43 protein-coding genes and 1 tRNA gene (1 of these 44 running past the window's edge) are annotated in these 57,671 nt (G+C 69.7%); 12 read left to right on the top strand and 32 right to left on the bottom strand.

Going from position 1 to position 57,671, the window contains the following annotated elements; all coding sequences use genetic code 11:
- Positions 1-663: the 3' end of a DUF4388 domain-containing protein gene (locus HNV26_RS03010; RefSeq protein ID WP_171439877.1), read on the top strand. Its footprint begins 726 nt before the window's first position; 663 of the gene's 1,389 nt are visible here — the last part of the coding sequence; the start codon falls outside the window, past its left edge; it ends in the stop codon at positions 661-663.
- Here HNV26_RS03010 and HNV26_RS03005 read toward each other — a convergent pair.
- The 7 genes from HNV26_RS03005 to HNV26_RS02975 all read right to left on the bottom strand — a co-directional run bounded on the left by HNV26_RS03005 (position 639) and on the right by HNV26_RS02975 (position 17,389).
- Complete coding sequence (locus HNV26_RS03005; RefSeq protein WP_171439848.1) at positions 639-3,764, bottom strand: MYXO-CTERM sorting domain-containing protein; 3,126 nt, start codon at positions 3,762-3,764, stop codon at positions 639-641. The two genes, HNV26_RS03010 and HNV26_RS03005, sit on opposite strands and share 25 nt — an antisense overlap.
- Positions 3,765-3,773: 9 nt before the next feature.
- Complete coding sequence (locus HNV26_RS03000; RefSeq protein ID WP_171439849.1) at positions 3,774-7,370, bottom strand: flagellar motor protein; 3,597 nt, start codon at positions 7,368-7,370, stop codon at positions 3,774-3,776.
- On the bottom strand, positions 7,367-9,268 hold the full coding sequence (locus tag HNV26_RS02995) for a hypothetical protein (protein ID WP_171439850.1): 1,902 nt from the start codon (positions 9,266-9,268) through the stop codon (positions 7,367-7,369). Before HNV26_RS02995 ends, HNV26_RS03000 begins: the two co-directional genes overlap by 4 nt.
- A gap of 36 nt (positions 9,269-9,304) precedes the next feature.
- A complete protein-coding gene (locus HNV26_RS02990) occupies positions 9,305-10,966 on the bottom strand; it encodes a TolB family protein (RefSeq protein WP_253816167.1) in 1,662 nt (553 codons plus the stop codon).
- 247 nt (positions 10,967-11,213) lie between these two features.
- Positions 11,214-12,176, bottom strand: a complete 963-nt coding sequence (locus HNV26_RS02985) for a FecR domain-containing protein (RefSeq protein ID WP_171439852.1) — start codon at positions 12,174-12,176, stop codon at positions 11,214-11,216.
- Between the two features lie 39 nt (positions 12,177-12,215).
- Positions 12,216-14,063 carry a sensor histidine kinase gene (locus tag HNV26_RS02980; protein ID WP_171439853.1) on the bottom strand — a complete coding sequence of 616 codons (1,848 nt, stop codon included), beginning with the start codon at positions 14,061-14,063 and terminating at the stop codon, positions 12,216-12,218.
- On the bottom strand, positions 14,060-17,389 hold the full coding sequence (locus HNV26_RS02975; RefSeq protein ID WP_141592119.1) for a response regulator: 3,330 nt from the start codon (positions 17,387-17,389) through the stop codon (positions 14,060-14,062). The genes HNV26_RS02980 and HNV26_RS02975 overlap by 4 nt, the downstream gene beginning before the upstream one ends.
- Before the next feature lie 196 nt (positions 17,390-17,585).
- Between HNV26_RS02975 and lexA the strand changes: the two genes are divergently transcribed.
- On the top strand, positions 17,586-18,254 hold the full coding sequence (lexA, locus tag HNV26_RS02970) for a transcriptional repressor LexA (RefSeq protein WP_090490846.1): 669 nt from the start codon (positions 17,586-17,588) through the stop codon (positions 18,252-18,254).
- 43 nt (positions 18,255-18,297) lie between these two features.
- Here the strand turns inward: lexA and HNV26_RS02965 are convergent, their stop codons facing one another.
- The 5 genes from HNV26_RS02965 to eno form a co-directional block, all read right to left on the bottom strand.
- Positions 18,298-19,440 (bottom strand): tetratricopeptide repeat protein, encoded by a 1,143-nt coding sequence (locus HNV26_RS02965; RefSeq protein ID WP_171439854.1) that lies wholly within the window; start codon positions 19,438-19,440, stop codon positions 18,298-18,300.
- Positions 19,441-19,455: 15 nt separating this feature from the next.
- Positions 19,456-20,577, bottom strand: a complete 1,122-nt coding sequence (locus tag HNV26_RS02960) for a hypothetical protein (RefSeq protein ID WP_171439855.1) — start codon at positions 20,575-20,577, stop codon at positions 19,456-19,458.
- Positions 20,578-20,639: 62 nt separating this feature from the next.
- Positions 20,640-21,575, bottom strand: coding sequence for a LysM peptidoglycan-binding domain-containing M23 family metallopeptidase (locus HNV26_RS02955; protein WP_171439856.1), 936 nt, complete (start codon positions 21,573-21,575; stop codon positions 20,640-20,642).
- A 2-nt stretch (positions 21,576-21,577) separates the two neighbouring features.
- A complete protein-coding gene (surE, locus tag HNV26_RS02950) occupies positions 21,578-22,366 on the bottom strand; it encodes a 5'/3'-nucleotidase SurE (protein ID WP_171439857.1) in 789 nt (262 codons plus the stop codon).
- Positions 22,367-22,370: 4 nt separating this feature from the next.
- On the bottom strand, positions 22,371-23,669 hold the full coding sequence (gene eno / locus HNV26_RS02945; RefSeq protein WP_171439858.1) for a phosphopyruvate hydratase: 1,299 nt from the start codon (positions 23,667-23,669) through the stop codon (positions 22,371-22,373).
- A gap of 105 nt (positions 23,670-23,774) precedes the next feature.
- Here eno and HNV26_RS02940 point away from each other — a divergent pair, with 105 nt between their 5' ends.
- Positions 23,775-24,818: an ADP-ribosylglycohydrolase family protein gene (locus HNV26_RS02940; RefSeq protein WP_436410026.1), complete on the top strand. Its 1,044-nt coding sequence runs from the start codon at positions 23,775-23,777 to the stop codon at positions 24,816-24,818.
- Positions 24,819-24,917: 99 nt separating this feature from the next.
- On the opposite strand, the gene HNV26_RS02935 is transcribed toward HNV26_RS02940, so the two are convergent.
- From HNV26_RS02935 to HNV26_RS02920, 4 genes are all read right to left on the bottom strand, one after another.
- Positions 24,918-25,094: a hypothetical protein gene (locus tag HNV26_RS02935; protein ID WP_002639449.1), complete on the bottom strand. Its 177-nt coding sequence runs from the start codon at positions 25,092-25,094 to the stop codon at positions 24,918-24,920.
- 412 nt (positions 25,095-25,506) lie between these two features.
- Positions 25,507-25,932 carry a type II toxin-antitoxin system RatA family toxin gene (locus tag HNV26_RS02930; protein WP_171439860.1) on the bottom strand — a complete coding sequence of 142 codons (426 nt, stop codon included), beginning with the start codon at positions 25,930-25,932 and terminating at the stop codon, positions 25,507-25,509.
- A 41-nt stretch (positions 25,933-25,973) separates the two neighbouring features.
- Positions 25,974-26,939 carry a class II fructose-bisphosphatase gene (gene glpX / locus HNV26_RS02925; protein WP_171439861.1) on the bottom strand — a complete coding sequence of 322 codons (966 nt, stop codon included), beginning with the start codon at positions 26,937-26,939 and terminating at the stop codon, positions 25,974-25,976.
- A gap of 32 nt (positions 26,940-26,971) precedes the next feature.
- Positions 26,972-27,400, bottom strand: a complete 429-nt coding sequence (locus tag HNV26_RS02920; protein WP_171439862.1) for an acyl-CoA thioesterase — start codon at positions 27,398-27,400, stop codon at positions 26,972-26,974.
- A gap of 98 nt (positions 27,401-27,498) precedes the next feature.
- Here HNV26_RS02920 and HNV26_RS02915 point away from each other — a divergent pair, with 98 nt between their 5' ends.
- On the top strand, positions 27,499-29,112 hold the full coding sequence (locus HNV26_RS02915; protein ID WP_171439863.1) for an alkaline phosphatase family protein: 1,614 nt from the start codon (positions 27,499-27,501) through the stop codon (positions 29,110-29,112).
- A 140-nt stretch (positions 29,113-29,252) separates the two neighbouring features.
- On the opposite strand, the gene nadC is transcribed toward HNV26_RS02915, so the two are convergent.
- From nadC to HNV26_RS02895, 4 genes are all read right to left on the bottom strand, one after another.
- Positions 29,253-30,137 (bottom strand): carboxylating nicotinate-nucleotide diphosphorylase, encoded by an 885-nt coding sequence (nadC, locus tag HNV26_RS02910; RefSeq protein WP_011554457.1) that lies wholly within the window; start codon positions 30,135-30,137, stop codon positions 29,253-29,255.
- Positions 30,138-30,148: 11 nt separating this feature from the next.
- A complete protein-coding gene (locus HNV26_RS02905; protein WP_171439864.1) occupies positions 30,149-34,033 on the bottom strand; it encodes a valine--tRNA ligase in 3,885 nt (1,294 codons plus the stop codon).
- Positions 34,034-34,096: 63 nt separating this feature from the next.
- Positions 34,097-35,356: a motility regulator RomR gene (romR, locus tag HNV26_RS02900; RefSeq protein WP_171439865.1), complete on the bottom strand. Its 1,260-nt coding sequence runs from the start codon at positions 35,354-35,356 to the stop codon at positions 34,097-34,099.
- Positions 35,357-35,472: 116 nt separating this feature from the next.
- A complete protein-coding gene (locus HNV26_RS02895; protein WP_171439866.1) occupies positions 35,473-36,288 on the bottom strand; it encodes a chemotaxis protein CheW in 816 nt (271 codons plus the stop codon).
- Positions 36,289-36,338: 50 nt separating this feature from the next.
- Here HNV26_RS02895 and HNV26_RS02890 point away from each other — a divergent pair, with 50 nt between their 5' ends.
- Positions 36,339-37,712 carry a GGDEF domain-containing response regulator gene (locus HNV26_RS02890; protein WP_171439867.1) on the top strand — a complete coding sequence of 458 codons (1,374 nt, stop codon included), beginning with the start codon at positions 36,339-36,341 and terminating at the stop codon, positions 37,710-37,712.
- Positions 37,713-37,715: 3 nt separating this feature from the next.
- Here the strand turns inward: HNV26_RS02890 and encC are convergent, their stop codons facing one another.
- Positions 37,716-38,108: an encapsulin nanocompartment cargo protein EncC gene (gene encC / locus HNV26_RS02885; protein WP_171439868.1), complete on the bottom strand. Its 393-nt coding sequence runs from the start codon at positions 38,106-38,108 to the stop codon at positions 37,716-37,718.
- 149 nt (positions 38,109-38,257) lie between these two features.
- Between encC and sinK the strand changes: the two genes are divergently transcribed.
- Together sinK and sinM are read left to right on the top strand one after the other, a co-directional pair.
- Entirely contained in the window at positions 38,258-39,775 is a 1,518-nt protein-coding gene (gene sinK, locus HNV26_RS02880; RefSeq protein WP_171439869.1) for a hybrid histidine protein kinase/response regulator SinK, read from the top strand.
- Complete coding sequence (gene sinM / locus HNV26_RS02875) at positions 39,772-40,875, top strand: signal integration modulator SinM (protein ID WP_171439870.1); 1,104 nt, start codon at positions 39,772-39,774, stop codon at positions 40,873-40,875. Before sinK ends, sinM begins: the two co-directional genes overlap by 4 nt.
- Before the next feature lie 121 nt (positions 40,876-40,996).
- On the opposite strand, the gene groL is transcribed toward sinM, so the two are convergent.
- Positions 40,997-42,640 (bottom strand): chaperonin GroEL, encoded by a 1,644-nt coding sequence (groL, locus tag HNV26_RS02870; protein ID WP_171439871.1) that lies wholly within the window; start codon positions 42,638-42,640, stop codon positions 40,997-40,999.
- A 168-nt stretch (positions 42,641-42,808) separates the two neighbouring features.
- Complete coding sequence (locus HNV26_RS02865; protein ID WP_011554466.1) at positions 42,809-43,195, bottom strand: response regulator; 387 nt, start codon at positions 43,193-43,195, stop codon at positions 42,809-42,811.
- A 62-nt stretch (positions 43,196-43,257) separates the two neighbouring features.
- Here HNV26_RS02865 and HNV26_RS02860 point away from each other — a divergent pair, with 62 nt between their 5' ends.
- A complete protein-coding gene (locus HNV26_RS02860; protein ID WP_171439872.1) occupies positions 43,258-44,328 on the top strand; it encodes a metallopeptidase family protein in 1,071 nt (356 codons plus the stop codon).
- Here the strand turns inward: HNV26_RS02860 and HNV26_RS02855 are convergent.
- Positions 44,282-45,259: an NAD-dependent epimerase/dehydratase family protein gene (locus tag HNV26_RS02855; RefSeq protein WP_171452763.1), complete on the bottom strand. Its 978-nt coding sequence runs from the start codon at positions 45,257-45,259 to the stop codon at positions 44,282-44,284. The genes HNV26_RS02860 and HNV26_RS02855 overlap by 47 nt on opposite strands.
- Positions 45,260-45,362: 103 nt before the next feature.
- Between HNV26_RS02855 and HNV26_RS02850 the strand changes: the two genes are divergently transcribed.
- A complete protein-coding gene (locus HNV26_RS02850) occupies positions 45,363-46,004 on the top strand; it encodes a TetR/AcrR family transcriptional regulator (RefSeq protein WP_171443282.1) in 642 nt (213 codons plus the stop codon).
- Between the two features lie 51 nt (positions 46,005-46,055).
- Positions 46,056-46,154, top strand: a tRNA-Sec gene (locus HNV26_RS02845).
- A 250-nt stretch (positions 46,155-46,404) separates the two neighbouring features.
- Here HNV26_RS02845 and HNV26_RS02840 read toward each other — a convergent pair.
- Both HNV26_RS02840 and HNV26_RS02835 read right to left on the bottom strand, forming a co-directional pair.
- Positions 46,405-47,316: a DUF2381 family protein gene (locus HNV26_RS02840; protein WP_171443281.1), complete on the bottom strand. Its 912-nt coding sequence runs from the start codon at positions 47,314-47,316 to the stop codon at positions 46,405-46,407.
- A gap of 41 nt (positions 47,317-47,357) precedes the next feature.
- Positions 47,358-49,196: a serine/threonine-protein kinase gene (locus tag HNV26_RS02835; RefSeq protein ID WP_171443280.1), complete on the bottom strand. Its 1,839-nt coding sequence runs from the start codon at positions 49,194-49,196 to the stop codon at positions 47,358-47,360.
- Between the two features lie 182 nt (positions 49,197-49,378).
- Between HNV26_RS02835 and HNV26_RS02830 the strand changes: the two genes are divergently transcribed.
- Together HNV26_RS02830 and HNV26_RS02825 are read left to right on the top strand one after the other, a co-directional pair.
- Complete coding sequence (locus HNV26_RS02830) at positions 49,379-49,744, top strand: helix-turn-helix domain-containing protein (protein WP_171443279.1); 366 nt, start codon at positions 49,379-49,381, stop codon at positions 49,742-49,744.
- The gene (locus HNV26_RS02825; protein ID WP_171443278.1) at positions 49,737-50,096 is read left to right on the top strand and encodes a helix-turn-helix transcriptional regulator; all 360 of its coding nucleotides are present in this window, start codon (positions 49,737-49,739) and stop codon (positions 50,094-50,096) included. The genes HNV26_RS02830 and HNV26_RS02825 overlap by 8 nt, the downstream gene beginning before the upstream one ends.
- On the opposite strand, the gene HNV26_RS02820 is transcribed toward HNV26_RS02825, so the two are convergent.
- The 6 genes from HNV26_RS02820 to HNV26_RS02795 form a co-directional block, all read right to left on the bottom strand.
- Positions 50,093-51,256 carry a serine/threonine-protein kinase gene (locus HNV26_RS02820; protein ID WP_171443289.1) on the bottom strand — a complete coding sequence of 388 codons (1,164 nt, stop codon included), beginning with the start codon at positions 51,254-51,256 and terminating at the stop codon, positions 50,093-50,095. The two genes, HNV26_RS02825 and HNV26_RS02820, sit on opposite strands and share 4 nt — an antisense overlap.
- Positions 51,257-51,349: 93 nt before the next feature.
- Positions 51,350-51,631 (bottom strand): hypothetical protein, encoded by a 282-nt coding sequence (locus tag HNV26_RS02815; protein WP_366816738.1) that lies wholly within the window; start codon positions 51,629-51,631, stop codon positions 51,350-51,352.
- Between the two features lie 14 nt (positions 51,632-51,645).
- Entirely contained in the window at positions 51,646-52,152 is a 507-nt protein-coding gene (locus HNV26_RS02810) for a hypothetical protein (RefSeq protein ID WP_253816164.1), read from the bottom strand.
- A 93-nt stretch (positions 52,153-52,245) separates the two neighbouring features.
- The gene (locus HNV26_RS02805) at positions 52,246-54,636 is read right to left on the bottom strand and encodes a fibronectin type III domain-containing protein (RefSeq protein WP_171443277.1); all 2,391 of its coding nucleotides are present in this window, start codon (positions 54,634-54,636) and stop codon (positions 52,246-52,248) included.
- A 3-nt stretch (positions 54,637-54,639) separates the two neighbouring features.
- Positions 54,640-55,476 (bottom strand): hypothetical protein, encoded by an 837-nt coding sequence (locus HNV26_RS02800; RefSeq protein ID WP_171443276.1) that lies wholly within the window; start codon positions 55,474-55,476, stop codon positions 54,640-54,642.
- An 8-nt stretch (positions 55,477-55,484) separates the two neighbouring features.
- Positions 55,485-57,671 (bottom strand): phage tail family protein (locus HNV26_RS02795; protein WP_171452762.1); only part of this gene is annotated, 2,187 nt, incomplete at its 5' end.

Genomic DNA, 57,671 nt, shown 5'->3' with positions numbered 1-57,671 from the left:
CTGAAGCTTCAGCAGGGTCAGGTGCTCAAGGTCGTCTACTTCGAGTCCGGCCGCGTCGTGTACGCCGCATCCAACCTCGCCGCCGAGCGCTTCGGCCGCTTCTGCATCCGCCAGGGCGTGCTGCCCGAGGCCCGGCTCGCCGAGGTCGCCGCCTTCGCGAAGGAGCACGGCCTGCGCACCGGCGAGGCCATGCTGCGCATGGGCCTGATGGACGCGGCCCAACGAGAGAAACTGCTGGTGGAGCAGGTGAAGGAGATCATCTGGTCCACCTTCACGTGGAAGGAAGGCGGCTACGGCTTCAGTGCCATGCGCCCCCGCCGCACGGACCTGGTGAAGCTGTCCGTCTTCCCCGGAGACCTGGTGCTGGAGGGCGTGGCGAAGACGGAGACGCTGGTGACGCTGCGTCGGCACATGCCGCGCTCGCGCCGGCTGTTCCCCACCGCCGATGCGCCCTACGGCCTGCACGAGCTGAAGCTCGAAGGGGCCCAGGCCCTGGTGCTGGCGTATGCGGATGGCAGCAAAACGGTGGAGGACCTGCTCGCCCTCACCGACCTGCCGGAGCGCCAGACGCTGGCCACGCTGCGGGGCCTCGAGCTCCTAGGTGTACTGGAGGAGCGGCCCGACGCGCCGAGCCGCCGTCACCGCATCAGCTTCGGGCTGTAACCACCGCCCTGCTTCCGGCGGCGCAGCACCCGCGCCAGCGCCGCCAGCCCGAAGACGGCCGCGCCCGAACCCCCTCCCGAGCAGCCGCATCCCGACGCCGGAGGCGGCACCGCGGCATCCCCCGAAACGGGCACGCCGTTGAGGGTCATCTCCCCGCCCAGCCGCGGCGTGGACAGCAGCGGCGAGCGGCCCACGTACGTCAGCGTCTGCGTCCCCTGCGCGGGCAGCCGGATGTCCTCCACCCGGAAGCCACCGTCCACCGCCCGCGCCTCCACCGCGACGCCGTCCAGCTTCACGCTGCCGGGCACCCACTCCAGCCCGTCCACGTTCTCCAGGTAGTGGAGGCCGCCGACCTCGCACTCGGAGGTGTTGCGCAGCTCCACCACCACGCCCACCAGCCCCTTCTCCGACGCCGTGGGCGACTCCATCGCGTGACGCACGTCCACGAAGCGCTCGGAGGTAATCGGCAGCACGTAATCCGTGGTCGCGGTGTTGCTGCCGCCCGCGTCGGCGAGGACGCGCAGGGTGATGGACTGGCCCACCAGCGCCTCCAGCCCTGTCTCTTGCGTGCTCACCGTGACGCTCGGGCCCGCCAGGGAGACCTCCGACAGCGAGGGCCCCGCCACCTGGGACCAGGAGATGGCCACGTCGCCGCAGGCATTGGCCGGAATCGTCTGCGTGAGCGCGGCGCTCGCGCCTTCGCCACAGCGTGCCACCAGCGCTCCGGCTTCGAGCGCGCCCAGCCGCGCCGGCAGGGGCTGGTTGGGAATCTCCGCCTGGGCACGGCCGCCCTCTCGCACCGGCCCCGCACTGTCGTCGAAGAGCTCGCCGCGCACGCGGTAGGACTCGACGGTGCAGGAGCGAGGGAGCGCGGGGCGCCACGTCCCGGGTACCGACACCACCGCCGAGTCCAGCGCCTCGCCGCCCAGGGTCTCCAGGAACATCCGCGCCTTCAGCGCACGCGCGTCCACGCAGTTCAGCGACGTGTCCAGGGCGATGTCCACGTCCCCTTCACCCGACGGCACCAGGCCCAGCTCCAGGCTGCCCGTGGCCACGTCCTCCAGGGAAGGCTCCACCCGAACGCGGAGCTCGGCGTCAGCGCTGTCCTGCGTGCCACCGCCGGTGACGGGAATGCGATTCCTGGCGGTGAGGGCCAGCGTCCCGTACGCGCACTCCGCGGCCTCGACGCGCAGGCGCTCGCTCGACACCGGCGAGTGCAACGTGACGGCCGTTCCGTCCGCGGTCCTCACGGAGACACCGTCGGGAATGCCCGAACCGGAAGCGCTCAGCCGCCACTCCGTATCCACGGTCGGCAATCCGGGCGTCCCCTCGCAGGTGTGCAGCGCGTCGGGGACCACGTCCAAGCTGGACCCTGGGCCCGACGTGAGCGTCCGCTCCCAGCCCGAGGCGAAGGGCACCAGCGGCCGGCCCCAGGGCGCGACGTCCACGGTGAAGATGGCGGTGGCGCTGGACGTCAGGCCGCCTTCATCCACGCCACGGACCTCGTACGCGTAGCTGGTACCCGACGCCTGGCACAGCACCTCCGGCGGCGTGAAGGTCGCCTGGGCACCGCCATCGGTGGAGAGCAGCGGCGCGCCTGACTGTCCTGAGACGGGAGACCAGACGTAGCGCACCGCCGGACAGGCCTCGCTCGCCGGCTGCGCGGTGAACACCCGCGACGCGCCCGACGCGGTGGTCGACTCCCGTGAGGGCAACACCGTGGGCCGCGCGGGCCCTTGGGTGTTCACCACCCGGTAGGCCACCGTGGCCTGCACGTCGTGGGACGCGAGCCCATCCGAGGCGTAGACCCGCAGGAGCCCCTCTTCGTCCTTGCAGACGGGCCGCCGCGGAACGAGCGTCACGTCGAGCTGGTCGGGGCGCTCCACGATGTTGACGCCAACCAGGTCGGCGCCCGGCGTTGACGATGCATCCACCGACACGCGCACCGCATCGGAGTCGGCGTCGGTGGCGGAGAACCGAGCCGTCGCCGTCCCCGTTTCGTTCACCACGATGGGCGAGGGCCCCACGTCCAGCACGGGGGCGTTGGCGTTGAAGTAAGTCACGACGTTGAAGCTCGGCTGGTCCAGGATGAACAGGCAGAACGAGGAGCCGATGCACGACACCTCGAGCGGCGTCGCCTGCGAAGCCCCCGGAAGCGCCGAGCCCTCGAAGGCCGGGTGGACCCGCCACTGAGTCCCCGCGTTGTCCGCGCTGCTCGCGGGCACGGCCCCCAGCACCATGGGCTCCCCGTTGGTCCCCACGCCCACCGCGAGGCCGAAGCCTTCGCCATGGACGCTGCCGTTGCCCGTGTTCACGTCCACCGAGGTGATGCTGACAGGCATGCCGTCGGGCAACATCACGGTGGAGAAGGTCGTCCCGGCCGGGTCCAACTGTCCGCGGAACAGGCCGTCCGAATTGCCGAACAACGCGATGGGATGAGGTCCGCTTCCGGCGAAGAGGTCCACCGTGCGCGGGGACTTGCTGGTCAGCTGCGACGGCACGACCATCTGCGCCTGACGCCTGTCCCGCGTGTACCAGAGGAACTCCGTCCGGGTGACACCGGTGACACTGAAGAGCGCATGGGGCGCGCCATCCGAAGTCTCCACCACGCCCAGCACGTCCGTGGAGGACAAGAGGCCCGCGCCGGCGCTCAGCAACGTCCAGGGCGTGGGGCCTGCGAGCCCCGCTGATGCCGTCAGCAGTGAGAGTCCACCGTCAGAGAGGGCCACCGAGGCATAGCCCGTACCAGACGGGGTGTGCTTCACCCGCCGGATACCCACCACGGTGTTCACCGGGTCCGGGGGAATGATGTTTCCAGCCGCACGGCAGTTCTGGTGACTGATGACGTCACCCGGGCGCACGACGACGGCGAAGCAGCCCATCGGAGACAGGAACGTGCCGAAGACGTCGCTGTGCAGGAAGACGGCGGACTGGATGCCGTTTTCGTACAGCTCCGTCTGCGTCGAGGTGCTCACCGAGTAGCTGCCCGGAGCGAAGACGTCCACATTGCGGGCGATGCCCGGCACCTCCGTCACGTCCCAGTCGGCGCGTGCCGCGGTGGCCACACCCAGGCAGAGGCTGATGATGACGAGGGGACGCACGGATTGCTCCTAGTAGGCCACTTCGGCTCGCAGGTAGAGCCGGTCCTGATTGTCCGACGAGTCGGGGGACAAACCCAAGCCGCTGAAGCCCAGGAGTGTGTACCCGGTGGCCAAGCGCAGCCGCTCATCGACCCGATAGGCGACTTCCGCACGAAGCGCGGTCAGCCGCTCGCCCTCGGGAGAAGCCGTTCGCCGTGCCAGCTCTGCCCCCAGCTCCAGACCGCCCACGATTCGCACCGCGGGACGGAGGGTGCCCGTCCACACCCAACGCCCCGAGTCCTCCGCCCGGGTGTGCCCCGCATGCAGGCCCGCCGCCACGGAGAGCCGGTCGCCCAGGCGCACCGCCGGCAAGAGGGAGAGGGTCTGCAAGGCCCGGTCTCCGAAGGCGGACCGGACGCCGGGCAACAGCTCTCGGGTGATGCCGTAACGTGCCACCACCAGCCAGGGCCCCGGCCGCCACGCCACCGCGGCGTAGCCTTCCACCAGCCGCGTCTCCAGCACGTCCGTGTTGACGGTGCGCGCGAAGTCCACCCGCCCGGAGGCCGTCACGTCCTCCAGCAACTGCGCCTGCGCGGCCAGCGCCACCACCGCTTGCACCCGGTCCACCGCAGTGGCCGCGCCTCGCTCCGGCGTGCCCTCCTCCCGGCGAAGCTCCACACGCCCGTCCAGCCGCAAGCGCGCCAGGACGAGCTGCCCGAAGACACCGCCCGCCTCGCGCCGCAGCGGGCTGTCCACGTCCAACAGGCTGCGCACGCCGCGCTCATAGCGCGCGCCCACGCTGAAGCCGCCCGTCACCTGCTGCTGGAAGCCCACGGCGCGAGCCAGCCGTACGGCCGTCGCGTCGTGCGAGCCCACATCCTCCACGAAGAGCGCGGTGCCACTCTCCGGCAGCTCCGTGCGGGCGCCCGTCAGCGTCCGTCCCGCGCCGAAGTCAGGGCCGTCCACGTCGACGGAGTAGCCGCCGTAGAACACGTCCTGCCCCCTCCGCGACTCGACGTTGGCCCACGCCCGGGGGCCCAGCTCCGGTCCCCAGCCTCCAAACACCCCAGCGCGCGTGGTCCGGTCCACCTCGACAGCCACGCCCGCGGACGTGAAGGTGTCATCGAAGCGCCCGGGCCCTTCGCCATGCAGGGCCAGGGCCTGGCGGTGTGCTGCGCGAAGCTGAAGCCGCTCGAACACCCGCAGCGAGCCCGCCACGCCCGCGGAGGTGCGACCACCGAAGAGCGTGGGCCCAACGCCCGCCACCCGCGCCGCGTTCAACCGCGAGTCACGGACCTCCGCGCGCACGCCCCACCGTGCCTCTTCCCAACCCACACCCGCGGCCAGGACGCGAGCGGAGAACGGGCTGTCCACGAACGGCTCACGCGGATCGGCCGAGCTCCGCTCATCCGCCAGCAACGTCAACCGGAGCCGGCCCAGCGGCTGGCTCACACGGATTGACGACTGCCGGAAGCGCGCCGCGTCGGTGTGTGCGCCATCGGAGAAGCCCCGCCCGCGCAGGCGGAACGCCGCGTTCACCGAGCCCTCGCCGTGAAGCCCGGGGCCTGACAGTTGGAGACTCACCGCCTCCGCGCCGGTGCCCATGTCCGGCCGGGGACGGATGAAGGTGAGGCCACCGTCATCCGAGACGCCAAAGAAGGAAGCATCCACGGCGGTGCCACGGCTGGACGCGACTTCCGCCGCCATGCGGTAACCACCGAGCGCCGTGCTCGCGCGTCCCGTGTAGAGCGTGTACGGCCGCCCCTCCCGGCCCTCACGTACCGCGCCCAGTCCCAGCCGCGAGCCGCGCCACTCGCCCCACACCTCGCCGCCCGCCGTGTCGCCCGCGTCCGCGATGCGCAGCGCGGCGTAGTCCACCACCAGCACCGGCTCGGGTGACTCCGTGGGCGCGCTGGTCCGCAGCCAGGCTTCGCCCGCGAGGAAGGAGAGCGGACGCGCCAGGAGGATGCGGCCGGCGAAGTAGTCGATGTCGTAGTCGATGCCGCGAATGAGGTGCCGCTCGCCCAGCGGCAGGCCGGTGACGCCATCCCGCAGCTCCACGCGCACCAACTCGGAGCCCTCCGCCACCGACGCCGCGCCCAGGTAGAACAGGCTTCCGCCCGTGGCGCGCAGCGCCTCGTGCGCGGGCACCGCGGACACCTGCCGCACCGGGTCCGTCAGGCTCCCGCCAAACGCCTTCACGCCCACGCGCGCCGCCTCCTCGCCGGCATGAACCTCCGCGTAGGGGCCGAAGAGCGGACGGTGATAACGGCCCACCTCACGGTCGTGGAGCTGCGCGCGGTAGGTGCCCAGGCCCGCGCGGCCGTGCTCCGCGTGGCGCGCCTCAAACCGAAGACGTGCCTCCGAGGCATTGGGCGTCAGTGACACCGAGTCGTCACCCCACTCCGCGGGCGCGAGGTCCGGGTCGGCGGCGCGGTCGAAGCGCTCCGGCATGCGCGGGCGGAGCCAGTCCGGCAGGCTGGCGCCGTTCAGCGTGCGGCCATCCGTGTCGCGCAGGTCCAGCTCGCCCACCAGGTCCACCGCGCCCAGCCGAAGCTCCGCGTGAGCAGCGCCTCGACCCCGCAACTGCACGTCGCCATTTCGCGGCGCATAGGTGGCCTCCAGATCCAGCAGGCCCACGGCGAAGGGACGTACCGCGGCGGTAATCTCCAGCGTCTCGTCACGAGGCGGAGCATCCGGCGGCGACAGCCGCACGGGCACCTGGTTGCGCCCCGGGGACAGCACCACCAGGACATCCACGCGGCCTTCGGGCCCCACCACGACTTCGCCCTCGGGCGTGCGGACGCGCGTCCCCACGGGCGCCTCGACCTGCACGCGGGAGGCGCCACTGGCCGCGGGCGCGTCACTGCCCGCGGGCAACTGGAGCGTGGCGAGGGGCACCATCGGCCTGGGGGCCACCAACCAACCGCCGTCACGCTGCACCACGTCCACGCGCTGGCGGTACAGGCGCACCGTGCCCTGGGCCCCCCTGGCGGTGATGGACAGTGCGTTCTCTCCCGCGACGAGCGGCACCTGCGCCTGCCATGCGCCCTTCGCGTCCACCTGGGCTGCCACATCCGACACGGTGACGGCGTCGCCCGCGGACGCCTGTCCCGCGACACGGAAGCGCACGACGCCCTGCCCTGGCGCGACCTCCGCCATGGGCGGTGCCTTGGCGAAGGAGAGCCGCACGGGCGCGGCTTCCACCGTGACGCTGCGCACGGCGAAGTCCTGGAGGACGACGGCGCCCCAGGGGACCTCGACCGTCGCCGCCTCCGGGCTGACCCGGCTGGAGATCGGCAACGAGCGCGTGTCCACCTTCAACCGCTGACGCCCTGGCCGCAGGTGCAGCCCCCCCACCGAATCCGGCACGCGGGCATCGACGCCGGTGATGTGGAAGCGGCCCCGCGCGTCCGTGCGGACTTCGCGGCCGGTGGTGAGCACCAACCGCACGTCGGGCAGGCCCGGCTCCTCCGCCCCGCACAGCCCATCACCGTCCACGTCCTGGCACACCCGGCCCGCGATGGTGGAGGCCTGCGACGGAGTGTCCTGCGACAGCGCCTGCGCCCAGGTGCTCAGCGGCACCAGCATCGCGGCGGCGAACAGGCAGGCCAGCATGCGCATCATGGGCGCACCTCGGCCAACGCCGTGACGCCCGTGGCGACATCCGCGACGGAGACACTCACCGGTCCCGGCGCTCGCACGGTGAAGGAGGTGCGCCCCTCCTCCACCCGCTCTTCGGCTCGCTGACCACCCGTCAGCGAGACGAACACCTCGCGCCCCGTCAGCACCTGCCCGTTCGCATCTTCCACCCAGTACGTCACCCGCGTCCCGCTCACCGTGAGCCGCACGTTCACCGGAATCTCAGGCGCCAGTCGCACGCGTTGGGACGCGGCGGATGACACCAGCGGGCGCTCCAACGGAAACACAGGCCCATCCGCGCCCAACACGTGAACCGTCCGCGTCAGGCCCGTCCACACGCCGTGCGAAATCTCCAGCGTTCCCGGGCGCGCGGGCCCCAGGCGCACCGTGCCGTCCGTACCCGTCGTCACCTCGCGGCCATCCACACGCAGCGGCTGTCCCGGCACCGGCAGACCCGCCAGGTCGGACACGCCCGCGTACAGCTCGCCCGCGGCCCGCCACACGGTGATGCGCGCCGGCTCATTGCCCGAAGGCCCCCACGCGCGAGCGCGCAGGTCCACGTCCGTCGCCGCCCCCGTGGCCGGCGGAGCCCAGGCGCTGATGAAGGTCCCCGGCTGTCGCTCCTCCACCGGACCGAAGGTCCCCACCGGTGCGCTCAGCTCCACCGTCGCACCCGGCCGGGGACGGTCGAAGGCATCCCGCGCCGTCACTTCCACACGCGTGCGAGCCCCGTGGTGCACCAGCGCGTCACCCACTTCGAGGCGGGTCGTCGCGACGGGCCCCTGCACCAACTCCAGCGCCGGAGACTCGCGCGAGCCGGGCCCTCGCTGAGGCCACGCAACCTCGATGCGCTCGTCGTTCACCAACTTCCGCGGCGCGGTGTAGCGCCACTCCAGCAATCCTCCCGGCGCGCGCGTGGGGCCGCGCAAGGTGCCGTGGCGGACCTGCGTCGTGACGCGCGCGTCGTCCACCGGCTGGCCCATGGCATCACTCGTCGCGCAGACCAGCCGGGCCTGGGACACGCCGTCCGAGGGGAGCCGCTGCGGCTGAAGCACGCAGGCCAGGCCATCGGTGGGCGGCAGCCTCAGGTCGATGGGCATCCGCCGCACGTTGCCCACCTTGTCCACCACCCGCCCCTGCCCGATGCGATGTCCGGGCGGGACGATGATGGGCACCCGGAAGCGGCCGTCATGCCCGGCCACCGCCGGACCGAACGTCTGGCCCGCGATGTCGATGGCAATCTCAGCGTCGGGCTCCGTCGTTCCCGGCAGATTCACGGACGCGGCCAGCGGAACGAGCACGCGCCCGTAGGCCCCATGCACCGACTGCGGACTGGGCCACGCGGAGAAGGCCACCAGGATGGCCACTTCGGGGTAACGCGTGTCCGGCAGGACGTAGCGCGCGCGATACGTGCCCGGCCCCGTCCGCTCCAGCCCTTCCACGCGGCCCACGCTCACCCGCACCACGGGCGGCGCGCCGCTGTCATCCGCGGTGCCATCCGGCCGGACCAACTGGACGGTGAGCCGCGCTTCCGTGTCCTTGCCCTTCACGGGTGCGGGTGGCTCCAGCGCCAGCCGCACCTCGGAGGCCGGTGGCCCCAGCACGTAGCGCGCCTGCGCCGCCAGTCCATCCACGCTCGCCCGGACCACGACGTCACGCGCGCCCGGACGCGGCGTCACCATGAACGTGCGCAGCGGCGGCTCCGCGGTGTCCTCTCGCAGCTCCGCGCCGTCTGCCTGCACCGAAGGCTTCCCCATCGGAACCGGACGGCCCGCCGAATCCTTGCGGACGAGCGCCACGGGGAATCCATCCGGCGCCACGGCGGACGACGGCCCGAGTATCTCGAGCGTGTCCGCCCAGGCCGGGGCACACAGCAGCAACAATCCGAAGAGGAGAAACCGGTTCAGGGCCGCGTCAGTCTACAGGGCGCGGTGGCTGTGCCGAAGCGCCTTCCGCATCCGCGCGCTCGGACGCAGCCAGCACGCCAGCAACAGGATCACCCCGGAAAGCGTCAGCGGCCCACCGCCCGTGCTACAGCCCCGAAGCGCGGTGTCACGCACCGGCCCTTCGGGCACGAAGGTCGCCGGCGACACCGCCGAGGACGAAGATGACACCGCCTTCAGCGCACGTCCCGGGATGACGCGGGCTCCCGTGGGGGTGTCCGCCGCGGGCTGACACACAGCGGGGGGAGCATAGACGCGCAGCCGGAAGGCACTGCCGGGCTTGCCGGAGATGAGCGCCGCCAGCGAGTTGTGCCCATCCAGCGGCGCGCGCGTAGCCACCAGCGAAACACCCTGCTTGAAGCGAGACGGGTCCACCAGCTCGCGGCCGTTGATCCACACCCAGCCCGCGGTGGAGTCCTCGCCGTTGTAGCCGTTGTCCACGCACAACACGCCCTCACCCGTGCCCGCGAACCCGAGCGCCACGCCGTTGGGCTGACCACTGGTGCGCGCCACTTCCAGCGCCGCGAGCAGCGGCCAGGTACCGGGCCGTTCGCAGACCGCCTCGGGGGACGGCGCGTCCACCGCCGCGAGATTGCACCCCGGCTCATCATCCAACTTGAAGGTGAAGGCATGGACGTTGAAGTCGCCGTTCTCCGAGACGGTCCACACCACGCGCACCGTGCCGTCCGCGTCCACGCTCAGGTCGGTGAGGCTCTCGTTCTCCGGCGTCTCGGTGATGGCGTACAGCGTCTCGGTGCGCAAGTCGTAGAGCACGATGTCGAAGTCGTTCTTCGTCGGGTCCCTGCGCTCGAAGGCGATCAGCGAGCCGCTGATGCTGGGATTCGCGTCCATGCCCGGCAGCGCCAGCCGATGCTCCGTGCCGCCATTCAGGGGCTTCCAGTAGATGTCCCGGTCCGTCACGCCATCGAGCGTCCGCGTGCTGGCGTAGACGGCGATGTCCCCGTTGGTGTCCGGCTGCGACTCCTCGCCCTCACTGCCCGTCAGCGCCTGTGAGCTGAATCCATAGGCGCTTCGCCGCGCCTGCCAGATGTCGCAACGCAGGCCCTGCTCGTCGCACTTGGCCCAGACCACCGTCGAGCCATCCGGCGACACCGCGGGCGCACGGTCCTGGAACGTGTCATCCGTGAGCCGGGTGAGCGTGCCCTGGTCCAGGTCAAACACGGCAATCTCCGGCTGCGACGTCACGCCCGTGTAGCCGAAGTCCTGCCACGCCACCGTACGGCCGCCAATCACCGCGGAGCGCCGGCTGCTGCCTGCCTCCGGTGCCAGCTCCCGCGGCGCCGCGTCCACGGCCACGTCGAACGTGTAGATGGCGCTCGAAGTACTCACGCGCGTGAAGACGATGGTGCCGTCCGAGATGTCCGACACGAAGTCGAACGCCCCCCCATTGGGGATGGCCGCATCCGCGGTGGTCCGCAGGTCGTGGTAGCGAATCTCGCTCGTGCCGCGGGACTCGTTCGTATAGGCCACCAGCGGTCCGCTGACGTGCGGGTCCGTCTGGTCGCCCGGGCCGCCGGCCACCACTTGCAGGGTGCCCGTCAGGGTACGGAGCTCCGGTGTGGAGGCGAAAGCGAGCGGGGAAGACAGGCAGCAACTCAGGGCCAGTGTCCGCAGCATCGGATAGGACCTCCCGGGGGTTCCGAAATGAAGACCCATGCCCGCCCAAGGCGCAGTGGGCCCGGAACCTGTCCGGTGCTGACTTCCCACGGCGGTCACGGCCGGCCGGACTTCAGGCCCCGCGGCTTTGCGCACCAGGGCTTTCGCCCGGGATTGCCCTTGAACAGGAATGACTCCTCCCGGAAGTGTAGGGAGGCCCCTCGCCGTGGGTCAAGGCGAACACCCGCTCGCACCCACGGCTGCTGGGTCAGTCGTCGCGCGGCTGATTCCAGATGTTCTCGGTATCCGTCTTGAGCGGCGGCGGCGTGGTGTCGACGACGACGTCCTTGGTGTCCTTCTGTTGCATCCGCCCCACGCCATAGGCCTGGACATCTACGGTGTTGCGGCCTTCGCGAAGAACCACCTTTCGCTGGAAGTTTCCCTCCTCATCGGATTTGACGCTGACGCCGTCCACCTCCACGCGGCTGCCCGGTGACGTCTGCCCGCGTACGACCAGCTCACGCTCGCGGCGGGTGCGTTCGGTGGGCCAGTCCACCTTGAGCAGGAGGCTGGCGGGGATGGGCGACGGCTCCGACGGCGCCTGCCCCGGGCGGACGACGGCCTGCTGTCCCGCGCGGACGATGACGACCTTGCCCTGACCGAGCAGCGTCACCTCGCCTTCACGCGTCCCCACCGCCACGGTGCCGTCGCCGTTGTTGCTCATGGTGAAGGCACCGGCCTGCTGCAACGTGGCCTTGGCGTCCGTGTTCGCCGCCTTCACCTCGAAGGTGTGGCGCTGCCCCGGCCGCACGACGGCGGTGGCCATACCGCGCGAGAGAAGGATGCGGGACAGCGACTCGGTCAGCTCGTCCACGGAAATCTCCGTGCCCGGGTCCATGTGCACTTCCACCGCCTCGCCGCCAATCAGCATGGCGTACGAACCATCATCGGTGCGCACGCGCTCATCCCGCCGCAGCGCCATGCCCACCGTCGCCTCGCGCCATGAGCCGTCCGTGTTCTGCACCTCCACCTTGCCGGACACTTGCGTGAGCTCCAGCACCAGCGGCTTCGGCGCCACGGGCGCCTCGACGATGGGCGGCGCGGCGGGAGGAAGTGGCGGCGGAGGTGGCGGGCGCAGGAAGACGAACCACCCCACTGGCAACGCCGCGAGAATCAGCACGAGGCCAATGAAGAAAGGCGCCTGACGGCGCGATGGGCGGGAATCAGCCATGGGCAGCCTCGTTTGCTATCACAGGCCCCCCAAGGGGCCTCACGCCTTCGGCAGCTTCACGGTGAAGCAACTGCCCTGCTCGACTTCCGAGCGGACTTCGATGCTCCCGCCCGCTTCCGTCACCACCCGCCAGGCCACGCTAAGCCCCAACCCGACGTTGGACCACACGTCCTTCGTCGTGAAGAAGGGCTCGAAGATGCGGGAGCGGAGGTTGGGGGCAATCCCCTTCCCCGTGTCATCCACCTCCAGGAAGCCGAAGCCGCCGACTTCGCCCGTGCGCAGGGTGAGCCGCTTCTGGGGTGAGTTCAGCATCGCGGTGCGCGCGTTGGACACCAGCGCCAGCACCACCTGCGACAAGTGCCCCGGATCGGCGCGCACTCGCGCGAGCCCGTCTCCCAGCACGCTGGTGAGCGCCACGCCATCTCCGCGAAGCTGGTGCTCCGTGAGGCTGAGCGCGTCACGCACCACCGCGTTGAGGTCCACCGGCCGCAGCTCCGCGCGCTCGCGCTGCTGGGAGAAGCGCAGCAGGTTCTGGGTGATCTCCTTGCAGCGCTTGGCGCTCTGCTCGATTTTCCGCAGCGACTCCAAATCCGGGTCGGCGGCACCTCGGTCGAGCATCAGCAGCTGCACGTTGCCGAGGATGCCGGCCAGCGGGTTGTTGATTTCGTGCGCCACGCCCGCGCCGAGCTGCCCCACCGCGGCCAGCTTCTGCGCCTCCACCAACTGGGCCTGGGCCGCCTTCAGGTCCGCGGTGGCCTCCTCCACGCGAACGCGCAAGTCGTCGTTCCAGCGCAGCATCCGGGCACGCGCCGCCTCCAGCTCCTCGCCCATGCGGTTGAAGGTGGTGGCCAGCTCGCTCAGTTCATCCTGGCCGGAGACCTTCACGCGCGTGTCCAGCTCGCCACGCCCGTAGGCCTCCGCGCCGCGCACCACCTCCGCCAGCCGCACGTTGAGGCGGCGCGTGAAGAGGGCGCCCAGCCCGAGCAGCACCAGGAAGGTGGCGCCAATGGACAGCAGCACCGTGCGCCGCATGCCGTGCACGGGCGCCAGCGCGGTGGACTCATCCACCTCCACCAGCACGTCGAAGCGCATGCCATGGGGCACGCGCGCCACGCTGACCCGCCGGGCCGGTGACTCCACGCGGAAGCTGCGCACCAGCGCCGTCAGCGGCAGCGCCGGAGCCAACAGGTGCGCGCTCAGCTCCGGCGCCAGTGCCTGCCCCCGGCGCTCCGGCGCCGTGCTGGCGAGCACGCGCCGCTCCTCGTCCACCAGGTCGATGCGCCCCAACCCTTCGCCCAGGCGCCTGCGCAGCACCGCCTCCAGCGGATGGAGCACGACCTCCGCGACGGCGAAGGGCGCGCCCTCGCCTTCCCCCAGCTTCACCGCCACGGCGACCGCCGAGCGCCCCTCGTCCGCGTGCACGTACGCGCTGCCCAGCGCGGCCTGGCCCTTGCCGCCACCTCGCAGCGTCTGCACGGGAATGGAGCGCACCAGCCGGTCCAGGGACTCCGGAGCGAAGGCCGGGTGCCCGTCGATGGCCTGCGCACGGAAGACGGGCGCGCCCAGGGGACGGCCCTCCGCGTCCAGCTTCAGCACCGCGCTCACCGCGGGAGACTGGCCGTAAAGCAGCCGCAGCGCGCCCTGCGTCTCCGCGTCGCTCGCGGCCTGCCAGTCGATGAGCTCCGCTGAGCGGGCCAGCGCGTCCACCACCTCCATCATGGTGGCGCCCACGGACTCGGCGGTGGCGACGGCCTGCGCGCGCTGCTCCGCGTCGATGCGGGCGGCCAGCTCGGCCTCGGCGCGCGAAAGCAACAGGAAGCCGACCGCGGCCAGGGGAAGCACCGTCGCGGCGAGCATGAACAGGACGAGTTGCTGGTAGAGCCTCATCCGGCCACGGAGCGTACCACCCGCTCCTGGTCACTGCGCAGGAAGACCGAGCCCGCAATCGCCTTGGCGCGCTTCTTCATGTCCGCGGCGCGCCGCGCCAACTCCGCATGGTCCTGCGTCCCGTCCGTCATCACCGCCACCACGGACACGCTCATGATGGGGAACTGCCGCTTCTCCCCGTAGCGGTCCTCCGCCTCGATGTGGCCGCGCTCCCGGTCCTGCCGGTCGTAATAGAGCGGGATGATGCGGTCGAACGTCTCAATGGCCTTCTGGCAGATGCGGTCCACCGACTCCGGCGAGGTGATGAAGACGAAGTCGTCACCGGCCACGTGGCCCAGGAAGTCACCGGGCGCGCCGTCCTGCGCGAACACCTCGCGCATCAGGTCGCCCGTCTGGCGCACCACGCCGTCCGCCTTCGCGAAGCCGTAGTAGTCGTTGTAGGCCTTGAGGTTGTCCAGGTCCAGGTAGCAGAAGGCGAAGGGGCGGCGCGCGGAGAGGCGCCGCTGCACCTCGCGCTCGATGGCGGTGGAGCCCGGCAGCTGCGTGGTGGGAGAGGCCGACAGCTCCTGCTCCTTGCGCCGCATCACGCTCTCCACGCGCGCCCCCAGCTCCAGCGCGTCGAAGGGCTTGGTGAGGTAGTCGTCACCGCCCAGCTTGAGCGCGCGCACCTTGGAGGACGTCTCCGCGCGGGCGGAGATGAAGATGACGGAGATGTGGCCACCGGCGCTCTCCGCCTTGATCTCCTCCAGGAAGACGAAGCCATCGCCGTCCGGCAGCGTCACGTCCAGCAGCACGACGTCCGGCCGGCGCTCGCGCAGGGAGCGGCGCCCCTCCTCGATGGAGCCCGCCAGCGCCACGTCGAAGCCGATGTTCTCCAGCACCTCGCGGCAGATGGCGGCGATCTTCGCATCGTCGTCCACCACCAGCACGCGGCCGTGCGCCGGGCCCTGGCGGCCGCGCACCAGCGAGTCCACCGTGGCCAGCAGCTTGTCCGGCGCCAACGGGCGCACGAGGAAGGCATCCGCGCCCGCGCGGAAGGCGCGCTGACGCTCGTCGAAGGCGGAGGACACCAGCAGCGGCGCGCGGCGCGTCTCCGGGTCGTGCCGGAGGATCTCCGCCAGCCGAAGCCCGTCCACGTCCGGCAGGCGCACGGACACCATCACCGTGTCGGGGGCATACCGGCGCGCGGCGGCCAGGCCGTCTTCCGCGTCGAAGGCCAGCCGCACGTCATAGCCACGCCCGGTCATCAGCGCCTTCGCGATGAAGGCCACCTCGGGCTCACCGTCGATGATGAGCACCCGGCCGCGGCTCTCCTGGCGGCGCGGGAGCTGGATGGCGTCCGCCACGTCGTCGCCGCGGCGCAGCTCCGGCGGCGGCTCGGTGGGCAGCACCACCATGAAGCGCACGCCGTCCGTACACGGCTCGCACCAGATGCGGCCTCCATGGGCCTCCACGATGTTGCGGCAGATGGCCAGTCCCAGGCCGGTGCCTCGCACGGTGCGGTTGGCCTTGGTGCGCGCCTGCTCGAAGCGGTCGAAGATGCGCTCCAGGCTCTCCTCCGCGATGGGGTCTCCGCTGTTCCAGCAGGACACCACCACGTAGCCCGGCAGGCTGGAGGTGGCGTGGATCTCCACCCGCACCTCCCCGCCCTCCGGGGTGAACTTCACCGCGTTGTTGAGCAGGTTGTTGAGCACCTGGTCCAAGCGGTTCGGATCCGCCAGGACGCGCAGCGGATGGCGCGGCAGCACGGGCTTCACCAGCACGCGCTTCTCGCCGAAGGCCGGGCCGTACTTCTCCACGACGCGCTGGACGAGCTCGTCGAGGTACGACACCTCGAAGTTCATCCGCAGCCGGCCCTTGGCGAACTTCGACAGGTCCAGCAGGTCGTCCACGATGGCGTTGAGCTTCTCCGTGGAGTCCCGCGCCAGCGACAGGTAGCGGCGCTGCCGCTCGTTGATGTCGCCGGCCATGAAGTTGAGCACCAGGTCCAGCGCGCCGGAGATGGACGTCAGCGGCGTGCGCAGCTCGTGGCTCACCATGGAGACGAACTCGTCCTTGCGCTCCTCCAGCCGCTTCTGCTCGGTGATGTCGCGCAGCACCACGCACACGCCCCGCAGCGTGTTCCGCGCGTCCGTCACCGGCGTCACCGTCGTCTGGACGTGCCGGTCGAAGAGCTTCACCTCCTCGCGCAACACCTGCCCGCCGCCGTACTCCCAACCGCGCACCAGGTGGAAGGGCTGGAAGCCAAGGCGCTCCTCCATCAGCCGCGTCGTCTGCTCCTCGGGGTTCTCCCCCGCGTGCAGCAGCCGCCGCGCCGCCGGGTTCATCACCACGATGTCGTTCTTCTCGTCGGTGAGGACCACGCCGTCGGCCATGGACTCCACCATCCGCTCCATGCGGTGGCGGGCCTCCTCCTCCGCCGAGCGCAGGGACTGGATGGCGTCCGCCGTCTGATTGGCGAGCACGTCCAGCAACACGCCGTCGTCCTCGGAGAAGGCGTCCGGTCTCTGGCTGAACAGCGACAGCATGCCCACCGGGCGCCCACCGGCGACCAGGTTCACCGTGAGCTGGCTGGGGTACACCGACGGCGCCGCCGCGTCCTGGGTGGTGGTACCCGCCACGCGGGTGATGACGCGGTCCTCGGGCAGCAGGAGGCCGCTGCTCTTGCGGTACGCACCGAGCATGGACTCCTTCACGCCCAGCAGCGCCTTCTCCCCCACCATGCCCTGACAGCGCAGCCGCAGCGTCGCGCTGCGCGCCTCGTCCGGTGCGATGAGCGCCGCGCCGCAGTCGTACGGCAGCACGCGCGCCACGGCGATGAGCACGCGGTCGATGATGTTGTCGTAGCTGGCCGGATCATTCGCGCTGGCGCGGCTGACCTCGTACAGGACGAAGAGCGCCTCCACGCGCTGGTGGAGCTGACGGATCAACCGCTCCTTGTCCTTGCGCAGCTGCGTGTACTCCACCGCGTTCTTCACGGTGATGAGCAGGTCGTTCACGTCCCAGGGCTTGGTGATGTACCGGTACACCTGCCCCTGGTTGATGGCCGCGATGATGTCGTCCGGGTGGGTGTACCCCGTGAGCAGCAGCGCGGTGACGTCGAAGCCCTCCGCGCGCGCGGTGGCCACCAGCTCGATGCCCGTCATCTCAGGCATCCGCTGGTCGGTGATGAGGACGTCCACCGGCTCCTTTCTCAGGATTTCCAGCGCGGCGGAACCGCTTCGGGCCGTGAGGACGCGGTACCGGCGCTGGAACATCCGCGTGAGGATGTCCAGGACGTCGGCCTCGTCGTCGACGAAGAGCAGCGTGTGGCGGAGCTCGGACAAAGCGGCCGAAGTGTACGTCGAGTTCGTCCCCCCACCTCAAGAAGTGAGAAACAGGACGGAACGGGGCGCACCGCGAGTGTGCAGGGTGACACCGGACGAGTTGACTCTACACGTCTGTTCAGGGAGAGTGACACTGAAAGCCTGTTGCCTGGGGGGAACGACTCCCCGGCAGGACGGCAGACGAGTGAGGGAGCGCATGGAAGAGCTCACGGAACGCCAGCGCGAGATTCTCAGCTTCATCGTCAAGGAGACGGAGACCCGGGGCTTCCCGCCGACGATTCGCGAAATCGGGGAGCACATGGACATCCGCTCGACGAACGGCGTCAACGACCACCTGAAGGCGCTGGAGCGCAAGGGCTACCTGAACCGGGGCGAGCAGCAGAGCCGCTCCCTGGTCCCCACCAAGCGGGCCCGGCTGCTGCTCGGCCTGGGGGCGCGGAAGGACTCCGGCATGGTGGAGATTCCCCTGCTGGGCAAGGTCGCCGCCGGCGCGCCGCTGCTGGCGCAGGAGAACATGGAGGACTCCGTCAAGATCGACAGCTTCCTGCTCGGAGGTGTGAATGGCCGCGAGGTCTTCGCCCTGCGCGTGAAGGGGCAGTCGATGATTGACGACGGCATCCACGACGGGGACTACCTCTTCGTGAAGAAGACGCCGTCCGCCCAGCCGGGTGAAATCGTGGTGGCCCTCATCGAGGACGAGGCCACGGTGAAGCGCTACTACCCGGAAGGGGACCGCATCCGCTTCCAGCCGGCCAACGCCACCATGCAGCCCATCTACGTGAGCCGCGCGGAGTTCCGGTCCACGATGATTCTGGGTCAGGTGGTGGGCGTGTACCGCAAGCTCCAGGGCGGCCGCACCCCGTAGTCCACCCCACCCGTCCCGGGCCGTTTCCTGGCCCGGGCGTGGCTCAAGGGCACTTCTTGAGGGTGGCGTCAGCCGCCGTCGCCCGCGCGCAGGCGGCCTGCAGGACGCCGGTGTCCTTGAGTTCCCGCGCCAGCTGAGCGGTGGCGACGTGCAGCTCGGCGTCCTTCGCGTGGTCCTGCTCCGCGCTGAGGTTGGCGAGGATGCGCAGCGCGTCCGGCTTGCGGTCCATGGTGGCCAGCAGGCTGGCCAGCTCCCGCAGCTCGCGGATGTCCTGGCCGGACACGGACTCCAGCGCCGCGGCCAGCTCCTCCTTCGCGGCCGCGTCGTCCTTCCTCCCCAGGTGGATACGGGCCAGCGCCACATGGACGATGGCGCGGTCCTTCACGCGCAGGGACTCCTTGTACGCGCTGATGGCGTCCCCGGGCTTGTCCAGCTTCATCTGGATTTCGCCGACGAGCTCCCAGAGCGTGGGATCCCGAGGCGAGCGGCTGGCGGCGTCGCGGTAGGCGTTGGCGGCCTCGGTGAGGTTGCCGGCGCGCACCAGGGCGTCTCCCAGGGTGGCGAGCACGTCCGCGGTGTGGATGCCGTCATCCACGGCCTTCTGGGCGGCGGCCAGCAGCTCCGGGTAGCGCTGCTTCGAGGACAGGACGTCCAGCGCGCGCATGATGAGCGCGGACTTCTGCTCCGGGGAGGGCGCCGCGTTGGACGCGAGCGTGAAGTGCCGCACGGCCGCGTCGTGGTCGCCCTTCTTGAGGTCCAGGTCCCCCAGCGACTCCAGGGCGTTGAAGTCCTGAGGGAAGAGGGCCAGGGCCTTGCGCAGCGAGCTCTGGGCTTCGACCACCTGGCCCAGCTGCGTCTGGATGAAGCCCAGGCGGCTCCAGTTGGTGGAGCGCTTGGGCTCCAGCTTGAGGGCGGCCTCGAACTCGGCGGCGGCGTCCGTCAGCCGGCCCATGGAGAGGTACACCTCACCGCGCGCGGCGGGCAGGCGCGGGTCGTCCGGGGCAATCTGCTTCATGGCCTCGAAGGAGGCCAGGGCGGCGTCGAAATGGCCCTGGAGGTACTCGGCGGTGCCTTTGACGTAGAGGCCCTCCGCGTGGTCCTTCGGTTTGACGCGAGGCGTCTCGTCGTCACAGCCCGTCAGGGCGAGCAGGGCAATCAGGGAGAGGGCGCGCGGTCGCGGGAACATGAGGGGCTCCGAGGCTCAGAAGTGGTACGCGATGCCTGCGTTGAGGTCCAGGTTGAGGCCGTCTCCCAGCTTCGATTCCGACAGCCCCAGCACCACCTGCGCGACGTTGGTGCCCAACTCGACCTGGAAGCCCACCGAGCCGGCGATGAGGTACTCCAGGCCCGCGAAGCCCACGACGGTGGGCAGCGGGCCGGTGGACTGGAAGATACCGAAGTCACCGAAGGACAGCTGCACCCCCAGGCCGAAACCCCAGTAGGGCCGCAGGGACTTCTCCACGTTGTGGTAGTGGCGCGCGCCCACGACGCTGGGCAGCACGTTGAGGCCACTGCGCACGCCGTCCTGCGTGGAGCGCACGTAGCTGAAGCCCACCTGGAGGAAGCCGACCCATTCAGGGTGGAACCAGTAGCCCACCTCGATGTCGCCACCTGGGTTCACGTTGGAGAGCTTCTCGATGAAGTTGTTGTTGACGCGCAGGCCCAGCAGCAGGCCCCCGCCCCCCGTGCGCGAAGAGCCCCCCAGCAGCGGGCGGGCCGCCACGGACTCCTCCGGCGGGGCGAGCGCGGCGAAGAGCTGGTCGGAGACGGCCTTCGCCGTGCGCAGCAGGTCCTCCGCTTCCGGGGCCTCCGCGCGAGGCCGGGCAAGAATCCGCCCGCCCGCGGCGTCCAACAGGTTGGCGGTGAGCAGGTACTGGTCGCCGAAGCGGTCCAGGCGGCCGGCCACGACGTAGCGGGCGCCGGTGAGGGCCACGAGTTCCTGGAGGCAGTCTCCCCGGTCACACGTCTTGAGGCCCTGGAGTCGCTGCTGGCGCTCGTCGTCCAGGGCGGCCTCGACGTCCCACTGCGAGAGGACTCGCAGCCGCGGCGACTCCGCCAACCGCGAGGTGATGAGCGAGGTGACGCCCGGCGCCGCGTCGCGGCCCGCCTCGTTGGCCTCCAGCATCAGCACCGCCACGACGACAGGCCCGGCCGCATCGGCCGTGCTCGGCTGGACCTCGGCGGCCCGTGCCACAGGGGCTGGCGCCTGGGCATGCGCCGCCGAAGCCAGCAAGACGAAACAGGAGAGCCACCAGGACACGAAGCGCGACACGGGCCGGCACTCTACCTTCACCCGGGCCCGGCACCGAGGCCCAGACTTCACACGACGTAGCGCCCTGCCCCGCCGCCTGGAGCAGGAAGGCGGACGGGCCCGTGCCGCCTCGCCTACGAGGAGGGCATCGGCCCCAGAAAGTCGAGCGGGTCCACCGACTTGCCGTCCAGGCGCACCTCGAAGTGCAGATGGGGCCCGGACGTCCGGCCCGACTCGCCGACGGTGGCAATCACCTGCTCGCGGCGCACCTTCTGCCCGGTGCGCACGCGCAGGTCGCGGTTGTGCGCGTACAGGGTAATCAACTTGTTCGTGTGCTCGACGATGACGATGTTGCCGTAGCCACGCTGCTCACCCGCGTAGAGCACCGTGCCTTCCTGCGCCGTCTTCACGGGCGTCCCGGAGGGCGCAGCCAGGTCGATGCCGTCGTGCGGCTCCTTCCCCTTCTTCCCGAAGCGGCCGTACAGGACGCCTCTCATGGGCCAGTCGAGCTGCCCCTGCGTGGCCACACGAGGCCGGCCCGCGGCGCTCGCCGGACGCGACAGGGACCGGCTGCGCGACGGGGGCTCCTCCCGGCGCCCCGAGGTCGGCACGCTGCGCCGCCCCCCAGCCGACGTCGAGGTCCGTACCGGCTCCGGGTCCGCCTCCGCCAGGGCCCGCACGGGCACGCTGCGCTCGACACCGGGGATGGTGAGCTCCTGCCCCACCGCCAACGCCCACGGCGCCTTGATGCCGTTGGCCGCCCCCAGTTCCTCCACCGTGAGGCCGTAGGTGCGGGAGATGCGGTACATCGTCTCGCCCGGTGCCACGGTGTGGCGCACGGCCACCAGCTCCGGTTCGTCGTGGACGCCCCGCAAATTGAATGGCAGCGGCGTGGTCCGCTCCGCCGCGCCGGTGACATCCGCCGTCTCTTCCTCACGCGAAACGGCGTCCAACCCGGTGTCCGGCCCGGCAACGGAGGATGCCCGGGTGCCCACGCAGCCGCTCATCAGCACGGCCAGGAGGAACACCCGGAGCGCCCCACGCGCTCGGCTGGACACGGACGGCGCCAACGCTAGGCACCGTCCGGTTCGTGCCGGTTGAAGCCATTGACCTGCCAACCGGAGAGGTCCGGAAGCCGGCCATGGTCCGTCAGCTCGAAGTGCAGCGGAGTGACGGAGACGCGCTTGTCCCGGAACACGGCGTTGCAGTCGCTGCCCGGGATGTCCTCGTGCTGGTAGTCGCTACCGCCAATCCAGTAGTACTTCCGGCCACGAGGGTCTTCGTTCTCCACGACCTCGTAGCCGTACGAGTGACGGCCCTGGCGGGTGATGACGTAGCCCTCCGGCTCCACGCCCCCGGGGATGTTCACGTTGAGGAGCATCCGCGGCGGGAGAGGACGCGACAGGGCGCTGGACACCAGCGAACGGGCGAACCGGGCCCCCGGCGCGAAGTCGAAGTTCCGCCGGGCCACCAGGCTGAAGGCAATGGCGGGCACGCCCAGGAGCGCACCCTCCATCGCCGCGGCCACCGTGCCGGAGTACATGATGTCTTCGGCCAGATTCGCGCCGTGGTTGATGCCGGAAACCATGAGTACCGGGCGATCATCCTTCAGGAGATGGTTGATCGCCAGATAAGCGCAGTCCGCGGGCGTTCCGTCGACGGCGAACCACCGCTCCCGCACCTCCTTGATGCGCAGCGGCCGGTGCAGGGAGATGGCGTGGGAGGCGGCGCTCTGCTCCCGGTCGGGAGCCACCACCCACACCTCCCCCAGGGGGCTCACGGCCTCGACCAGCGCCTGGAGCCCCTCTGAGAAATAGCCGTCATCGTTGGAAACCAGGATGCGCTTGGGCTTGTCGCTCACGGGCTCACTTCTTCTGGTTCAAGGCGCGGAACACCGACTTGCCAGCGTAGCGGGCCGCGGCCCCCAGCTCGCCTTCGATGCGCAGCAACTGGTTGTACTTGGCCACGCGGTCGGAGCGGGACGCGGAGCCCGTCTTGATCTGCCCGCAGTCCAGCGCCACGGCCAGGTCGGCGATGGTGGTGTCCTCCGTCTCGCCGGAGCGGTGGCTCATGACGGACGTGTAGCCGGCGCGGTGCGCCATGCGCACGGCGTCGAACGTCTCCGTCAGGGTGCCAATCTGGTTCACCTTCACCAGGATGGAGTTGGCCGTGCCCGTCTCGATGCCGCGGCCCAGGCGCTCCACGTTGGTGACGAAGAGGTCGTCGCCCACCAACTGCATGCGCGAACCCAGCGCGTCGGTGAGCTTCTTCCAGCCCTCCCAGTCATCCTCCGCCATGCCGTCTTCGATGGAGACGATGGGGTAGCGCTCGGCGAGGCCCCGGTAGTACTCGAGCAGGCCGGTCGAGTCGTACTCCTTGCCCTCGCCCTTCAGCTTGTACTTCTTGCTGCCCTTGTCGAAGAACTCGCTGGCCGCCACGTCCAGGGCCAGGAAGAGCTGCTCACCGGCCTTGAAGCCCGCCTGGTCGATGGCCTCCATGATGAGCTTCAGCGCCTCTTCGTTCGCCGGCAGGTCCGGGGCGTAGCCGCCCTCGTCGCCCACGCCCGTGGCCAGCTTGCGGCCCTTGAGAATCTTCTTCAGCGCGTGGAACACCTCGGCGCCCCAGCGCAGGCCCTCCGCGAAGGAGGACGCACCGGCGGGCACCACCATGAACTCCTGCACGTCCACGCGGGTGTCCGCGTGCGCGCCGCCGTTGAGGATGTTCATCAGCGGCACCGGCAGGGTGCGCGCCTGCACGCCGCCCACATAGCGGTACAGCGGCAGCCCGTGCGCGTCCGCCGCGGCGCGAGCGGCCGCCATGGACACCGCGAGGATGGCGTTGGCGCCCAGCTTGCCCTTGGTGGCGGTGCCATCCAGCTCCAGCATCCGCTGGTCCACCGCGAACTGATCCGCCGCGTCCATGCCCACCAGCGACGGCGCGAGCACGTCGACCACGTTCTTCACGGCCTTCTGCACGCCCTTGCCCAGGTAGCGATGCTTGTCGCCGTCGCGCAGCTCGATGGCCTCATGCTCACCGGTGGACGCACCGGACGGCACCGCGGCGCGGCCACGCGCGCCTCCGGCAAGCTGGACCTCCGCCTCCACGGTGGGGTTGCCACGGGAGTCGAGCACTTCGCGCGCCAGAATCTGAGAGATCTCGGTCATAGGCTGCGTTTCTAGAAGAGCCCCCCGGGTCGGGCAAGCGTGCTCGCGGCCCACGCTGCTACAGTGTCCACCCGTCGAATGCCTCCGCCCCAACGCCGCCCCGCCTTGAAGGGGCCTGACCCATTGCTCGCCCAACGGCGCCGCGGCGCGCTGCTCGGCATGGCCGTGGGCAACGCCCTGTCCGTCCCCACCGCGCACCGGCCCTTCATGGCCGTTCCCTTTCCCAAGCAGGCGGAGGGGCCCTACATGAAGTTGATGGGCGGCGGTCCGCATGAGCTGCGCCGCGGCCAGGTGACAGAAGAGGTCCAGCTCGCGGCCTGCCTGAGCCACAGCCTCCGGGCCATGAAGCGTTACGATGCCGCGGACGCACTGCGTCGTTACCGCGCCTGGCAGCCGCACGCCTTCGACGTCAGCGAGCCCATGACGGAGGTCTTCGAGGACTGCCAGACGTCGGGATTCCCGCCCCTGGGCGCGGGCAGGCGCGTGTGGCTGCGTGCGTACCGGAAGCCCGCGGACCCGGGGAGCCTGGCCCGCGCGGCGCCGCTGGGCGTGTACCTGGCGGGTGACGCCCACGCGATTGTCCAGGCCTCGCTGGAGGACTCCGCCCTCACCCACTTCGACCCGCGCTGCCAGCTCGCCTGCGCGGCCTTCAACGCGGCCATCGGCCATGCCGTCACCCATGGCGCGGGCCTCAAGGCCGCCGACCTCATCCCCGCCGCGGAGTCGGGCCTGTTGCTGGCCGGCGCGGCGCTCGGGCGTTCCGCCAGTGACTACGTGCAGGAGGTGTCCTTCGCCGCGTCGCTCCTGCGCGAGGACCTGGCCATCGCCCAGCAAGAGGACCCGATGCTGTACGGGCCGGAGCTGCACCTCCACCGCCCCCTGCACGCGGTGCGCGTCGCCTTCCGGCTGGCCTTCTGGGAGCTGCTCCACGCCCCCAGCGCCGAGGCCGCGCTCCTGGACGTCGTCCACCGGGGCGGCGACACGGAGGCCCACGCCACCATCACCGGCGCGCTCGTGGGCGCCTTCCATGGCGAGCAGGCCCTGCCCGAGGAGTGGCGAAGGCAGGTCCTGGAGGCCCTGAGCACCGTCAAGGGGCCGCTGTGGGATGTCTACCACCCCCGGCACCTGCTGGCCCTGAGCAACGCCTGAGTGTGCTTGAATGCGCGAAGCCCGCGGGGCCGTCCTGGGAAGGACCGCCACCGCGGGCTCGGGGACACACTGGCGCGGCCGTCAGGCCGCTCGCCAGGGTCAGGACAGCAGGTCGATGACCACTACGCCCCGCTGGGGCTTGTCGTCTTCGGTCTCCGTGCGGCGACGCGGGCGGTCATCCGGCACGGGGAGCGGAAGCTCCACCACCGGCCTGTCATGCTCCTCACGGCGGCGCTCACGGCGCTTGATTTCTTCAATGATGAAGGCGTCGAGCATGGGTCTTCCGTCTCCCTCAGCCTACGTACCCCGATGTACGCCCATCCCGCCCCAATACCATTTCCACCCATTTCAGATGCAAATTAAGAACCCCGGTTCCGCGCTGGGTACGTTGCAGCCATCTCGCACGGTTGCTCGTATGCCACCCGACACCCGGGCCAGGGCACCCAGGGCAGAAATGTCGTGGAGGCCGAAAATCCGTCGGGATGGTGTTCATTTTAATGCCCTCGGAGCGGCCCGCAAGCAGACCGTCCCATGGGCATACTCCTCGTATCCGGCGTCGCAAGCCCCTTCGATTCGGCCTCGTCTGCCCGCCTGCTGCGACGCGCGGAGCATCCGGGTCTCCGAAGACTCCTGACGGCCGGCGGGCGATGGTGGAGTCGCCCGCCAAGAAGCCGCCCGGAGGTGTGACTCAGGGCGCCTCGAAGCGGCGCTTGAAGGCGTCCAGCATCTTCGGCAACGAGGTCTCCACCAGCGCGGAGACGACGCTCTTGGGCACCAGCGCGCCCAGGGCCATCTCCACGGTGTAGGTGGCCTTCGTCTTGCCCTCGCCCTCGGACACCAGGACCCAGCTGCCCTGGTTGTCCTTCATGAACTCGCCCTTGACGTAGGTCCAGGACATGCGAGTGGGCCGCTCCTCCGTGACGTGGATGGAGTAGTTGATGGTCTTCACCACATCCACCTTGTAGTGGACGTCCACCGTGTTGCCCTTGCGGTTCTCGGTCCGGATGCCCTTCACCTCGGGAAGGAACTCCGGGTACCGCTCGTACTGGGTGATGACGTCGAAGACCTTCTCGATGGGGGCGTTGACGATGATGGTTCGCGAGGCGCCAGGCATGGGTGTCTCCAGGGGACGTGAGTCAGGGTGGGAGCTGCAGCCTAGAAAGCGTACCCCGGCTTCTTGTCGAACTTGTGCACCGACTGGATGAAGCGGACGGTGCCTGTCTTGCTGCGCATGACGACGGAGTGCGTCTCGCATCCACCGCCGAAGAAGCGCACGCCCTTGAGGAAGTCGCCGGTGGTGACGCCGGAGGCGGCGAACATGACCTCGCCCTTGGCCAGCTCCTCGGCGGTGTAGATCTTCGAGATGTCGGTGATGCCCATCGACCTGGCGCGGTCGATTTCACCCTGGTTGCGAGGAACGAGCCGGCCCTGCATGTCACCGCCGGTGGCGCGGATGGCCGCCGCGGCGATGACGCCCTCAGGCGCGCCGCCGATGCCCATCAGCACCTCCACGCCCGTGTCCTCGAAACACGTGGCGATGGCGCCGGCCACGTCACCGTCCTCGATGAGCCGGATGCGAGCGCCCGCCGCGCGAATCTCCTTGATGAGGTCGGTGTGACGCTCGCGGTCCAGCACCACCACGGTGAGGTCTTCCACATAGACCTTCATCTTCTCCGCGATGGCGCGGAGGTTCTCCGTGGGCGTCTTGCGCAGGTCGATGGCGCCCCGGGCGCGCGGGCCCACGGCCATCTTCTCCATGTACGTGTCTGGGGCGTTGAGCAGCCCGCCCTTGCCCGCCATGGCCACCACGGAGATGGAACCGGGACGGCCGTAGGCGCACAGGTTGGTGCCCTCCAGCGGATCCAGGGCGATGTCCACCTCGGGCGCACCGTCGCCCCGCTTGCCCACCTTCTCGCCAATGTAGAGCATGGGCGCCTCGTCACGCTCGCCCTCGCCGATGACGACGGTGCCATCAATCTGCAGCGCGTCGAAGGCGCGGCGCATGGCGTCCACGGCGGCCTGATCCGACTCGTCCTTGCTGCCGCGGCCCATCAGTCGAGCGGAGGCGATGGCCGCCATCTCGGTGACGCGCACGACCTCCATTGCCAGGTTGCGATCCATGTGTGTGTGCTCCTTGCGTATGCCGGAAGGGTTCAGGTGGAAGAGGAAGAGCCCGGGGAAGGCTCGGTCGTTTCGAGCAGCCGGATGAGGGAGCCCGGCAGCCGCGTCGGCTTGCCGTCCCGCCCCACGCAGGCGTGACGGGTCATTCCGGTGCAGAGCAGCGTGCGTGGCGCACCGTCACGAAACAGCGCGTAGGTGAACACGATGGAGGCGCGGCGCAACTCACTCACGGTGGTTTGGATGACCAACAGATCGTCGTAGCGCGCGGATGCCTTGTACTGACAGCTCGCCTCGGCCACGGGTAGCAGGGCACCAGAGCGCTCCAGCTCGGCGTAGCTGCCACCCCGGGCGCGGAAGTACTCACTGCGCGCGAACTCGAAATAGCGGAAGTAATTCGCGTAGTAGACGACACCCATCTGATCCGTGTCGCCGTAGATGACGCGAAGGCGGGCCTCGACCATGAATCGAGCGACCCTAACAGCGTGATGTGCGGCGTCCAAGCAGTGACACGCGTTGTTGGTTGCTTCTCACCATCCCGGCGGAGAAGGTTCTCATCCCAATGATCCGCGCACTTTCCCTCGCCGTGGCGCTGGCCACCCTGCCCGCTTTTGCCCGACCTCCCCGGCTGACGCTCGTCATCAGCGTGGACGCGCTCGGCAGCGACGTGTTGCTACGCAACCGTCCGCGCCTGAAGGGCGGCCTGCACCAGCTGCTCAACCAGGGCGCGTACTTTCCTTATGCGCGCTACGGCTACGCCGAATGTCGCACCGCGCCCGGCCACGCCACCCTCTCCACGGGCGCCAACCCCTGGCGGCACGGCATCGTGGACAACCGGTGGGTGGACCGCTCGACGATGAAGCGCGTGATGGCCTTCGCGGACGCGGCCCACCCGGTGCTGGAGGTGCCGCTGAAGCCGGGCCAGGACTCCGGCCCCGCCCACCTCATGGTGGAGACGCTGGCGGACCGGCTGCGCGTGTCGACGCAGGAGCGCGGCAAGGCGGTGGCCTTGTCCATCAAACCCCACGCGTCCATCGCCCTGGCCGGGCGTGCGGGACAGGCGTGGTGGTTCGACAAGGGCGAAGGGAAGTTCGTCACCGGCACCTGGTACACGAAGGAGTTCCCGGCGTGGCTGAAGGCGCTGAACGCGCGGAAGCTGCCGGAGGCGTCCTTCGGCAAGAAGTGGGAGCTGATGCGGCCGGCCGCGGAGTACGTGGGCGAGGACGAAGGCCTCGCCGAGGCGGACGTCCATGGCCTGGGCCGCACCTTTCCCCATCCGCTGGACGGCGGGCTGCCGTCGCCGGGCCCTGCCTTCTACCAGGCGTTCGCCCTCTCACCGAACTCGCATGACCTGCTGGTGGAGGCGGCCAAGGCGGCCATCGCCGGCGAGGGGCTGGGCCAGGACGACGTGCCCGATCTGCTGTCCGTGAGCTTCAGCGGCACGGACCTGGTGTTCCATGAGTACGGGCCCTACTCGTGGGAGATGCAGGACACGCTGCTGCGGCTGGACAAGGCGATGGGCAACCTCATCGCCGCGGCCGAGCGCGCGGCGGGGGGACGCGGCAACCTGGTCATCGCGCTGTCCGCGGACCACGGCGGCGCGGCGATGCCGGAGCAGTGGGCCGCCAAGGGGCTCGCCGCGAAGCGGGTGAGCTCGGGGGAGCTGGCGGCGAGCCTGACGCAGGCGCTGCGTCAGCAGTTCGGCGGCGACGTGACGGCCACGCTCGAACAGCTGGACGTGTACCTGGGCGGCAAGACGCACCAGGGCGGCGCGGTGGACGCGGCGGTGCGGCGCGCGGCGGCGGCGTGGCTGGCGAAGCACCCGTCGGTCATCACGGCCGTGGCCCATGATGACCTGTTCACCGCGCCGGACACCGAGGGCTACCTGACGCTCATGCGCAAGAGCTACTACCCCGAGCGCAGCGGCGACGTGCTCTTCATGCTCCGGCCCTTCCACATGCTCCACTACATCCCCACCGGCACCAGCCACGGCACGCCGCATTCCTATGATTCACAAGTGCCCGTCCTCTTCGCGGGCAAGGGCGTGAAGCCGGGCATGTACCTGGAGGAGATCGACCCCGTGGACTTCGCCCCCACCCTGTCCGCGCTGATGGAGATGGGCATGCCCGCTTCGGCGGAGGGCAAGCCCCGCTCGGAGGTCCTCACGGGCAAGTGAGCGAACGCGTCAGCGTGCGTGGCGGACACGCGCGCTGACGGCGCGATCCGTGAAGGACAGGCTCCGCGCGTCCAGGCGGGATGCCGGGACGCTCTTCGACGCGGAGGCGCTGGAGCCAGGAGCGCCTCCGTGTCCGCGCGCTACGCCGGCTTCGGCTGCTTGCTGCGCGCGGGCCGCTTCGCCGCGGCGGTGATTTCCAGCGACAGGTCCATGGCCCGCGCGGAGTGCGTCAGCGCGCCCATGGACACGAAGTCGATGCCCAGCTTCGCCAACCGGGGCAGCCTATCCAGCGTGACGCCGCCCGACACCTCGAGCGGCACACGACCCGCCGCCAGCTTCACGGCCTCGCGAATCTGCGCGTCATCCATGTTGTCGAGCATCACCACGTCAGCGCCGTGCTCGATGGCCTCCGCGAGCTGCTTGAGGTTGGTGACCTCGATTTCGACCTTCGTCAACCGAGGCCCGTTGAGCTTCGCGCGGCGCAGCGCCTCCGCGATGGAGCCACCCACGGCGGCGATGTGGTTGTCCTTGATGAGGACGCCGTCGAAGAGGCCGAAGCGGTGGTTTGAGGCACCGCCCATTCGGACGGCCTCCTTGGCCACCGTGCGCATTCCCGGCGGCGTCTTCCGCGTGTCCAGGACGCGCAGATTGGAGCCACGCACGGACGTGACGGCCTGCTGCGCCAGCGTCGCGATGCCCGCGGCACGCTGCACGATGTTGAGCGCGGTGCGCTCCGCCGCGAGCAGCGAGCGCATCCGGCCGTGACACCGCGCGGCGACCATCTTCGGTTTGATCTCCTGACCGTCGCGGCGCAACAGCTCCACCTCGACGTTCGGGTCGACCGTCTTGAAGACACGGACGAAGGCATCCAGTCCCGCGAGCACCAACTGCTCCTTGGCGACCAGTTCCGCGCTGCCCTCGTAGTCAGGAGGGATGAGGGCCTGCGAGGTGACGTCACCCGCCGCCCCCAGGTCCTCATCGAGTGCGAGCGCGATGAGCCGGTCGAGGTAATCCTGCTGCTGCACGTCTCCTCCTGCTACCGCCGGGCCTTTGCCCGCGCCTTGGGTTTCGCCCCGGTGCCCTTCTTCGCGGGAGCCTTCCGGCCCGCCGCCTTCTTCACCGGCTTCTTGCTGGCGGCAGCGACCTTCTTCGCGGCCCCCTTCTTCATGGCAGCCTTCTTCGCGGCGACCTTGGCCGGAGCCTTCTTCGCAGCGGCCTTCTTCGCAGCGGCCTTCTTCGCAGCGGCCTTCTTCGCCGCGCCCTTGGCAGGCGCCTTCTTCGCGGCGGACTTCTTCGCAGCGGCCTTGGCCGGAGCCTTCTTCGCGGCCGCCTTCTTCGCCGCGCCCTTGGCCGGAGCCTTCTTCGCAGCGGCCTTCTTGGCAGCGCCCTTCGCGCCCTTCGCCTTCAGGGCCGGCGCCTTCTTCGCGGCGGCGGGCGCCTTCTTGCCCGCGGCCTTCTTCGCGGGACGTGCCTTCACCGGAGCGGCAGGCGCCTCGTCCTCGCCGGAAGCGGAGACAGCCTCCACCACCGCGTCCTTCGCGATGGACGACGCCTTCTTCACGGCGGCCAGGGTGGCCTTCACCACGGCCTTCGCGGTGGAGGCCACCGTCTGCTCGGCGGCGGCGGGCACCTCACGGGCGTCACCACCGGCGCGCGCCGTGTTGAACTCCCGCATCGCGTCGTCGACGAGGCCCATGCTCATGTACGCAACGCCGAGGTCATGATGGTCGGCCGGAGACAGGCCTTCCTTCGTCCCCGCGCGCAGCTTCTCCAGGGCGTCCTGCACCTGCGGATCCGCGGCTTCGGGCACGCCGCCCACGGCCTCGAACTCGTCCTTCAGCTCCTCCGCCAGGTCGACGTTCCCCTCCGCTTCCGCATCCGGCGCGACCTTCACCTCGGCCGGAGCAGCGGCAGGCTCCTCCTCCTCGGTGGACTCGGCGAGCGTCTCGTATTCAGCGCCCCCCTCGGCCGGAGGCGGCGTCTCTAATGGAGCAACGCTCCCGGGCGGCGTGCTGGGCTCCGTCGCGACGTCGGCTTCGGTCGCGATGTCGGCCTCGGCCGGCTCAACGCTTTGGGTCGGCGTGCTGCTCTCGGACGGCGGCGCTGCGGGCATGGCGGGCTCCGGGGCAATGCGCTGCAGATGGTCCTGAAGCTTGGCCTTGCGCTCCTTCAACTCCTCCACGCGGGCGCGGTCCTTCTCGACCACGTCCGGGGGCGCCTTGGCCACGAAGTTGGGGTTCTCCAGCTTGCGCAGCACACCGGCGGCCTCCTGCTCGGTGCGCGCAATCTCCTTGCGGAGGCGGTCGCGTTCCGCGTCCAGGTCGATGAGACCCGCCAGCGGCACGTAGATTTCCAGGTTCGTGCCCACGAAGGCGGCGGCCTGCGGCGGCTTGGTGCCGGGCGCGCCAATCTCCACCTCGGAGAGGCCGGCCAGCGGCATCAGGTACGCGCGCCAGCGCTCCAGCAGCTCGCGCGTGCGAGCGTCCGGGCTCTGCACCACCGCCTTCACCTTCGTCGCGGGCGACAGGTTGCTCTCGCCGCGGATGGTGCGCAGGCCCTCGATGGAGGCGATGACCGGGGCCATCTCCGCCTCGGCGGCCTCGTCCACCAGGTCCGCGTCGGGCTCCGGGTACGACGCGATCATGATGCTGTCCACCGACCGGGACATCGGCAGCTTCTGCCAGATCTCCTCGGTGATGAACGGCATGAACGGGTGGAGCAGCCGCAGGATGCGATCCAGCGAGTACACCAGCACCGCGCGCGCGGAGTCCTTCGCCTGCTCATCGGTGCCGTAGAGCGAGCCCTTCGCCAGCTCGATGTACCAGTCGCAGAACTCGGCCCACAGGAACTGGTACAGCGTGGACGCCGCCTCGGCGAAGCCGTACGTCTCCAGCGAGGCGCGGGCCTCGGTGGTGGCGCGCTGGAGCCGCGAGAGAATCCAGCGGTCCGCCAGCGTCAACGGACGCTCCTTCAGCGGACGCTCATCCAGCGTGAACTCGCCCATGTTCATCAGGGCGAAGCGGCTGGCGTTCCACAGCTTGTTGCAGAAGGCCTTGTAGCCAGCCAGCCGGTCCATGGACAGCTTGATGTCCCGGCCCTGCTGGGTGAGCGACGCAAGCGTGAAGCGCAGCGCGTCCGCGCCGAACGCCGGCATGCCCTGCGGGAACTTGTTCTTCAGCGTCGGAGCGAGCTTGTCCGAGCTGGCGCCGAGGATGACGTCCAAGGGGTCGATGACGTTCCCCTTCGTCTTGGACATCTTCTCGCCCTTCTCGTCGCGCACCATCGCGTGCAGGTACACGGTGCGGAAGGGCACATCCCCCATGAAGTGCAGGCCCATCATCATCATCCGGGCGACCCAGAAGAAGATGATGTCGTGGCCCGTCTCCATGACGGACGTCGGGTAGAACGTCTGGAGGTCCGGCGTGTTGCGCGGCCAGCCCAGCGTGGAGAAGGGCCACAGCGCGGACGAGAACCACGTGTCCAGCACGTCTGGGTCCTGGATGAACGTGGCGCCGCCGCACTTCGGGCAGGACGTGGGCTGCTCACGCGCGACAATCGGCTCCGCGCGCGCGAAGTCCACGCCGCCCACCTTCACCGTCGCGGCATCCAGCGGCAGGTCGGAGTCGTCACCCTGACGCGGGCTGCACGCGGTGCAGTAGTACGCGGGAATCTGGTGGCCCCACCACAGCTGGCGGCTGACGCACCAGTCGTGGATGTTGCGCATCCAGTGGAAGTAGGTGTTCGTCCATGACTCGGGGACGAACTTCGTGCGGCCCTGCTCCACCGCCTCGATGGCCGGCTTCGCCAACGGTTCAATCTTCACGAACCACTGCGGCGACAGGCGCGGCTCCACCACCGTGGTGCTGCGCTGGCACGTGCCGACGGACAGCTTGTGCGGCTCCTCCTTCTCCAGCAGGCCCTGCTCCTGGAGGTCCGCCAGCACCTGCTTGCGCGCCTCGAAGCGATCCAGGCCGGCGTACTTGCCGGTCTCCTTCGTCATCCGGGCCGATTCATCCAGGATGGACAACATCGGCAGCTGGTGACGCAGGCCCGTCTGGTAGTCGTTGAAGTCGTGCGCGGGCGTGACCTTCACCACGCCGGTGCCGAACTTCGGATCCACCAGTTCGGCGTCCGCGATGATGGGAATCTCACGGCCGCTGAGCGGCAGCACCACGTGCTTGCCAATCAGGTCCTGGTAGCGCTCGTCCTCCGGATGGACGGCCACGGCGGTGTCGCCCAGCATCGTCTCCGGGCGCGTGGTGGCCACGGTGAGCGTGCGGTCGGTGTCCTTCACCGGGTAGCGGATGTGCCAGATGGAGCCGTTCTTCTCCTGGTGCTCCACTTCCAGGTCGCTGAGCGCCGTGTGGCACGAAGGGCACCAGTTGATGAGCTTCTGGGCCCGGTACATCAGGCCCTCTTCGTACAGCCGGACGAAGACCTCGCGCACCGCGGCGGAGGACGTCTCGTCCATGGTGAAGCGCTCGCGGCTCCAGTCCAGGGACGCGCCCAGGTAGCGGTGCTGCTCGCCGATACGGGCGCCGAACTTGCCCTTCCACTCCCAGACGCGCTCCAGGAAGGCCTCGCGGCCCAGGTCGTGGCGGCTCTTGCCCTCCGTCTTCTTCAGCTCCTTCTCCACCACCATCTGCGTGGCGATGCCGGCGTGGTCCGTACCGGGGAGCCACAGGGCGTTGAAGCCGCTCATCCGCTTCCAGCGGGTGAGGATGTCCTGGATGGTGGCCGTCAGCGCATGGCCGATGTGCAGGCTGCCCGTGACGTTGGGCGGCGGCAGGACGATGGAGAACGGCGGCTTGTCGGAGGGCGCCTCGGCGCGGAAGTAGTTGCGCTCCAGCCAGAACGCGTAGCGCCGGGCCTCGACCTCAGTGGGCTCGTAGGCCTTCGAAAGTTCAGTGGTATCGGTCATTGAAAACGGCCGGCCCCGGAGACCGGGGCCGGCAAAGGTCAGGAGGTTACGGCGCCAGGCGCCTCAGTGCTGGGTCTCTCGGTCCTTGATGAGCCGCTCGAGCTCCTCGCGGATGATGGTCTCCGCCAGCTGCGGTACCACCTCCCAGGCAATCTTCTCGATGACCTCGCGGGAAGCCTTCGAAAGCGCCTCGCGCAGCAGGGCCTCGCCCCCGTCCGCGGCAGGCGCACGGGCGCTCGCCGGCCTGGCCGCGACGGGCGCGGGGGTGGCGATGTCCAGCGAGATCTCCTCCGCGTCACCCTGGTCGGGCAGCGAGTCCTCGATGCTGATGGACGGCTGGGCCGCGGCGGGCGCGGGCGCCCCCAGACCGAACGGATCCCTGCCCCGCGCGGCGGGCTGCGGCGCCGCCCCAGGAGGAGGCTGCGGCGCGCCCACCGGCGGACGCGCGAAGCCACCCGGCGCGGGACCACCCGGCGGAGGCGGCACACCCGGACGCGCCACGGCGCCCGGCGGCATTCCCGGACGCGGCGGAAGGCCCGGCGCGGGGCCACCCGGCGGAGGCGGCACACCCGGACGGGCGCCCGGCGGCATCCCAGGCCCCGGAGGACGCGCGCCCGGAGGCACGCCCGGGCCAGGAGGACGCGCCATGCCCGGCGGCATCCCAGGTCCCGGAGGACGCGGCGCGCCCGGCGCCCCCGGCGGCGGCATGCCCGGCCCCGGAGGACGCGCCATGCCCGGCGGCATCCCAGGTCCCGGAGGACGCGCGCCCGGCGGCATCCCAGGCCCCGGCGGACGCGGCACGCCCGGCCCCGGAGGAACACCCGGACGGGCCCCCGGCGGAGGCGCGGGACGGGCCCCCGGCGGAGCAGCGGCGGCGACGGGCGCGGGCGCCGCGGCGGGCTGAGGGGCCGCGTGGCGCACCTGCGTGGCGGCCGACGCGGGCATCGTGTTGGACTTCTGGCCGACCAGCGCCTTCACCTTGTCGAGCAGCACCTGGCTCTCGAAGGGCTTGGTGACGTGGTCATCGGCGCGGGCGGCGCGAGCGCGGTTCTCGTCGAACGCCTCGAACGTGCCGGCCAGCAGCACCACCGGGATGCCCTGGGTGGCCGGGTCGTTCTTCAGCGCCTCGCAGACCTCATAGCCGCTCTTGCCCGGCATCATGACGTCCGCGAGGACGACGTCCGGACGCAGCTCGCGGGTGCGGGAGATGGCGTCCAGCCCGTTGTCCACCGCGGTCACCTGAAAGTCCTCGGTCGCGAAGATCATCCCGATCACCTTGCGGATGGTGAGCGAGTCATCGGCGACCAGCAGATTCTTGGGCATCGGTTCGGGCCTCGGGGAGCATCCACTCCCCTGAATTCGTTGGTGATTCCCGCCGCGAGGGTTGACTCGCGGCAGTCTGACAAGCGGGGCAGCTTACGAGTTGCCCTCTGGGACGATCAAGAAAACATGCGTTGCAGGTCCAGGAACGCCACAGGCTCGCTCAACCCGGTAGCACGGAAGCTCCCCGCGGTGTCGTCCGGCTCGAATCGTTGCATGACGCCGAGCACCCGCGTGGCCGTCAGCCCCACGTTCCGCCCGGCCAGCTCCGTGAGGACGATGAAGGACTCCGGCACAGGCGCTTCCCCCAGCAACGCGGGGACCGAGCAGACAGGCCACAGCACCTGATCATGCGGAAAAATACCGGCCACCGGTCCACTCGGCACGGGCAGGACGCAGAAGGCCTCTCCCCGGCTGATGACCTGCGACACCAGGCCCAGGGGGACTCCGAACAGTCGCCCCTGCGACTCGAAGACGAGCGCGCGGTCCGGAGCCGCCTCCGCCCAGTGCACGGGCCGGGCGGCGACCGTCGCCGCCATCGAACCCACCCGGTGCGGCAGCGCCTCCGCGATGAGCTCCAGGTACAGCCGCGACTTGTGCAGCACCGCGCCCCGGCTCAGCGGCGCCAGCGAGTCCGCCAGTCCCGGTGGCAGCAGGAAGAACGGCGCGCGGGCCACGTCCGCCACCTCCACCACGGAGCGCACGCGCACCGCCAGGGTGGGACTCACGTCGAGCACCACCACCATGCCCGGGCCATCCTCGGGCGGCCCGCCCAGCAGCGCGCAGAGGTCCTTCACCTCCAGCACACCCCGCAGGCTGCTGCCGTTGGCGCCCGGCATCGCTACTTCCATGACAGACGTCGCTTCCACGGCGTAACGGGTTTCCCCGGCCTCAACGAGAAGGCAGAGCCGACGGCCGCTTTCGAAGGGGGACACGGGGGCCGACCCTAGCAGCCTTCCATCGGTTGGTGCTAAGCCGATGGGAGATGGCGCGAATCCTCCTCGTCGACGACGAAAAGATCGCCCGCACCCTGTACGGCGACTACCTCACCGCCGTGGGACACGCCGTCACGGCGGTGGGCACGCTACAAGAGGCAAAGGAAGCGCTCGCGGGCGACCGCTTCGACGCGGTGGTGACGGACCTCATCCTCCCCGGTGGCGACGGCATGGAGGTCCTGCGGCACGTGCGGGAACACCACCCGGGCGTGGAGGTGGTGGTCATCACCGGCCTGGAGAAGGTGGACCCCGCCGTGCGCGCCATCAAGAGCGGCGCCGCGGAGTACCTCGTCAAGCCGGTGGCCCCGGAGGCCCTGCAGCACGCCGTGCGCCGCGCGCTCACGACGCGCGACCTGATGCAGGAGAACGCGTCACTGCGCCGCCACGTGGCCATGCTGGAGGCGGGGCAGCGCATCGCCACCACCCTGGACCGCGAGAAGCTGGCCGCGGCCACCGCCAGCGCGCTGCAGAGCATGGCCTCCGCCAGCGCCGTGGTCCTGCTGGAGCGTGACTCCGCCTTCGCGCTGCGGCGCCACGGCACCAGCGGCCTGTCCACCGCGCTGGAAGAGCCGCTCATCGCCGAGCTCATCGAACGCCTGAGCAACGAACGCGGGCCGCGCGAGCTGGACGGCCTGGACGCGCCCTTCCCTCGCGCCGTCTCCGTCCCCGCGCTGGAGGGCGACGCCGTGCTGGGACACGCGGTGCTCTTCTTCGGCGGCACGGGCGCGGAGTGGGCGGGCGAGACCGCCAGCTTCCTGGTGCGCAACTGGGCGCTCGCGCTGCGCAACCTCGGCCGCTTCGCCGCGGTGGAGGACCTGGCGTACGTCGACGACCTCACGCGCCTGTTCAACACCCGCTACCTTCACCTGGTGGTGGACCGCGAGGTCCAGGACGCGCTCCAGTCGCAGCGCACCTTCAGCCTGCTGTTCCTGGACCTGGACCACTTCAAGTCCATCAACGACACCCATGGCCACCTCGTGGGCTCCAAGGTGCTGGTGGAGACAGCGCGCGTGGTGAAGGGCTGCGTGAGAGACCACGACGTCGTCGCGCGCTACGGCGGAGACGAATACGTGGTGGTGCTGCGCAACACCGACTCCGGCGGCGCGCTCAAGGTGGCCGAGCGCATCCGGCGCACCATGGAGACGCACAACTTCCTGGCGCGCGAAGGACTGTCGCTCAAGCTCACCACGTGTATCGGCGTGGCCAGCTTCCCCGAGCACGCCCAGGACAAGGCCACGCTGTTGGACCTGTCAGACCGGGCCATGTACCGCGGCAAGCGGGGCTCGCGGAACGTCGTGTACATGGCGGCGAAGGACCTGGAGGCCCCACCGGCCGAGCGCCGGCAGGCCCACTCCGCGTCCTGACGGCTACCGGCGCAGGCTGCCCACGGTGAGGCGCTTCTCCGGCGTGACGTCCGCCGGAGACGCCGGCGCGTCCTCCTTGCCCACGGCCTCCACGGCCTCGTGCGACGCGCCGGAGGTGATGAGCCGGTACTTCTCCACGGCCTCCTTCGCGTGCGCGGCCTGCTCTGGATCCAACCGGGCGATGAGCTCCCAGAAGAGGGCGGCGTGCTCGCGCTCCTCGTCCATGACGTGCCGGAGGATGGCCTTGGCGTCCTCGTTGTCCGTCGCGTCGATATGGGCCGCGTAGAGGTTGATGGCGTCCAGCTCCGCCTCGATGTTGAGGCGGATGGAGCGGGCCAGCTCGGTGTCCGTCATCTTGCGGGGGACCAGCGAGTGGAACGGGTTGGTCTGCGGCATGAAGGCCCTCCCGAGGCCGGTGTCGCGATATCCGGATTTCCGGATGGTGCGATGAGAACGCGACCAGCATCCGCGCCGGCACGGTCCGGGTCAACGGATTCCCTCCAGGTGCGTTGCGTACAAGCGGTTGCCTCCGCCATGCTCGTCACATGGAAACACCCGTGCCGCTCGCCCAACTGCTCCAGGCCCTGGAGGCAGGGGACCTGACGGCCGCGCGAACAGCGGCGGCGGCACTGCAACGTGCGGGAGCGCAAACGTCACAGCTGGCGGCGGAGGTGCTGCACGAGCTGCGACAACCGCTGCTCGGCGTGAAGGCCTACGCCCAACTGCTCGCGGAGGACGGCGCCGCCCCCGGGCCCCTGCGCCTGCTGCTGGCCCAGGTGGAGCGGATGGAGCAGATCGTCTCCGACTTCATCCGCCTGTCGAGCGAGCGACCAGCGTCTCAACAGCGCCTCTCCCTGGCGGCCCCCATCTGGGCGGCGGCGAAGCACTTCAGCATCAACCCGGACTCCTCGCGCATCTCCTTGGAAGTGGAGGCCCCGGAGGACATCACCATCCAGGGCAACGCGCGCCTCATCGAGCAGCTCACCCTGAACCTGCTCAACAACGCGCGCGACGCCATGGCGGGGCGCGGCCGGGTGAAGGTGGTGCTCACGATGGAGGGCCCCTCCCCTGCCCTCTACGTGGCGGACTGGGGGCCGGGCATCCCCCAGGAGCTGCGAGCGCGCATCTTCGAGCCCTACATCACCGCCAACAAGCGAGGCACCGGACTGGGCTTGTCGGTGTGCCAGCGCATCGCCCGCGAGCACCACGCGCGCCTCGAGCTGGCCCCGCAGGGCGTCATCCGCGACGTCCCGCCCCCGGCCACCGTGTTCCGCGTGCTCTTCCCCGCGACGGACGCACCGCCCACGCAGAAGCACCGGGTCCTGGTGGTGGATGACGAAATCATCATCCGCATGGTCTTCCGCGACCTGATGGGCAAGGAGTGCGAGATCATCGATGCGGCGAGCGGCGAGGAGGCCCTGGACCTGCTGCAACAGGCGCCGGTGGACCTCATCGTCACCGACAAGAACCTGCCCGGCATGTCCGGCCTGGAGCTGGCGCAGCAGGCGCGGCGGCTGCACACGGACTCGCGCGTCATCCTGATGACGGGCTACCCGTCGCTGGTGACGACGCAGCAGGCGCTGGAGCTGGGCGTGGTGGACTACCTGCTCAAGCCCTTCGACGACATCCGCGAGGTGCGCGCCCTGCTGCGCTCCACGCTGGCCCGGAAGCCCGCCCCCGCCCCGCTGGAGACGAACCCCGCGATGCGCCGGGTGGACGTGCTGGAGGACAACCCGGCGGCGGCGGCGCAAATCACCCACGCTCTCTCCCTGGTGGGACTGGAAGCCCGCATCCTGACGACCACGGAGCTGGCCGCGCTGGAGCCGCCCGCGGGCGTGGTGGTGAGCTGGGACTTCGCGCCCGCCTACGGGCGCAAGGCGCTGGAGCTGGGCAAGGCGCTGGCCCAGGGCGCACCCTTCGTGGTGCTGGCCGAGCACCTCACCATGGAGACGGCGCTGGAGTCCCTGCGTGCGGGCGCCGCCGCGTGCCTTCCCAAGCTGATGTCCGACGCGTCGGCGCTCAGCCGAGAGTTGAACCGCGCATTCAAACGAGAGGCCCCATGAGACTCGCGCTCCTGTTCGTCCTGCTGCTGGGTGTTGCTTGCTCCTCCGACAAGCCTCCGATGCAGGACGGGCCGGACGCGGGCCGTGGCGACGCGGGCACCGGAACAGACGACGCGGGAACCCGGACAGACGATGCGGGCAGCGGCGACGCGGGTTGCGAGCCGCTGGCCTCGGGTCCGGGCACCCCACTGCTCACCGGGTTGAACACGCCCCGCAGGCTCGCGGCGGACGCAACGGACCTCTACATCGCCGAGTCCCACTCCCTGAATCCGCAGCAGCCCCAGCCGGGCCCCGGGCGGCTCCTCCGGCTGCCACGCGCGGGCGGTGACGCGGTGTCCGTGGCCACGGGCTTCCGGGCGCCGGATGCCATCGCCGTGGTGTCGGACTCCGTCTACGTGCTCGACCTGGACGGGCTGTGGCGGGTGGACAAGGCGACGGGCGCCAAGGACGCACGTCCGCTCGATGCCACGGTGAACAACGTCACCATTGGCGGCACGGACGTCCTGCCCGCGCGGATGGGCGACCGGGACGTGGTGGTCATCGCGACGTCGCACCGCCGGCTGGTGCGCGTGGACGCCTCGGGCGGCAACCGCCAGGAGCTCTACGCCGGCACGGGCTACACGCAGGTGCGGGGAGCTCGCGTGGTGGGCCAGGACGTGTGGTTCCTGGTCGCCGCGGGAGAGAGCCCCGGCCTCTACAGCGTGCCGCTGGACGGCAGTGCCCCGGCCACGCTGCGCGACGGGAGCATCACCGCCGGCACCTCGTTGGAAGTCACGCCCACGCACTTCCTCGTCACCGAAGGCGGCGGCGGAAACGGCCGCGTGCTGCGCCTGCCACGCGAGGGCGGCGCGGCGGAGGTCGTGGCCACGGGCCTCCAGGGGCCCGCCTTCCCGGTGGAGCTGAATGGCACGCTCTACTTCAAGGACGTCAGCACGGGCGGCACGGGCTTCCTCCGCCGCGTGAGCACCTGCACGCCCGGCGCCCTGGAGCCCGTGGGCCCAGAGGGCGTGGGGCCCGGGGGCCTGCTGGTGGACGGCGACACCCTGCTCTTCACGTCGCAGGAGAGCGGCACCGGCGGCTTCGTGGGCCGCGTGCCCTGAGCGCCAGGACGTCCCCGCGGAAACGACAACGGCCCCGGCGCCTCCTGACGAGGCATCCGGGGCCGTTGACTGCCGAGGCCCAGACGGCCCGGGACTCACGTCCCGAGCCCTCCGGAGCGGCTCAGTAGTCCATGTCGTCGCCGCCGTAGTCCGGCATGCCGGCGCCAGCGCCGCCGCCCTTGGCCTTGCCCTTCGGGCGCTCGGCGACCATGGCCTCGGTGGTCAGCAGCAGCGAAGCGACGGAGGCGGCGTTCTGCAGCGCGGTGCGCTCCACCTTCGTCGGGTCGATGACGCCGGCCTTCTCCAGGTCCTCGTAGACCTCCGTGCGGGCGTTGTAGCCGAACGCGCCGGTGCCCTCGCGGACCTTGTTGATGACCACGGCGCCCTCGACGCCGGCGTTGCTGGCGATCTTCCGCAGCGGCTCCTGGAGCGCACGGCGGATGATGGCCACGCCGAAGTCCTGCTCACCACCCGGCTTCAGCTTCTCCAGCGCGGGCAGCGCGCGGAGGTAGGCCACGCCGCCGCCAGGGACGATGCCCTCTTCGACGGCCGCGCGGGTCGCGTGCAGCGCGTCCTCGACGCGGGCCTTCTTCTCCTTCATCTCCGTCTCGGTGGCCGCGCCGACGTTGATGACGGCCACGCCGCCCACCAGCTTCGCCAGACGCTCCTGGAGCTTCTCGCGGTCGTAGTCGCTGGTGACGGAGTCAATCTGCGTGCGGATGAGCTTGATGCGGCCCTCGATGGCCGCCTTCGTGCCCACGCCGTCCACGATGGTGGTGTTGTCCTTGTCCACCGTGACGCGCTTGGCGCGGCCCAGGTCGGTCAGCGTCAGCGTCTCGAACTTGTGGCCCAGGTCCTCGCTGACCACCGTGCCGCCGGTGAGGACGGCGATGTCCTGCAGCATCTCCTTGCGGCGGTCACCAAAGCCGGGGGCCTTCACCGCGCACACGTTCAGCACGCCGCGGATCTTGTTGACCACCAGGGTGGCCAGGGCCTCGCCCTCGATGTCGTCGGCGATGATGATCAACGGCTTGCCGGAGCGGGCCACCTGCTCGAGCAGCGGAATCATGTCCTGCATCGACGAGACCTTCTTCTCGCTGATGAGGATGTAGGGGTCGTCCAGGACGGCCTCCATCCGCTCGCGGTTGGTCACGAAGTACGGGGACACGTAGCCGCGGTCGAACTGCATGCCCTCGACCACGTCGAGCGTCGTCTCGAGGCCCTTCGCCTCCTCGACGGTGATGACGCCCTCCTTGCCGACCTTCTCCATCGCGTCCGCGATGATGGCGCCGATGGTCTCATCGCCGTTGGCGGAGATGGTCCCCACCTGGGTGATGGCCTTCTTGTCGGCGGTGGGCTTGGACAGGCTCTTCAGCTCGGCCACGACGACCTCGACGGCCTTGTCGATGCCGCGCTTGAGGTCCATCGGGCTGTGGCCGGCGGCCACCAGCTTGAGGCCCTCCTCATAGATGGCGCGCGCCAGCACCGTGGCGGTGGTGGTGCCGTCGCCGGCCTTGTCGGAGGTCTTGGACGCGACCTCCTTCACCATCTGCGCGCCCATGTTCTCGAACTTGTTCTCGAGGTCGATCTCCTTGGCGACGGTGACGCCGTCCTTGGTGATCGTGGGGGAGCCGAAGCTCTTCTCGATGACCACGTTGCGGCCCTTGGGGCCGAGGGTCACCGCGACCGCGTCCGACAGGGTGCGGACGCCGCGCAGGATGGCCTCACGCGCGGACTGATGGAAGAAAATTTCCTTCGCTGCCATCGCAACCTCCTGAATTTACTGGGGGATTTTACTGGTACGACACGGGCCGTTAGCACTCGGCCATGGCGAGCGCCAACATAAGGGCCGCCTGAACGATGTCAACCAGGAAGGGTGGCCGTGTAGGCGAGCGGACGGCCTGAGGCACCCCGCCAGGAGGGGCGCCGTGGGCTATTGCGCGAAGCGGACCAGGGTGAGCAGTTGGCCCATGTCCAGGGGCTTGTGGAGCGTCAGGGCCACGCCCTTGCGCAGGCCGCGGTCCGTCACCGAGCCGTCCTCGCTGCCCGTCATCAGCAGCACCGGAACGCTCTGGAAGCGGGGGTCCGCCTTGAGCATCTCCGTGAACTGGATGCCGTCCATATGGGGCATCACGTAGTCGGTGATGACCATGCTGACCTGGTTGCGCTCCAGCACGTCGAGCGCCTGGAGCGCGTCGGACGCCGAGTAGACCGTGAACCCATGCATCTCCAAGAAGCGAGAGAGCATCGTGCAGAGTTCGAGATCGTCGTCGACGACAAGGATGTTCACGGGACTGAGCGCCGCACCAGGACGGGCCACGGAACGTAGCAGCCGTGCGCGGCGTTGACAACGAAGTGCGCGGCTTCATATGTCGCGGCCCCATGGGGACGCGGACGTCGAAGCGAACGGGGGTGAGCGGGATGGAGGCGCTGGACGCGGCAGCTGAGGCCTTCGAGACGGGCGACTTCGAGGCGGCCCTGGCCGCCGCCGACCGCAGCCTGGCCCAGGCCCCGGACGCGGTGGACGCCCTGCACCTGCGCGCCGCCGCCCTGGTGGAGCTGGGCCGCCTGGAGGAAGCCGGCCGGGCCTTCGGCGCCGCGCTGAGGGTGTCCCCGGACGACCTGGAGGTGCTCCTGGGCACCGCGGACTGCCTCATCTGCCGCGCGGGCGAGGACCGGGAGGCCGTGGAGGAAGGCCTGGGCTTCTGCGCGAAGGGCAAGCGCCTGGCGCAGAAGGCCGGCGACGTAGAGCTGCTCTACGAGTTCCTTCTCCTGGAGGGCATGGGCCTGAACCAGGTGGGCGAGTGCCGCGCAGCCCTGGCGAGCCTGGACGCGGCGCTGGGGCACATGCCGCGCTCGGTGGACGCGCAGTTGGAGCGGGGCATCGCCCTGTTCGAGCTGTGCCGCTTCGACGACGCGAAGGGCGCCTTCGACAAGGTGCTGAAAGACACGCCCGATGAGGCCTGGGCCCACCAGTACCTGGGGCTGATGGCGGAGCGCCGGGGCGACGAGAAGGAGGCCCAGCGCCGCTTCGCCAAGGCCCAGGCGCTGGTGCCGACGGAGTTCTTCCCGCCGGTGGAGCTGGGCGAGGCCGAGTTCGACCGCGCGGTGGAGGCCGCGGTGCAGTCCCTGCCCGGCCACGCGAAGCAGTACCTGGACAACGTCACCATCGCGGTGGAGGACCTGCCGGCGGATGAGGACCTGCTGGGTGAGGACCCTCCCCTGTCACCGAGCATCCTCGGGGTGTTCCGCGGCCTGGCGGTGGGCGAGCGCAGCGTGACGAACGCGTTCGACCACGTCCCCGCGTCCATCGTGCTGTACCAGAAGAACCTGGAGCGCTTCGCCCGCACCCGCGAGGAGCTCATCGAGCAGATTGGCATCACCGTCATGCACGAGGTCGGTCACCTCATGGGACTGGATGAGGATGACCTGTGGCAGCGGGGGCTGGACTGAGCGCCGCGAGCGTCTGGCGGATGCCGTCGCGGTACGGCGTCTTCCGGATGTCGCCGAGCAGCGCCCGCAGCGCCGAGTCGTCCATGATGACGGGCGAGGTGTGCAGGTAGTGCATCTCCCCCAGCTCGCGCATGAACGGGCTGAAGAGGCCGATGAGGCGCACCATCCCCGGCCCCAGCACGGAGTACTTCGCGGGGTGGCCGGCCTGGGCGTAGATGTCCTCCACCAGGGCCGCCTGGGAGGTGACGCCCGCGCCCCCGAGGTTCCAGAAGCGGCCGTAGGCGCCCGGATGGTCCATGAGCGCCGTCACGGTGGGCCCCACGTCGGGCACGTAGACGAACTCATGGGGCGTGTCGATGGGGCCGATGAGCTGGGCGCGCTTGCCCTGTGAGGCGGCGACGAAGGCGCGGTGGAGGAAGCTGTTCTCCACGCCCGGGCCGTAGAAGTCCGGGAGGCGGAGGATGGTGACATTGATGGAGCCCGTCTTGTCCGCCGCGAGCAGCAGGTCCTCCTGAGCCTTGCGCAAGCGGCCCTTGTTCGTGTGCGGCACGCGGGGGTGGGACTCGTGGACGACGTCCGTGCGAGGCCGGCCGTAGGGGTACACGCTGGCGATGAAGACGATGCGCTCCACGCCCTCGGCGATGGCGGCGTCGAGCGTGCGCTTCATCAGTACGGGGTGGAGGTGGAACTGCCAATAGGGCACGCCGACCAGATAGATGAGCGTCTGGACGCCCCGGGCCGCGGCCTGGATGGAGGCCATGTCATCGGGATTCCAGGTGACGATCTCCGCCTGCGGATCCGCCCCGAACTCCCGCTGGAGTCCCTCCCGGGAGCGCCCCACCACGCGGTAGCCCCGCCCCTGCCCCCGCAGCGCCTGCGCGATGCTGTGTCCGACGACGCCCGTGGCGCCGAACAACGCGACCGTGCCCATGTCCTGCTCCCTTTTCCGAACGGCGAGTGGTTTGTGAACACCGTTCATAAACGCCGTTCATCTACTGCTGGGCGTTCAGTGGGTCAAGGCCTACACTGGGAGCATGGGGATTGCGGAACGGAAGGCGCGCCAGCGAGCGGAGCTGCGCGAGCAGATTCTGCGAGTCGCCCGGGACATCGTGGTGAAGGAGGGCTTCCCTGCCCTCTCGATGCGCAAGCTGGCGGATGCGGTGGAGTACGCACCGGCGACGCTCTACCTCCACTTCGAGAACCGGGAGGCCATCGCGAAGGAGCTGTGCGTGCGCGGCTTCCAGGACCTGCTGGCCATGCTGGAGCCCGCGGCCCAGGTGGAGGACCCGCTGGAGCGCTTGCCCAAGCTGGCGGAGGCCTACATCCGCTTCGGCCTGGAGCACCCGGAGACGTACCGGCTGATCTTCATGGAGGACCCGAAGCTCTCCACAGCGCTGTTCGGGGACAGCCCGGAGGGCGCGGGGCCGAGGTCATTCGGGGTGCTGGTGCAGGTGTTCGTGGACCTGCTGGCGGCCGGGAGGCTGGAGGAAGGCACGAAGCCGGAGCAGTTCGCGGAGGTGCTGTGGGCGGGGGTGCACGGCATCGTGGCGTTGAAGCTGACGTGCAGCGGGTTCCCGGGTTCCCCCGCTGAGGAGCTCACGCAGGTGCTGGTGTCCACGCTGGTGAAGGGCTTGCCGGGACTGAAGGCGGAACAGACGCCGACGAAGGCCCGGTAGTGCTGTGGCCCCGGGTTGACGGGGTCCGGAGGGTCCGGCGTAATCGCAGACGGTAGGGCCTCCGGACCTGGTGGCCGGCCCGGTCTTCAAAACCGATGAGGGGCGCCGAGAGGCGTCCCTGGCGAGTTCGATTCTCGTGCCCTACCGCCAATACTTCCGAGGGGTTACGTCCCACTTAACCCACTTAGACCGTACCTGAACCGTCCAGTCACGTCCAGGCACGTCCACGGGACTGCGTTACCGGTGCGTTACGACAGAGCAGCCACCGGTCCCATCCGTGCCGACCAATTGCCCGAAGCGTGGAGCACTTGCCCCGACAAACGCGATCGCCCCGGGGCGCATCTGCCCCGCGCCCTGCATGAATCCCGTAGCGATGCACACCGGACAACCCTCCCACCTATCAGGGGAAAGTGACGTTGTTGATCGTCACCGTGCGTGCTCCCTCGGACTCCCACAGCTTGAGCGAAAACGGGCCGCGTGAGGATTCGGGAGAAGCCTCCGCCTCAATAACCACGCGCCCGGTTCCACCGGCTGCAATGGGTGACTTCTGCCACACGCGGAGCACCTTCAAATCAGTTCCAGGCGGACCGCGAAGTGCAGCGCCACTCGCAGTCCACGGCATCTCACCCCGCAAGCCACTCAGGAAGACTTCAAGGGCAACGCGCCCCGTTGAGCGGTAGCTATGCACTTTGAAGGGCAGGAGCGCGCTCTTGGCATCAGAGGCGATCGTCTCTGTCACAATCTTGCCTGCCACGCCGTTCACGTCGATTCCGCCAACCGCAAGCAAGCCAGCAACGCCCCCTGGGGCGCCATGCTCTGACAGCAAACGCGCGTTCTCTTGCTGGCACCGCAGAGCCTCCGCTCGCGCATCCCTCGCTTCTTGCTGATACGACTCGACGGCTCGCGCGCTCCGATAAACCTCAATGAGGCTGTCCGCCCGCGCGGGATGAACCGCTAGTAAGAACGAAGCTCCGGAAGGCGCTGCACCGTCGCGGAATCGCACTGACACCCGGAACTTCTCGCCAGGAAGAGCCTTGCTAGATGGGATCAGCCGCATCGTCGTGCGGCCCACATCAACATTCGCGAAGACGCTTCGCCCATCCAAGTCGACTTCGTCTTGCGCCAACTCAGAGTCGAAAAGAATCACCGTGGACAGGCCAGGGCTTATCGTGACTTCGACGGGCGAGCCGGAGGCATCCGCCTCCAATTCAATGCGCCGAGAACCTCCACTCAAGGCCGTGTTTCCCTGTGCCACCGCCCCCCCGGCAATGAGCAAGAGTCCGAGGAAAACGACCGATGATGTTGCATGCATCCGTCCGCAACTCCCTCATGCGGCATCGCGCGCACGCCGCGTCACTTAAACTCGTACACCGCCCGCACATCCCCTGTCGTGAAAACGCGGGCAGAGGCAGGGCTGTCATCGCCTGGCTTTCTCTCCAACCCCTTCACCAGAGACTCAGACAGGAGCTCCAGGCACACAGGGAAGCTCTTCCCATCGCGAGTACGCGCATGGGTGAATCGGCCATAGACGCGGTCACTTACCGCGAGCCGACCAGAGAAGACTGTGCCGTCGGGCATGCGCTTCCACTCACCGAGCAACAGCAATTCAGTCGGACCATCCGTCACCGCGATAATCTGCGGCCTTCTGACTAGGAACGTCACGCCGTGGTGGGCGCCTGCCTCGATACCCCACTTCTCCATCGCATCAGCGGCTCCCGCTGGGCACGGCTCTGGAGGCGGCGGCGGACGCACCTCTGCGCCAGGGCACGCCAACCCCGTGCATGCCGCCACGGCAACAATCGCCTTGCTCATGATGCCCGCGCCCTTCCTTCCAGACTTCGGTGGCATCGGGATCTCAGTCTTCTCCATCTTCACAGGTGTGGCCTCGGGGAGCATCGCAGGAGCAGCGATGGCCGCAGGGGTGGACTCCTTGACGAAAGGGGGATCTGCGGCGTGGACAGCTTGGGACGAACTCCCGGGACGCGCTACTTCCTGACGGGGCGGCATGGCCCCCGCGACGGGTGACGTCCGCAAGCTCCAAACCAGCACCACCGCGACGAGCACCAAGAGCATCGCCAGAGCGGCCGTGCCCCAAATTCGGGAAGCCGTCGCGGGCCTCGATGCCCCTGCCGTTTCGGAGTCCTTCTCCAACGAGGGAGGCCGCACCTCCAGCGGAGACGGAGTCTCCCAATTCGGCCGCTTGCCGCGCCGCGGGCGGTGAAGCGGTTCGTTCACCCACTTGTCGAGAGTGTCCCTGCCACCCTCCGTCGTCGCGGTGTCCTCACCGTGGCAGTCGCACAGCGGCACGTCCCACGTTGCGTCCGCCCCTTGCAGCAACACCTCAAGCGCAGCACGCAAAACCCCGGCACTCGGTACCCGCGCGGCTGGCGTCTTCTCCAACAGCCGCATGCACACGTCGCTAAGCGCCGAAGGCACACGCTCGTTCACCTGACGTGGAGGAAGCGCATCATTCGAGATGACGACATCCGCCAGCGTGAAATGGTCCCCCGTGAAGGGAGGCCGCGCGGTGAGGAGTCGATAGAGGACCACGCCCAGCGCCCACAAGTCGTCCGAGGGACCCGGCGTGTAGATGGCCCCAGGCACACGCGCGTTCTGACGGAAGAAGCTCCACGCCTCCGGAGAGCGGTACTCAGGTGTTCCGGGCGGCAGAATGTCCGCCGTGATTCCTGGCGCTCCCGCGTAGTCCCCCACGCCGAAGTCCACCAGCTTGGCCGCGCCATCCGCAGCGCGCACCATGACGTTGGCCTCCTTCACGTCACGGTGGAGCACCCCTGCTTCGTGTGAAGCCTCTAGCGCCCGCGCCACGTCCAGCATGACGCGCGCCACCTGCCTCGCGGAAGGGTTCTCCTCGGACGCCCAGACGTCCAACTGCCGCCCTGCCACGTACTCCATGACGATGACGCCGAACTCAGGAGACGCCACCGGCCACTTCCCGAAGCCGTGAATGCCCACCACGTTGGGGTGACTCAGCTTCAGCAGAATGGAGACTTCACGCTCGACCCGCGCACCCACGCGCGCCAGGTCCACCAACTTCAGCGCGTAAGCCTGCCCCTCACACCGTGCGAGGTACACGGCACCGAAGCCGCCGCTGCCCAGCCGACGCTCCACCGTGTAGCCCACTACCTGGGCACCGGGCGCGAGCGCTGCGAAGGCAGGCCCACGCGGCCTCACTGCGTCCGTCTCCCGGCCTTCAGGCCCTCGCTCATGTGCGCACCCTCCCAACTGGCTGCGCACCCTACCAAATGGACTACCCTGTAGGGAGTCCCTCCTTTCGACCGACTTATGCCGATTGACGTCTGACATCCATCATCAGTGTCTAGACGTCTGGCATTCAGTTCCACTAGGAAGAAGGCATGCAGGAAGTCACTTCCGCCCACGAACTTCGCAAGCAGCTCGCCGCCTTCATCGGCCCCGCCGCCCGCGCCGCGCGAAGCCGGTTGGGACTGACGCAAGCCGAAGTCGCCCGGCACCTGGGGATTGCCCACACCGTCTACAGCCGCCTGGAGCGTGGAAAAATGCTGCCGAGCGTCCCCACCCTGCACCGCCTCTGCGCGGTACTGGATGCGTCGCCCAACGAGTTGATGGGCCACACCCGCGCCACGCCTCCCGACACGGACTCGCCCGCCCGTCGCCACCTCTTCTGCCGGGTGCGGCAATTGGACGAGACTCGGGTCCGAGCGATGCTCGCGCTCCTTTCCCTCGGAACGTTCCATGAATGAAGAGCTGGCAATCACCATCGGCACGGTTGCGCGTGAAGCGAGGGAGAATCTGGGGATGACGCGCGCCGAGGTGGCAGAGCGCGTGGGACTCGTGGAGCCCGCCTATGGGCGTCTGGAGCGAGGGAAGGTGTTGCCCAGTGTCCCCGTCCTCCACCGCCTCGGCCTGACGCTGGGCATCTCCCCCGAAGCCCTGCTGGGCACGACGCCTCGGGGAGGAGGGAAGAAGCCACCACGCTCCCCTGCCCTAGAAGCAGAGACGCCCGAGCTGCGCCGCCTGCTGGCCCTCGCAAGGAAGCTGGACGAGGAGAAGCTGGACGCGCTCCTCCACGTTGCTACTGCGCTGACTCGCTAGTCCTTCTTCGCAAGCGCCTCAAGTTCGTGCGCGTCCAGCCCTTCTGGGTAGAGGCCGCCCTCACCGAACTCCACCACGTCTCGCAGGCAGCTTCCCTCCGCGATGACTCGGGCGACCTCCACCTGGGCATCCTGGCGCCCATACGTGGGATGCCGCTTCGTCAGCGCCGCTCGCAGCACGGCCCCCATGTCCGCCGCCGTGGCGAAGCGCTCCCCCGGGACGACGCGCAGAGCCGTGTGGAGAATGTCCTTCACATCCGCTGACAGCCCACCCACGGCCGTCTCCACATCCGCCGGACTAAAGCTGGAGAGCAGCACGCGCATCTGCGTCAACGGCAGGGAGGGAAACTGCTCGGCCATGAGGGGACTCATCCCCTTGGGAGTCGAAGGCACGTCCTCCACGTCGAAGAGGTGTGTGCCCGTCAGCAGCTCTACGAGCACCACGCCCAAACTGAAGACGTCCGAGGCCGGGGACAACGGCAGGCGCTCCAGGTACTCAGGAGAGGCATAGGCCACGTCACCCCGGACAAGATTCGCGGGGGATTCAAGCCGTCCCACCATGAGCGAGTACGCGGCACCGAAGTTGGCGAGCTTCACCCCGCCGTGCGCCCCCAGGTAAATGTGCCGAGGGTTGACGTCACGGTGGATGATGCCCAGTTGCTTGCCATCCTCGCCTCGCAACGTGTGGGCATAGTGAAGGGCATCCGCAATCTCGGCCCCGACGTAGAGGGCCAACGCCTCGGGCACGGGCTTCCGCCGCGCTACGCCCGCGCTTACCAACGTGTCCAGCGAAGGGCCGTCCACGTGCTCCATGACAACGTGAGGCATGTTCTGGTGAATCTTCAGGTGGAAAACCTGAGCGATGCTGGGGTGATTGAGCCGGAAGGCCAGTTGAATCTCATCGGAGAGCCGCTTTCGCTCCTCGTGGGTCGAGGGACTCGGCAGACGACGCACAAGACATCGTCCAGGAGACTCCTCCTCCAGTGCGTAACGGTGAGCCAGCAGCAGCGCCTCGCCCGTGGGCATCCGCATCAACTCGCGCACAGCCTCGTACCGGACGCCGCCCACTGTGAAGAGCGGCTGGGGAGTCTTTGAAGTCGGGAGTGGAGGGAGAACGCGGGACTGCGCGGGGCGTCTGTCACTGTCCGTCGTGGCGGGCATGCGGTCCTCGGGAGGCATGAGTGGGCTCCCGAGGATTCTCAACGAGATGAATCCATAAAGTCCACAGAACACGGACTTTATAGATTCACACCCTCACTGCGCGAACTGCGCCACGGTAAAGCCCAGCCCCACCCCAAGGGCTAACGCCACCAGCACCTTCACCAGCGGCACGTCGCCCGAGTGCTGGCGCAGCGCCTCGTTCTCCGCATGAAGGCGCCGCACCTCCTGAGCTGTGTCCACGCACCGCGACGTGGACAGCCAGCAGCCCTCGGAGACGTCCACCGTGCGCCCATCTTGAAGAATTACGGAGGCCCGCGCGACATCCAGGACTTCGCCCTCCGCACGCACGCCCCCGGAGAGAAGCAGGGTCAGCACCAACCCCAGCGGCCTCACAGCTTGCCGTCCCGGCGGAGCTGCTCCAACGCGGCCACCGCCATGGCCTTGCCGGTAATCTCCCCAGCCGCCACGGCCCCCGCCTCCTCGGCCCTCTCCACCGCCTCGTCACCAAAGAGCAGGGCTTTCAGGACAGAGAAGCCACCAGCCGCCCCGAGGCCAATGCCGAGCGCTTTCAGCAGCAGCCCCCAGGAAAACAGCTCTCCGGCCAGCAGCGCGTTGGCAACCGCGCCCGCCACGGACACCCCCACCGCCAGCGCCGCGCCCGCCCTCGCCGTGCGCAGCACCGGCAGCCACTCACCCCCGAAGCGGCGCAGCACGTAGACGAGCGCCACCACTGCCAGAGACGCGACGAGAGCCCAGTTGCGCGTCGTCACGGCATCGAAGACGAGGCGGGCGAACTCCTCGACGTGGCCCGGGTCCGGGACGCCAGACGCCTCGGAGGCCAGGGCGGGCGCAGCGAGGGAGAGAGCTGCAACCAGGAGGAAGGAAGGGCGAAGCATGGAAAGGCCTTTCGCGCGGGCCGCACGGCGCCATGCCGCGCGGCGGTCCGCTCTCCCTCCTCAATGGGGACACTTTCCGGCCGTGGTCCGCGCCTATGCCTCCGCCCTGAAGCGCACAGTGTCCAGGCCCACCCATGCCGCCCCCGCTGGCACCGAGTACACCTGCAAGCCGCCGTCAGGGTTGAGCTGCGCGAGGCCCAGGCCGTGACTCGTCGGCACGGGGAAGGCGCGCGAACTGCTGGGGCGGTAGCCCGCTGGCAGCCGGTGGAGATTCACGTAGCCCACCGTCCCTGGGCGCACGAGGCCACGCATGGACACCTCGTTGTCGCTGTTCTTGTAGTACCCCAGTGGCCAGCCATTCACGTCCCAGGGCGTCCAGCCATTCTCCAAGTCATTCAGCTGGCCGGTGCGAATGGTGGCCCAGGGTTCCACGAGGCCGCCAATGCGCTCCAACCGCACCGAGTCCACGTAGAGCCACGGACTGCCCACCGTCGCCTCCGTCAGCAGGCGAACCTGCACGTAGCGCGTCCCAGCGGGCGCGGTGTGGAAGCCGGTGAGGCGCTGCCACTCGCTGCTCGCGAGCGTCCGACTCGTCGTCGCGACACTCAGGAGGTTGAAGGCTCCGTCGTACCAAACGACATGCACGAAGAGAGGCGTGCCCAATTGCGCGGCCCTCACCATGACGTCCACGCTGTACTTGTCCCCGGGCCTGGCAATCATCGCCTGCGAGTCGAGACGGGTGCCGTTCGCCACCAGCCGCACGGCGCGCCCTCCGGTGTACGCGTCGGTTGTCACCTGGGCATGGGCGCCCCACAGGCCCACCGCGAGCGTCCACGCGTCTGGGGGCATGGCCTCGCTGCTCCAGGACTCGAAGTCCGCATTGGGCGGGGAGTCACCAAACGCTACCGCAGGCTGAAAGGAGGCCGGCGTCAGGTAGCCCGTGGTGACGGACACCTCCTCGGAGGGCGCGCCCACGTTGCCCTTGGTGTCTCGCCCCACCACCCGGCAGAAGTACGTTGTCCCAGGCGGCAAGTCGGAGAGTTGGAAGCGCGTCGTCTTCCCTCGGGCCGTGAAGGTGGCACCCGAGGGCGTGAAGCCCGCCGTCCGGGAGGTGTGCAACTCGCACTCTTCCCAGGCGGGGCCCGTCGCGGCGGGTGTCCACGTCACGGAAAAGCCGCTGACGGTGGGCGTCACCCGCATGCCCTGCGGCGCGGCGGGTCCGGCAAAGGGTGCGCTGGGAGCAACACCGGGCCGGGCGTCTCGCTCCAGCCACTCGCGCACGGACGTCGAGGGCTGGCCGCGCAGCACCAGCTTCATGCGCGCCGTGCCGTCCACGGCACACTGAAACTCCAACTCCTGTACGGCCAGGGCGTGGGGAGTGTCGAGGCGCACTCCATCCGGCAGCACGCGCACCACGTCCCCCAACTCGAGGCCGGGGTGCGGGTCCACCAGCATGGCTACCGTAAGGGGTGACACCGAGAGGTCGGCCACCGCGGCGTCAGCGAGTCGCTGTGCCTCGGCCTCGGTGTCAATGTTGCTGGAGGCCCCTTCCGCCAACTGCATCCACCTGCGGCCAACCTGGGCACGGGCAGCCGGGTTGCTGGCCGTCACCTTCTTGCGCTTCGCTGTCCCCGAGGCGTCCAAGTCGCGCGAGTCGCTGTAGATGACTTCGACATCCGTGCGGATGTCCACCAACTGCCGCGTCACGGACTCCAAATCTCCGTACTCGTCCGGGCCAAAACTCCAGTCCTCCAACGTCTGGAGTCTGTCCGGGGCGTACAGCGTCAACGCGTAGCCCCCGGTGTCCGCCCGCCACCGCATACGGCACTCCCACCCCACGCGCTGGGCAAGCGTGCGCGCCGCGTCCAGCACCGGCTCCACCTTCTGCGTGTACTTGCCGCGCTGGGAGAGAGGGTCCACGGGAGTGTAGAGGCCGAAGGCGGCAAGGCCGTTGTCATTGCAGAGGGCCTGAATGACGTCCTGGACGGGCACGCCGTGCGTGTCGTCCCCATAGTCCCGCTCCACTTCAATGAAGGTGTCCTGGAGGAGTCCGCCCAAGTCCCGGCCCACCACCTTCAACTCCTCGGGTCCCGCGTCCACCTCGTCCACCCTGCCCCGGAACACCTCGAAGTAGTCCTCCTCGCGGGGGGTACCTCGCAGCGGAGCCAAGCCCAGTTCCACGCGGAAGTAGGCCCCCTCGGCCAGCAGCGGCGCGAAGCTGCCCGAGGCGTTGGTGTTCGCTGGCGACTGCGTCACCAACGGAGAGAGGGAGACAGGCCCGCTCCGCACGAGGACCACCTCGGCCTCGGCCACGGGCGCGTCCACCTTCTCGTTGACGCGCACCCCCAGCACCCAGTCCGCGCCCAGCAGTGCATTCAGGTTGCGGTACGTGCCCGCCGCGTCGCGTACCCAGACGCGAGGGTGCGTGGAGTAGCCTGCGGGACTCGTGAGGAGGGCTGCTTGGAAGGCCGTGAGGGGACGCATGCGTCAGCGCTCCTGCAACTCGAAGTCGAATTCCTGGCCCAGCACGCGCGAGGTGCCTTCCCACCACTCCACTGCGCGCCCCTGCCCTACCCGGCCCAGCACCGTGCTCGGCTCATAGAGGGCCTCTCCCGAGGCCACGTGGTACGGGTACGGAGCACCGAAGGGCTGGCCCGCCGAGTACCAGGGCGCGACCCACGCGGCGGGAGCCACCCACGGCAGCACCACCAGGTCATCCACCAGCAGCGCGGCGTTGTTCGGGTTGGAAATGCCGCCAGAGAAGCCGCCCAGGTTGCGCAGTTGCACCGCCCCTCCCGGCAACTGGGAGGCTGTCGCCACCAGGAGGGCGCCGCTATTGGGCGTCCGGACGTTGAGTTGCCCGTTGTCGGAGATGAAGTGGCCCGCCCGGTGGACGTAGTGCCGCCAGTCGCCGCCCCCTTCCAGCCTCCACCAATAGGCCACCGTCCACTTCGTCCCCAGCGCCGTGGGCAACGTGAGGCTGGCGTTGACGGCCATGCGCAGGCAGCCGCCGTAACGGCCACCGGGCACTCCTGCGTCCAGCGTCCCGGACGTCGCGCTCGGCGCGAGGAAGGCACTGCTGCGCAAGTCCGCGTCGAAACTCCACACGTCCCCCTCGCCCTTGAGGAGGCCACGGTACGCGCGGGCGTCCTCCTGCGTCAGCGGGCCCGTGTTGCCCGCATAGCTGTACACCTCCCGGCGCTCGCTGCTGCGCAGCCAGCCGGAGAAGGCGCGACGGGACTCCCCCAGCAGTGTCGGCGTGTACGTCAGTCCCTTGTCCGACAGCACGGGCAGAGGAATCCCAGAGAGGGCGAGTGCGGGCATGCGAGGCCTCAGGTGGCGGAGTAGCGCGAAGTCAGCAGGAAGCGACTGCCGGAGGTGCGCACGTCCGCGCGCTGCTGGCGCAGCGTCTCGTCCCGGCGCGTGGCCTCCATGGCCGCGTCAATGTCGTAGCCGACAATGTTGTAGGTGACGGGAGCCCCCTGCGCCGTGGCGGCGGGCAGCATGGAGCGCACACCGGGGAAGAAGCGCAGCAGCATCTCCAGCAGCTGGGGCGGCAAGGACGTAATGGGCGAGGCAGCGTGCTCGCCCTCCCCCGGCCCTTCCGGCAACGCGGGCGTGGTGGGGCTTGGGGGCCGCGTGGGCCCCGTCTGCGCGTCCTCGGCCTCGAAGGTACGCAGCGCCCGCTTCCAGGCGGAGGGCACGTTGGTGAGGGCCTCGGTGGCCCGGGAGACGGCCTGGGTGTGCTCCCTGACGCGCGCCGTCTCCTCGGCACGCGCCATGGCGGAATCCCACGTCGTGTCCCCCAGCACGTCGAGGGCCTCGCCCATGGCGTCCGTGTCCACGCGCAGCCGGTTGAGGCTTCGCGCGAACTTCTCCAGCCCGTCAAAGCCCGTCCAGTCCACGAGGGAGGAAATGGCGCGGATGACTTTCTGCACCGCCCCCACCACCGCATTCCAGACGGAGCCAATGGCCTTCGCCATGTTGAGGAGCACCGTCCCGACGAATTTCAGCACCGAGAAGAGGGCCTTCAGCACTGGCCCTGCAATCAATTGCAATGGCGCCATGACGGCGAGGAAGGCCTGCCCCACCACCTGGAGAAGCGGTGCAAGCCCCTGGAGTATCTGGCCGATGAGCACCAGCGGCGGCGCCAGCGGGCGGAGCATGTCCCCCAGCAGCGTGAAGAGTGGCGTCAGCACCGACACCACCGCGTCAATGATTCCGGACACCGCGCCCAGCAGCGGCTGAAGCGGCACGAGGAAGGCGCCCAGGGCGTCCGCTACGCGCTGAATGAGCCCTTCAACAATGGCCAGCGTCTCGCGGAAGCCCTCGGACTGCATCAGCAGGTCCCCCGCCACGGCGGCCACGCCACCCAGCACGGAGCCGCTCGCCGTGAGGCCCTGGATGAAGGTGTCCACGAGGCCATTCAGCCGTCCGAAGGCGGAGGCGAACTTCTCGGCGAGGGCCGCGCGAGCGTCCTCCATGGCCCGCCGCGCCGCTTCGGCCAGGGCCTCGGCCTGCAGGCGCATTTCCCGGAAGGCAGCAGCACCGGCAGCCGCATCCGCGCGAACGCTGGCAACGTATTCGCGGCGGGCCTCCTCGTTGGCCTGGGCCTGGAGCTTCGCCAGCGCGGCCTCTCGGGCGGCCTCTTCCTTCGCGGCGGCGGCCAGGGCGGCCTTGTCCGTGGGCTTGCGGATTCGGGCCTTGCCCGGCGCGGACGTCCCCGTCAGTTGGGCGAGGAGGGCCTGCACCTTGTCCGTGAGGTGCTCCAGGTTGAGGGCCTTGGCGAGGTCCGCCCCCAGCCTCTTGGCCCCCGCGAGGCTGGTATTCAGCCCGAAGGCGGCGCCCTCGGCGAGTGTCCGCCCCGCGCCGGCCACAGCCACGCCCACGGCCTCGGCGGTCTCCTTCGCGCCACTCCAAAGCAGTTGGGCGCCCTGGCCCAGGGTGTCGAGGAGCTGCTTGCCCGTAATGGTAGAGACGTCCCGGAAGGTGTCCGCCAGTTGGGAGAAGCCTGCCGCCCTGGCCACCGGCTCCAGGAGGCGAGAAACGCCCCGTACCAAGGACGCCACCTTCTCCAACACCGTGGCGGCGATGCCGCGCAGGAAGTCCCCCAGCGCGGAGAAGGCCCGGGAGAAGGAGTCCGCGACTCGCCCCGCCCACTCGCTGATTCGTGCGCCCAGGCCCAGGAAGAATTCGGCAAGGCCCGTGCTGCTGTCCTCCCAGGCCGCGTAGACGCTACCCGCCAGCAGCACCACGCCCGTCACTGCGGCGGCCACGGCGGCCAGCGGCACCAGCAGCGTCCCGAAGGAGAGGGCCAGCCGCGCCAGGCTGCTCTTCACGGAGGGAGCCGTGGCCACCATGCCGCCCATGGACGCAGTCACCTTGTCCATGGCACCCGCCAGCGCAGCCAGGGCCGAGGAAGCGTTGAGGGCGTTGAGGATTTTCAGCAGGGCGCCCATGCCCATGGCCAGCGTCTCGACGACTCCCGCCACCTTCCCCACCGCGCCCAGGGCCAGCCC

Origin of the sequence: Myxococcus xanthus (genome assembly GCF_013116825.1) — a bacterium.
Classification (GTDB): domain Bacteria; phylum Myxococcota; class Myxococcia; order Myxococcales; family Myxococcaceae; genus Myxococcus; species Myxococcus xanthus_B.
The sequence above is the reverse complement of the archived record's forward strand: the minus strand, read 5'-3'. Positions and strand labels throughout refer to the sequence as shown.

Excerpts from the sequence above, each read along its gene's own strand:
- HNV26_RS02850 (WP_171443282.1), top strand. The coding sequence starts at position 45,363 with ATGGGGATTGCGGAACGGAAGGCGCGCCAGCGAGCGGAGCTGCGCGAG.
- HNV26_RS02890 (WP_171439867.1), top strand. The coding sequence starts at position 36,339 with ATGGCGCGAATCCTCCTCGTCGACGACGAAAAGATCGCCCGCACCCTG.
- HNV26_RS02965 (WP_171439854.1), bottom strand. The coding sequence starts at position 19,440 with ATGTTCCCGCGACCGCGCGCCCTCTCCCTGATTGCCCTGCTCGCCCTG.
- groL (WP_171439871.1), bottom strand. The coding sequence starts at position 42,640 with ATGGCAGCGAAGGAAATTTTCTTCCATCAGTCCGCGCGTGAGGCCATC.
- HNV26_RS02985 (WP_171439852.1), bottom strand. The coding sequence starts at position 12,176 with ATGGCTGATTCCCGCCCATCGCGCCGTCAGGCGCCTTTCTTCATTGGC.
- HNV26_RS02980 (WP_171439853.1), bottom strand. The coding sequence starts at position 14,063 with ATGAGGCTCTACCAGCAACTCGTCCTGTTCATGCTCGCCGCGACGGTG.
- HNV26_RS02825 (WP_171443278.1), top strand. The coding sequence starts at position 49,737 with ATGAATGAAGAGCTGGCAATCACCATCGGCACGGTTGCGCGTGAAGCG.
- HNV26_RS02820 (WP_171443289.1), bottom strand. The coding sequence starts at position 51,256 with ATGCCCGCCACGACGGACAGTGACAGACGCCCCGCGCAGTCCCGCGTT.
- lexA (WP_090490846.1), top strand. The coding sequence starts at position 17,586 with ATGGAAGAGCTCACGGAACGCCAGCGCGAGATTCTCAGCTTCATCGTC.
- sinK (WP_171439869.1), top strand. The coding sequence starts at position 38,258 with ATGGAAACACCCGTGCCGCTCGCCCAACTGCTCCAGGCCCTGGAGGCA.
- eno (WP_171439858.1), bottom strand. The coding sequence starts at position 23,669 with ATGACCGAGATCTCTCAGATTCTGGCGCGCGAAGTGCTCGACTCCCGT.
- HNV26_RS02990 (WP_253816167.1), bottom strand. The coding sequence starts at position 10,966 with ATGCTGCGGACACTGGCCCTGAGTTGCTGCCTGTCTTCCCCGCTCGCT.
- HNV26_RS02810 (WP_253816164.1), bottom strand. The coding sequence starts at position 52,152 with ATGCTTCGCCCTTCCTTCCTCCTGGTTGCAGCTCTCTCCCTCGCTGCG.
- sinM (WP_171439870.1), top strand. The coding sequence starts at position 39,772 with ATGAGACTCGCGCTCCTGTTCGTCCTGCTGCTGGGTGTTGCTTGCTCC.
- HNV26_RS02860 (WP_171439872.1), top strand. The coding sequence starts at position 43,258 with ATGGGGACGCGGACGTCGAAGCGAACGGGGGTGAGCGGGATGGAGGCG.
- HNV26_RS02915 (WP_171439863.1), top strand. The coding sequence starts at position 27,499 with ATGATCCGCGCACTTTCCCTCGCCGTGGCGCTGGCCACCCTGCCCGCT.
- HNV26_RS02930 (WP_171439860.1), bottom strand. The coding sequence starts at position 25,932 with ATGCCTGGCGCCTCGCGAACCATCATCGTCAACGCCCCCATCGAGAAG.
- HNV26_RS02855 (WP_171452763.1), bottom strand. The coding sequence starts at position 45,259 with ATGGGCACGGTCGCGTTGTTCGGCGCCACGGGCGTCGTCGGACACAGC.
- HNV26_RS02905 (WP_171439864.1), bottom strand. The coding sequence starts at position 34,033 with ATGACCGATACCACTGAACTTTCGAAGGCCTACGAGCCCACTGAGGTC.
- romR (WP_171439865.1), bottom strand. The coding sequence starts at position 35,356 with ATGCCCAAGAATCTGCTGGTCGCCGATGACTCGCTCACCATCCGCAAG.
- HNV26_RS02840 (WP_171443281.1), bottom strand. The coding sequence starts at position 47,316 with ATGCATGCAACATCATCGGTCGTTTTCCTCGGACTCTTGCTCATTGCC.
- HNV26_RS02830 (WP_171443279.1), top strand. The coding sequence starts at position 49,379 with ATGCAGGAAGTCACTTCCGCCCACGAACTTCGCAAGCAGCTCGCCGCC.
- HNV26_RS03000 (WP_171439849.1), bottom strand. The coding sequence starts at position 7,370 with ATGATGCGCATGCTGGCCTGCCTGTTCGCCGCCGCGATGCTGGTGCCG.
- HNV26_RS02920 (WP_171439862.1), bottom strand. The coding sequence starts at position 27,400 with ATGGTCGAGGCCCGCCTTCGCGTCATCTACGGCGACACGGATCAGATG.
- glpX (WP_171439861.1), bottom strand. The coding sequence starts at position 26,939 with ATGGATCGCAACCTGGCAATGGAGGTCGTGCGCGTCACCGAGATGGCG.
- HNV26_RS02800 (WP_171443276.1), bottom strand. The coding sequence starts at position 55,476 with ATGCCCGCACTCGCCCTCTCTGGGATTCCTCTGCCCGTGCTGTCGGAC.
- HNV26_RS02935 (WP_002639449.1), bottom strand. The coding sequence starts at position 25,094 with ATGCTCGACGCCTTCATCATTGAAGAAATCAAGCGCCGTGAGCGCCGC.
- HNV26_RS02805 (WP_171443277.1), bottom strand. The coding sequence starts at position 54,636 with ATGCGTCCCCTCACGGCCTTCCAAGCAGCCCTCCTCACGAGTCCCGCA.
- encC (WP_171439868.1), bottom strand. The coding sequence starts at position 38,108 with ATGCCGCAGACCAACCCGTTCCACTCGCTGGTCCCCCGCAAGATGACG.